The organism is Paludibacterium yongneupense DSM 18731 (genome assembly GCF_000422925.1).
GTDB lineage: Bacteria > Pseudomonadota > Gammaproteobacteria > Burkholderiales > Chromobacteriaceae > Paludibacterium > Paludibacterium yongneupense.
This window is the reverse complement of the sequence record NZ_AUGZ01000004.1, coordinates 56,724-114,394: the sequence shown is the minus strand read 5'-3', so window position 1 is coordinate 114,394 and position 57,671 is coordinate 56,724. Positions and strand designations below refer to the sequence as shown.

General features: G+C 64.3%; 50 protein-coding genes (1 of these 50 only partly in view). 27 read left to right on the top strand and 23 right to left on the bottom strand.

The genetic code is table 11. The features are described 5' to 3' along the window. Window positions 1–9: 9 nt before the first annotated feature. Window positions 10–1,623, top strand: a complete 1,614-nt coding sequence (locus G520_RS23755; RefSeq protein WP_051228758.1) for a methyl-accepting chemotaxis protein — start codon at window positions 10–12, stop codon at window positions 1,621–1,623. Window positions 1,624–1,640: 17 nt separating this feature from the next. Here the strand turns inward: G520_RS23755 and G520_RS0100540 are convergent, their stop codons facing one another. From G520_RS0100540 to norR, 4 genes are all read right to left on the bottom strand, one after another. Further along, entirely contained in the window at window positions 1,641–3,515 is a 1,875-nt protein-coding gene (locus G520_RS0100540) for an ABC transporter ATP-binding protein (RefSeq protein WP_028533972.1), read from the bottom strand. Window positions 3,516–3,709: 194 nt separating this feature from the next. Beyond that, entirely contained in the window at window positions 3,710–4,750 is a 1,041-nt protein-coding gene (locus G520_RS0100535) for a flavin reductase family protein (RefSeq protein ID WP_051228756.1), read from the bottom strand. 53 nt (window positions 4,751–4,803) lie between these two features. After that, the gene (gene hcp, locus G520_RS0100530) at window positions 4,804–6,465 is read right to left on the bottom strand and encodes a hydroxylamine reductase (RefSeq protein ID WP_028533970.1); all 1,662 of its coding nucleotides are present in this window, start codon (window positions 6,463–6,465) and stop codon (window positions 4,804–4,806) included. A gap of 155 nt (window positions 6,466–6,620) precedes the next feature. Beyond that, a complete protein-coding gene (norR, locus tag G520_RS0100525; RefSeq protein WP_051228848.1) occupies window positions 6,621–8,168 on the bottom strand; it encodes a nitric oxide reductase transcriptional regulator NorR in 1,548 nt (515 codons plus the stop codon). A 217-nt stretch (window positions 8,169–8,385) separates the two neighbouring features. Between norR and G520_RS0100520 the strand changes: the two genes are divergently transcribed. The 7 genes from G520_RS0100520 to G520_RS0100490 all read left to right on the top strand — a co-directional run bounded on the left by G520_RS0100520 (window position 8,386) and on the right by G520_RS0100490 (window position 15,348). Beyond that, window positions 8,386–9,525, top strand: coding sequence for a metallophosphoesterase (locus G520_RS0100520; protein ID WP_028533968.1), 1,140 nt, complete (start codon window positions 8,386–8,388; stop codon window positions 9,523–9,525). Window positions 9,526–9,645: 120 nt separating this feature from the next. After that, window positions 9,646–10,128, top strand: a complete 483-nt coding sequence (locus tag G520_RS0100515) for a sigma-70 family RNA polymerase sigma factor (protein WP_028533967.1) — start codon at window positions 9,646–9,648, stop codon at window positions 10,126–10,128. A 94-nt stretch (window positions 10,129–10,222) separates the two neighbouring features. Continuing rightward, complete coding sequence (locus G520_RS0100510; RefSeq protein ID WP_084637381.1) at window positions 10,223–12,370, top strand: TonB-dependent siderophore receptor; 2,148 nt, start codon at window positions 10,223–10,225, stop codon at window positions 12,368–12,370. 1 nt (window position 12,371) lies between these two features. Beyond that, window positions 12,372–13,559: a PepSY-associated TM helix domain-containing protein gene (locus G520_RS0100505; RefSeq protein WP_028533965.1), complete on the top strand. Its 1,188-nt coding sequence runs from the start codon at window positions 12,372–12,374 to the stop codon at window positions 13,557–13,559. Next, window positions 13,556–14,218, top strand: a complete 663-nt coding sequence (locus G520_RS20925; RefSeq protein ID WP_051228754.1) for an energy transducer TonB — start codon at window positions 13,556–13,558, stop codon at window positions 14,216–14,218. The genes G520_RS0100505 and G520_RS20925 overlap by 4 nt, the downstream gene beginning before the upstream one ends. Before the next feature lie 18 nt (window positions 14,219–14,236). Next, window positions 14,237–14,941 (top strand): MotA/TolQ/ExbB proton channel family protein, encoded by a 705-nt coding sequence (locus tag G520_RS0100495; protein ID WP_028533964.1) that lies wholly within the window; start codon window positions 14,237–14,239, stop codon window positions 14,939–14,941. Between the two features lie 47 nt (window positions 14,942–14,988). After that, window positions 14,989–15,348, top strand: a complete 360-nt coding sequence (locus G520_RS0100490; protein ID WP_248620846.1) for an ExbD/TolR family protein — start codon at window positions 14,989–14,991, stop codon at window positions 15,346–15,348. Between the two features lie 36 nt (window positions 15,349–15,384). On the opposite strand, the gene G520_RS0100485 is transcribed toward G520_RS0100490, so the two are convergent. Continuing rightward, window positions 15,385–16,446 carry an NAD(P)-dependent alcohol dehydrogenase gene (locus tag G520_RS0100485; protein WP_028533962.1) on the bottom strand — a complete coding sequence of 354 codons (1,062 nt, stop codon included), beginning with the start codon at window positions 16,444–16,446 and terminating at the stop codon, window positions 15,385–15,387. 201 nt (window positions 16,447–16,647) lie between these two features. Between G520_RS0100485 and G520_RS20920 the strand changes: the two genes are divergently transcribed. After that, the gene (locus G520_RS20920) at window positions 16,648–17,613 is read left to right on the top strand and encodes an AraC family transcriptional regulator (RefSeq protein ID WP_084637380.1); all 966 of its coding nucleotides are present in this window, start codon (window positions 16,648–16,650) and stop codon (window positions 17,611–17,613) included. Here the strand turns inward: G520_RS20920 and G520_RS0100475 are convergent. From G520_RS0100475 to G520_RS24695, 3 genes are all read right to left on the bottom strand, one after another. Next, window positions 17,544–18,527, bottom strand: a complete 984-nt coding sequence (locus G520_RS0100475; protein ID WP_028533961.1) for a zinc-dependent alcohol dehydrogenase family protein — start codon at window positions 18,525–18,527, stop codon at window positions 17,544–17,546. The two genes, G520_RS20920 and G520_RS0100475, sit on opposite strands and share 70 nt — an antisense overlap. 22 nt (window positions 18,528–18,549) lie before the next feature. Beyond that, on the bottom strand, window positions 18,550–19,197 hold the full coding sequence (locus G520_RS0100470; RefSeq protein WP_211222725.1) for an SIMPL domain-containing protein: 648 nt from the start codon (window positions 19,195–19,197) through the stop codon (window positions 18,550–18,552). A gap of 214 nt (window positions 19,198–19,411) precedes the next feature. Beyond that, window positions 19,412–19,978: a hypothetical protein gene (locus G520_RS24695; RefSeq protein WP_156876818.1), complete on the bottom strand. Its 567-nt coding sequence runs from the start codon at window positions 19,976–19,978 to the stop codon at window positions 19,412–19,414. Between G520_RS24695 and G520_RS0100455 the strand changes: the two genes are divergently transcribed. Continuing rightward, window positions 19,977–20,669: a glutamine amidotransferase gene (locus G520_RS0100455; protein ID WP_028533958.1), complete on the top strand. Its 693-nt coding sequence runs from the start codon at window positions 19,977–19,979 to the stop codon at window positions 20,667–20,669. The genes G520_RS24695 and G520_RS0100455 overlap by 2 nt on opposite strands. 5 nt (window positions 20,670–20,674) lie before the next feature. On the opposite strand, the gene G520_RS0100450 is transcribed toward G520_RS0100455, so the two are convergent. Continuing rightward, complete coding sequence (locus G520_RS0100450; RefSeq protein ID WP_028533957.1) at window positions 20,675–21,232, bottom strand: XRE family transcriptional regulator; 558 nt, start codon at window positions 21,230–21,232, stop codon at window positions 20,675–20,677. A gap of 79 nt (window positions 21,233–21,311) precedes the next feature. On the opposite strand from G520_RS0100450, the gene G520_RS0100445 reads away from it, so the two are divergent. Further along, complete coding sequence (locus G520_RS0100445; protein WP_028533956.1) at window positions 21,312–21,833, top strand: GNAT family N-acetyltransferase; 522 nt, start codon at window positions 21,312–21,314, stop codon at window positions 21,831–21,833. Window positions 21,834–21,858: 25 nt separating this feature from the next. Here G520_RS0100445 and G520_RS0100440 read toward each other — a convergent pair whose 3' ends face one another. From G520_RS0100440 to trpB, 3 genes are all read right to left on the bottom strand, one after another. Next, on the bottom strand, window positions 21,859–22,980 hold the full coding sequence (locus tag G520_RS0100440) for a hypothetical protein (RefSeq protein ID WP_028533955.1): 1,122 nt from the start codon (window positions 22,978–22,980) through the stop codon (window positions 21,859–21,861). A 184-nt stretch (window positions 22,981–23,164) separates the two neighbouring features. Beyond that, window positions 23,165–23,947, bottom strand: a complete 783-nt coding sequence (trpA, locus tag G520_RS0100435) for a tryptophan synthase subunit alpha (RefSeq protein ID WP_028533954.1) — start codon at window positions 23,945–23,947, stop codon at window positions 23,165–23,167. Next, on the bottom strand, window positions 23,944–25,161 hold the full coding sequence (gene trpB, locus G520_RS0100430; RefSeq protein ID WP_028533953.1) for a tryptophan synthase subunit beta: 1,218 nt from the start codon (window positions 25,159–25,161) through the stop codon (window positions 23,944–23,946). Before trpB ends, trpA begins: the two co-directional genes overlap by 4 nt. 111 nt (window positions 25,162–25,272) lie before the next feature. Between trpB and G520_RS0100425 the strand changes: the two genes are divergently transcribed. The 6 genes from G520_RS0100425 to G520_RS0100400 all read left to right on the top strand — a co-directional run bounded on the left by G520_RS0100425 (window position 25,273) and on the right by G520_RS0100400 (window position 30,733). Continuing rightward, window positions 25,273–26,148: a LysR substrate-binding domain-containing protein gene (locus G520_RS0100425; protein ID WP_028533952.1), complete on the top strand. Its 876-nt coding sequence runs from the start codon at window positions 25,273–25,275 to the stop codon at window positions 26,146–26,148. Window positions 26,149–26,378: 230 nt separating this feature from the next. Continuing rightward, a complete protein-coding gene (locus G520_RS0100420) occupies window positions 26,379–27,137 on the top strand; it encodes a transporter substrate-binding domain-containing protein (protein WP_028533951.1) in 759 nt (252 codons plus the stop codon). A gap of 23 nt (window positions 27,138–27,160) precedes the next feature. Beyond that, window positions 27,161–27,658: a GNAT family N-acetyltransferase gene (locus G520_RS0100415; protein ID WP_028533950.1), complete on the top strand. Its 498-nt coding sequence runs from the start codon at window positions 27,161–27,163 to the stop codon at window positions 27,656–27,658. After that, complete coding sequence (locus tag G520_RS0100410; protein WP_211222724.1) at window positions 27,636–28,529, top strand: AraC family transcriptional regulator; 894 nt, start codon at window positions 27,636–27,638, stop codon at window positions 28,527–28,529. The genes G520_RS0100415 and G520_RS0100410 overlap by 23 nt, the downstream gene beginning before the upstream one ends. A gap of 68 nt (window positions 28,530–28,597) precedes the next feature. Continuing rightward, window positions 28,598–29,560, top strand: coding sequence for a DMT family transporter (locus tag G520_RS0100405; RefSeq protein ID WP_028533948.1), 963 nt, complete (start codon window positions 28,598–28,600; stop codon window positions 29,558–29,560). A 285-nt stretch (window positions 29,561–29,845) separates the two neighbouring features. Beyond that, on the top strand, window positions 29,846–30,733 hold the full coding sequence (locus G520_RS0100400) for a LysR family transcriptional regulator (RefSeq protein WP_211222723.1): 888 nt from the start codon (window positions 29,846–29,848) through the stop codon (window positions 30,731–30,733). Here G520_RS0100400 and G520_RS0100395 read toward each other — a convergent pair. From G520_RS0100395 to G520_RS0100370, 6 genes are all read right to left on the bottom strand, one after another. Beyond that, window positions 30,730–31,881, bottom strand: a complete 1,152-nt coding sequence (locus tag G520_RS0100395) for an alpha-hydroxy acid oxidase (RefSeq protein ID WP_028533946.1) — start codon at window positions 31,879–31,881, stop codon at window positions 30,730–30,732. The genes G520_RS0100400 and G520_RS0100395 overlap by 4 nt on opposite strands. A gap of 272 nt (window positions 31,882–32,153) precedes the next feature. Beyond that, on the bottom strand, window positions 32,154–33,404 hold the full coding sequence (locus tag G520_RS0100390; protein WP_036664912.1) for an NRAMP family divalent metal transporter: 1,251 nt from the start codon (window positions 33,402–33,404) through the stop codon (window positions 32,154–32,156). An 82-nt stretch (window positions 33,405–33,486) separates the two neighbouring features. Then, window positions 33,487–34,281 carry a substrate-binding periplasmic protein gene (locus tag G520_RS20915; RefSeq protein ID WP_036664910.1) on the bottom strand — a complete coding sequence of 265 codons (795 nt, stop codon included), beginning with the start codon at window positions 34,279–34,281 and terminating at the stop codon, window positions 33,487–33,489. Window positions 34,282–34,377: 96 nt separating this feature from the next. Continuing rightward, window positions 34,378–35,880 (bottom strand): methyl-accepting chemotaxis protein, encoded by a 1,503-nt coding sequence (locus G520_RS20910; RefSeq protein WP_051228752.1) that lies wholly within the window; start codon window positions 35,878–35,880, stop codon window positions 34,378–34,380. Window positions 35,881–35,926: 46 nt separating this feature from the next. Beyond that, a complete protein-coding gene (locus G520_RS0100375; RefSeq protein WP_028533944.1) occupies window positions 35,927–36,784 on the bottom strand; it encodes a transporter substrate-binding domain-containing protein in 858 nt (285 codons plus the stop codon). A gap of 480 nt (window positions 36,785–37,264) precedes the next feature. Continuing rightward, complete coding sequence (locus tag G520_RS0100370) at window positions 37,265–37,750, bottom strand: Lrp/AsnC family transcriptional regulator (protein ID WP_028533943.1); 486 nt, start codon at window positions 37,748–37,750, stop codon at window positions 37,265–37,267. A 122-nt stretch (window positions 37,751–37,872) separates the two neighbouring features. Here G520_RS0100370 and G520_RS0100365 point away from each other — a divergent pair, with 122 nt between their 5' ends. After that, the gene (locus tag G520_RS0100365) at window positions 37,873–38,907 is read left to right on the top strand and encodes a histone deacetylase family protein (protein ID WP_028533942.1); all 1,035 of its coding nucleotides are present in this window, start codon (window positions 37,873–37,875) and stop codon (window positions 38,905–38,907) included. Window positions 38,908–39,014: 107 nt separating this feature from the next. After that, complete coding sequence (locus G520_RS0100360; RefSeq protein WP_246542740.1) at window positions 39,015–39,626, top strand: TMEM175 family protein; 612 nt, start codon at window positions 39,015–39,017, stop codon at window positions 39,624–39,626. A 331-nt stretch (window positions 39,627–39,957) separates the two neighbouring features. On the opposite strand, the gene G520_RS0100355 is transcribed toward G520_RS0100360, so the two are convergent. Together G520_RS0100355 and G520_RS20905 are read right to left on the bottom strand one after the other, a co-directional pair. Continuing rightward, window positions 39,958–42,807 (bottom strand): adenosylcobalamin-dependent ribonucleoside-diphosphate reductase, encoded by a 2,850-nt coding sequence (locus G520_RS0100355; RefSeq protein ID WP_028533940.1) that lies wholly within the window; start codon window positions 42,805–42,807, stop codon window positions 39,958–39,960. 108 nt (window positions 42,808–42,915) lie between these two features. After that, window positions 42,916–46,194 (bottom strand): DUF748 domain-containing protein, encoded by a 3,279-nt coding sequence (locus G520_RS20905; protein ID WP_051228750.1) that lies wholly within the window; start codon window positions 46,192–46,194, stop codon window positions 42,916–42,918. 253 nt (window positions 46,195–46,447) lie between these two features. On the opposite strand from G520_RS20905, the gene G520_RS0100345 reads away from it, so the two are divergent. Then, window positions 46,448–47,788 (top strand): glutamine synthetase family protein, encoded by a 1,341-nt coding sequence (locus G520_RS0100345; RefSeq protein ID WP_028533939.1) that lies wholly within the window; start codon window positions 46,448–46,450, stop codon window positions 47,786–47,788. Here G520_RS0100345 and G520_RS25775 read toward each other — a convergent pair. After that, window positions 47,748–48,830 carry an acyltransferase family protein gene (locus G520_RS25775; RefSeq protein WP_428829234.1) on the bottom strand — a complete coding sequence of 361 codons (1,083 nt, stop codon included), beginning with the start codon at window positions 48,828–48,830 and terminating at the stop codon, window positions 47,748–47,750. The two genes, G520_RS0100345 and G520_RS25775, sit on opposite strands and share 41 nt — an antisense overlap. A gap of 229 nt (window positions 48,831–49,059) precedes the next feature. Between G520_RS25775 and earP the strand changes: the two genes are divergently transcribed. The 3 genes from earP to G520_RS0100320 all read left to right on the top strand — a co-directional run bounded on the left by earP (window position 49,060) and on the right by G520_RS0100320 (window position 51,373). Beyond that, a complete protein-coding gene (gene earP, locus G520_RS0100330) occupies window positions 49,060–50,205 on the top strand; it encodes an elongation factor P maturation arginine rhamnosyltransferase EarP (protein WP_028533936.1) in 1,146 nt (381 codons plus the stop codon). A gap of 44 nt (window positions 50,206–50,249) precedes the next feature. Further along, window positions 50,250–50,813, top strand: a complete 564-nt coding sequence (efp, locus tag G520_RS0100325) for an elongation factor P (RefSeq protein WP_028533935.1) — start codon at window positions 50,250–50,252, stop codon at window positions 50,811–50,813. 131 nt (window positions 50,814–50,944) lie between these two features. Continuing rightward, a complete protein-coding gene (locus G520_RS0100320) occupies window positions 50,945–51,373 on the top strand; it encodes a DUF3830 family protein (RefSeq protein ID WP_028533934.1) in 429 nt (142 codons plus the stop codon). Window positions 51,374–51,398: 25 nt separating this feature from the next. Here the strand turns inward: G520_RS0100320 and G520_RS0100315 are convergent, their stop codons facing one another. Beyond that, window positions 51,399–52,949, bottom strand: coding sequence for a GGDEF domain-containing protein (locus tag G520_RS0100315; RefSeq protein ID WP_211222722.1), 1,551 nt, complete (start codon window positions 52,947–52,949; stop codon window positions 51,399–51,401). Between the two features lie 53 nt (window positions 52,950–53,002). Continuing rightward, entirely contained in the window at window positions 53,003–53,692 is a 690-nt protein-coding gene (locus tag G520_RS0100310) for a FadR/GntR family transcriptional regulator (protein ID WP_028533932.1), read from the bottom strand. Between the two features lie 211 nt (window positions 53,693–53,903). Between G520_RS0100310 and G520_RS0100305 the strand changes: the two genes are divergently transcribed. From G520_RS0100305 to uxaC, 4 genes are all read left to right on the top strand, one after another. After that, window positions 53,904–54,902: a sugar kinase gene (locus G520_RS0100305; RefSeq protein ID WP_028533931.1), complete on the top strand. Its 999-nt coding sequence runs from the start codon at window positions 53,904–53,906 to the stop codon at window positions 54,900–54,902. A 70-nt stretch (window positions 54,903–54,972) separates the two neighbouring features. Next, window positions 54,973–56,037 (top strand): mannonate dehydratase, encoded by a 1,065-nt coding sequence (gene uxuA, locus G520_RS0100300; protein WP_028533930.1) that lies wholly within the window; start codon window positions 54,973–54,975, stop codon window positions 56,035–56,037. Then, a complete protein-coding gene (locus G520_RS0100295) occupies window positions 56,034–56,888 on the top strand; it encodes an SDR family oxidoreductase (RefSeq protein ID WP_028533929.1) in 855 nt (284 codons plus the stop codon). The genes uxuA and G520_RS0100295 overlap by 4 nt, the downstream gene beginning before the upstream one ends. Window positions 56,889–56,951: 63 nt before the next feature. Next, on the top strand, window positions 56,952–57,671 hold the 5' portion of the coding sequence (gene uxaC, locus G520_RS0100290) for a glucuronate isomerase (RefSeq protein ID WP_028533928.1). The gene runs 675 nt beyond the window's last position; the window shows 720 of its 1,395 coding nt (coding positions 1–720); the start codon lies at window positions 56,952–56,954; the stop codon falls past the right edge of the window.

The window sequence follows — 57,671 nt, the reverse complement described above, 5'->3', positions numbered from 1 at the left end:
GGAGTCCGCATGCGCATCACTCATCGTCTGATCATTCTCGTCGTCACCGGCGTCGTCGGTCTGCTGGCGATTGGAGGCGTCGCCCTGCAGCAGAGCGCGCTATTCCAGCAGCGTCTGGATCAAGTCAATACCACCACCCTGCCCGGTGTCGTGCGCCTGCACGACACCATGTCTTCGTTCTACAAGGCCCGCATCGATATTTCGTTTCTGATTTCGGCGCAGTCGCCGGCCGAAGCGCAAGATCGTCAGAAAAGCCTGGCTGGTAATTGGGGCGACTTCGTCGCCGGTATCCAGGCCTATGGTCCGCTGGTCGACGACGATGCCGACCGCGACATCTGGGCGCAGGAGCGGGCGCTGGCGGAACAGGCGACGGCGAAGAAAGATCTGCTGCGCACCAGGGTCATGACCGACCCTTCCCTCGGGCGTGCCGCCTATCTGCAAGAGCTGAGGCCACTGGCCAACAGGATGCAGGACCTGATGGCGCTGCATATCAAGCACAAGACCGGGATCGCGCGTCAGTACAAGGAAAACGCGCTGATCGCCTATCAGCGTGCCAAGTTGATTGAAATCTCGGTCTGCGTGCTGTTTATCGCCCTGCTGGCCATCAACACGCAGATCATCTGGCGTACCGTGGTATCGGCAGTCCGTTCCGCACGCACCGCAATGGTCGAAATCGAAGAAAACCTGGACTTCGCCGCGCGCGCGCCGATCGCACGGGGAGATGAAGTGGGAGAACTGCTCGGCGCCTTCAATCGCTTGCTCGCGCGTTTACAGCAGAGCCTGGGGCAGGTGCGCGACTCGATCGGCCATATCCATTTCGCGGCGGACGAGATGGCGGCCGGCAGCACCCGCATCGCTGCAGCCAGTCGGCAACAGAGCGAGGACTCGGCCAGCCTGGCCGCCGCCATCGAACAAATGACGACCAGCATCGACCACATCGCCGCACGGGCGCAGGAAGCACGCGCGCTGGCTCTGGATGCAGCCGCCAAGGCCGACCAGGGCGGCGGCATCATTCTGAATACCGTGGAAGGCATCCGCCTGATAGCGGACCACGTCAAACAGGCATCGGCCCAGGTCGATGCCTTGCGCGGCCAGGGCGAAGCGATCGCCAGTGTGGTCGGCGTGATTCGAGGTATCGCGGAACAGACCAATCTGCTGGCGCTGAATGCGGCCATCGAGGCGGCACGCGCCGGCGAATCCGGACGCGGTTTCGCCGTGGTCGCCGACGAAGTGAGAAAACTGGCGGAACGCACGCAAAGCTCGACCGGGGAAATTGCCGGCATCATACAGACGATAGAACAGGGCACCGGCGCGGCGGTCGACGGCATGCAGCATCTGCTTGAACGCGTCGACCGACAGGCCGGGGACGCCGCGCAGGCGGGAGATTCGATACAGGCCATCCGCCAGGGCCATCAGGCGGTGATGGAACAGGTCGCCGATATCGCCGCGGCGATCGAAGAGCAAAGCAGGACGAGCAATGCCATGGCGCGCCGGGTCGAGGATATCGCCTCGATGACCGAACGCAACGCCAGCGGCGCCGACGGCGCGGCCGCGACCGCCCGCGCGCTGCGCGGGGAAACCGCAGACATAGAGCGCACGCTATCCGGGTACCGCCTGGCCTGAGCCATGATGGCCGCAGCTCAGCCCGGCATGCGCCGCCCTGCGCGCTCGTCGCCGGAAGACGCCATGCCGTCCGCGCCGAGAAACCCGCCGCTCTGGTGCGCCCATAGACGGGCATACAAACCGCCGCGCGCCAGCAGCGCGGCGTGACGGCCTTCTTCCACGATACGCCCGCGATCCATCACGATCAGACGATCCATTGCCACCAGCGTCGACAAACGGTGCGCGATGGCCAGCACGGTCTTGCCTTCCATCAGACGGTACAGACAGCTCTGGATCGCGGCTTCGACCTCGGAGTCGAGCGCGCTGGTCGCCTCGTCCAGCAACAGGATGGGGGCATCCTTGAGCAGGACGCGGGCAATGGCGATGCGCTGGCGCTGGCCGCCCGATAATTTGACCCCGCGCTCACCGACATGGGCGTCAAAGCCACGGCGCCCGCTCGCGTCGACGAGCGCCAGGATGAAGTCCAGCGCTTGCGCGCGGCTGGCGGCCAGCCGCATGTCCTCGTCGCCGGCTTCGGGACGGCCATAGAGGATGTTCTCGCGCACAGAGCGGTGCAGTAGCGAGGTGTCCTGGGTCACCATGCCGATCTGGCGGCGCAAACTCTGCTGCGTTACGCCGGCAATGTCCTGACCGTCGATCAGGATGCGCCCTTGCTCGAGGTCGTAAAAACGCAGCAGCAGATTGACCAGCGTCGACTTGCCGGCGCCGGAGGGGCCGACCAGGCCGATCTTCTCGCCCGAACGTATCGTCAGCGAGACGTCGTCCAGCACCGCCTGGCTCCCGCCATAGGCGAACGTGACCCGCTCGAAGCGGATTTCACCGCGATCGACGGCGAGGGGCGCGGCCAGGGTGCGATCGGGCACGGCAACCGGACGCGACAAGGTGGCGATGCCATCCTGCACGGTCCCGATATGCTCGAACAGCGAGGCCATTTCCCACATGATCCAGTGCGAAATGCCGTTCAGCCGCAAGGCCATCGCCGTCGACGCCGCCACCGCGCCCACGCCGAGCCGGCCATGGCGCCACTGCCAGAGCGCCACCGCCGCACACCCCGCGACCAACAGAACGTTCAGGCTATGGTTGACGACCTCGAAGCTCCCCACCAGCCGCATCTGGCGATAGGAAGACTGCATGAACTCCTGCATCGCCGAGCGCGCGAACGCCGCCTCCCGCCGCGCATGCGAGAACAGTTTGACGGTGGCGATATTGGTATAGGCGTCGGTGATACGCCCCGTCATCAGCGAGCGGGCGTCGGCCTGCTGCGACGCGACGCGTCCGAGGCGCGGCACGAAATGGAACAGCGTCAGCAGATAACAGGCGAGCCAGACCAGGAAGGGCAGCAGCAGGAAGCGATCGAAAGAACCGACGACGGCGACGATGGAAACGAAGTAGATAACCACGAAAACCAGAATATCGGCGACGATCATCACCATGTCGCGCACGGCCATCGCCGTCTGCATCACCTTGGTCGCGACCCGGCCCGCAAATTCGTCCTGATAGAAACTCAGGCTCTGGCCGAGCAGCAGGCGGTGGAAATCCCAGCGCAGCCGCATGGGATAATTGGAAGAAAGGGCCTGATACTTGATCAGTGTCTGCGCCGCGACGACGAGCGGGCTGGCCAGCACGACCCCGGCGAGCCACAGCAGCGGCTCGCGCTCCATCGTCCAGAACGCGGACGGCGGCACCCGGCCCAGCCAGTCGACGATACGTCCGAGCATGCCGAACAGAACCGCTTCAAAGGCGCCGATGAACGCCGTCAGCAGCGTCATCGCCGCGATCAGACCGCGCAAGCCGCGGGTCGAAGCCCAGACGAAAGCAAGAAAGCGCGCCGGCAATGGCGGCGGTTCGCGCTCGGGATACGGATCCAGCCGCTGTTCGAACCAGGCAAACACGCCGCGCCTCCTTTCACCGGCGGCACGGCGCTTCCGTGCCAGCCACGACAATAGGACAGTGCAACGGCGCTGGCAAGCGATCGCGCAGGCGGCAGCCGGGGCTGGCAAAGCCGGCATCGTGCCGTGCAGCCCCCCCATGGGTGGGGGACCACTGTGCGGGAAGAGGCCGGCGACCGGCCTCTTCCCGCACCCGCTCACAGGACCAGCGTCAGGTCGCCACTCGCATGGCTGCTGCAGGCCAGCACGTAGCCCGCCCCGATTTCCTGCGCCGTCAGCGGCAGCTGGCTGCTAGACTCGACCTCGCCGTCCACCACCCGACACTTGCACGAACCGCAGACGCCGGTGCGGCAGGCGCCGATGATGGGCAGCCCTTCGCGCTCAAGGGCATCGAGCAGACTTTCGCCTGCGGCGATCGTCGCCTGCCTGCCGAAGGCCGGTACCGACAAGCGGTAGCGGCGCGCATCGGCGGCCACCACGCTCGAGCTTGCGGCAAAGCTCTCGCGATGGATCGCCGCAGCCTGCAAACCCGCCGTCAGCAGCGCCGCCATCGCCATATCCATATACCCTTCCTGGCCGCACATATAGACCTGGACGCGCGCCGCACGCGGCAGCAGCGCACCCAGCCGGTCGGCATCGAGACGGCCCGCATGGCAAGAAAGGCGCCCTGTCGGACGCGACAGAAACAGCTCGAGGCGAAAGGTGGGATACTGCGCCGCCAGCGCCTGCAGTTCCGCGGCGAACATCAAGTCATCCTCGCTCCTCGCGCTATGCACGAAATGCACGGCAGCATCGCACCCGCTTTCCAGCACGGCACGCGCCATCGACAGCATCGGGGTTATGCCGCTGCCGGCTGACAGCAGCAGCAGCGCGTCGGGCAGCGCCGCCATGTCCAGACAAAACTCGCCGGCCGGCGCCAGTGCGTCGACCGACATGCCGGCTTGCAGCGTGTCGAACAGCCAGTTGGACACCAGGCCGTCCTCGACGCGCTTGATGCCGAGCGTCAAGGTCTGTGCCTGGCCCGGGCTCGAGGCGATGGAATAGGCACGAAACTGTGCCTTGCCCTCGATGACCGGGCCCAGACTGATGAACTGGCCGGGGCGGAACTCGGCGCGCAAGCCCGTGGGCAAGGCAAAATCGAAACTCGCGCTGTCCGGCGTCTGTTCGCACCGCGCGAGACAGCGCAGTGCGGCCAGGCCTTGCCAGACAGTCGCAGGGGATGAAATCAGGGGCGTCATGAAATCGACTCGCAAAAAACCGGCCGCGCCAGAGCGCGGCCGGCATACCGGCTTTACGCCTTCAGCATGGTGGCCAGGTCGGACTCGACCGTATCGATCAGCGTCAGGCCGAACTTCTCGTTGAGGATGGCAAGCAGGTTCGGGGTGAGGAAACCCGGGGTGGTCGGGCCGACGCGGATATTGCGTATGCCCAGCGACAGCAGGGTCAGCAAGACGACGATGGCTTTTTGCTCGAACCAGGACAACACCAGCGACAACGGCAGGTCGTTTACGCCGCAGCCCATGGCATCGGCCAGTGCCAGCGCGAGCTGGATGGCCGAATAGCTGTCGTTGCACTGGCCGACATCGAGGAAACGCGGGATGCCGTTGATATCGCCGAACTCGAGCGAGTTGAAGCGGAACTTGCCGCAGGCCAGCGTCAGGATCAGGCAATCCTGCGGTACGGCGCGCGCCAGGTCGGTGTAGTAGCTACGCTCGCTCTTGTCGCCGTCGCAACCGCCGATCAGGAAAAAATGGCGGATAGCGCCGGCCTTCACCTGTTCGATCACCGCCGGAGCCGCGCCCATCAGCGCATTATGTGCGAAGCCGGTCGTGGTATAGACCGGTTCTTCGGCCTGAGCGAAGCCGGGCATGGCCAGCGCCGCATCGATGGCAACACTGAAGTCGCTGCCTTCGATATGGGTCACGCCAGGCCAGCCGACGATGCTGCGGGTGAAAATGCGCTCGGCGTACTGGCCGACGTTAGGGTCGATCAGACAATTGGAAGTCATCACGATGGAGCCGGGGAAAGCCGCGAATTCGCGCTGCTGGTTTTGCCACGCGCTACCATAGTTACCAACAAGATGCGGGTATTTCTTGAACGCGGGATAGGCATGAGCCGGCAGCATTTCGCCGTTGGTGTACACATTGATGCCGCGGCCCTGCGTCTGTTGCAGGATCAGTTCCAGATCGTGCAAGTCGTGGCCGGACACCAGGATCGCCTTGCCCGGAACCGCGCGCATATTGACGCGGGTGGGTTCCGGGTGACCGAAGGTCGCGGTTTCGCCCAGATCGAGCATCGCCATCACGCGGTAATTGAGCTGACCGATATCCATCGAGCACTGCAACAGCGCGCCCATGTCGGTCGGTTCCTCGGCCAGGAAGGCCATGATGTCGTGGAAGCGGCCGGCCACATCGGCATCGCTCTGCCCCAGCACGCGCGCGTGTTCCATGTAAGCGGCGGCTCCCTTGAGGCCATACAGGCACAGCAGGCGCAAACCGATCACATCGTCGCCGACCTCCGAGCGTCCGCGATTGAGCAGGAACATCGGCGCGTCGCCGAGCATCAGGGCGCGGCTGGCCGGCAGACGATAGGCGGCGGCGGCCGGCAGGGTTGCCGGTGCGTGCCCCGCTACGGCACAGGCCGCTTCGTAACGTGCCTTGAGACTGTCGCGGAAGGCTTCGGCCCGGCGGCTGAAGTCGACGATGCGCTCGGGATCGAAGTTGACATTGGTCAGCGTAGAGAAGAACGCCTGCGGAACATAGCTGTCGATCTCGGCATCGATCACACCGACCGTGCGCGCGGCCCGCGCATAGATCGAAACGGCCTGCAACAGGTGAACCAGCATGTCTTGCAGATCGGACACTTCGCCGGTCTTGCCGCACATGCCGCGCGCGAAACTGCAGCCATCGCCTTGCGGCGTACGGATGGTTTGCTCACATTGAACACAGAACATGAAACACCCCTAATCGAATAGTATGAGCTAGAGGTATTGCGATAAGCGTGCCAACGATTCAAACCATTGTTTTTAAATGAAATAACACAAAAAATCCGATCCAAACCGAGTCATTATGACTCGGAGAAATCGTGTCAATCCGACTCGGCCGTGTCTTATTGACTCACTCCGAGCCGGCGCGCGAGCCGTTGCAGATTCGCGCGATCCAGTTCCAGGCGGGCAGCCGCCCGGGTCCAGTTGCCCTGCTCGCTGGCCAGCGCACCGACGATCATCCGCCGTTGCAGGTCGTCGACCGCATCGCGCAGGCCGATGGCGGCACTCGCTTCGATGGCGGTCGCGACGGCAGGGGTCGGCTGCGGGCCCGGGGCCGGCAGCTCGAGATCCTGCGCAAACAGGACGGCGCGCTGCGGCGATCGCTGCCGAGCACGCAAGCTGGCGCGCAGCAGCAGATGCTCAAGCTCGCGCACATTGCCAGGCCAGTCGTAAGCCTGCAAGGCCTCCAGCGCCGACGGGTGCAGATCGATGCGGGTTCCGCCCAGGCTCGGCCGCGCCGCATCGAGAAAGTGCCCGGCCAGTTCGGCGATGTCCTCCCGGCGCTCGCGCAACGCGGGAAGATGCAGCGGATAGACATGCAGCCGATGGTAGAGGTCGGCGCGGAAGCGGCCAGCCTCGACCTCGTGCAGCAAGTCGCGATTCGTCGCCGCGACAATGCGGACATCGACACGGATGACGGCATCGGAACCGACACGCTGGATCTCGCCCTGCTGCAGGGCCCGCAGCAACAACGCTTGCAGACCGGGTGCCAGTTCTCCGATTTCGTCCAGAAACAGGGTCCCCCCATGCGCGAGCTCGAATTTGCCGGCACGGTCGGCGATGGCGCCGGTAAACGCCCCTTTCTTGTGGCCGAACAGTTCGCTCTCGGCCAGCGACTCGGGCAGGGCCGCGCAGTTGATCTGCACCAGCGCCTGATCGCGCCGCGCCGAGCAGGCGTGCAAGGTCCGTACCGCCAGCTCCTTGCCGCTGCCGGTTTCGCCGCCGACCAGTACCGGCAGATCGGTCGCCGCCACCAGCGCGATATCCTGCCGCAGGGCTCGCATCGGCGCGCTGTCTCCAATCAGCTCGCCGCCGCGGCGCAACGCCTCGCGCATCAGATCGTGCGCGATCGCGCGCTGATGCTCGCACGACAGCTCGAGCGCGCGCAGCAGCGCCGCGTTGCGCAGCGTAGCGGTGGCCAGCGCGGCGAAAGCCGCAACCACCGAGGCCGTCAGACCGGCGAATGCGTTCTCGGCCAGCGCATCGAGCGTCAGGATGCCGACCGGCTCGCCGTCGAGCGACAAACGGCAGCCCATGCAGGAATGCACGGGCAACTCGCGCTCGACATCGGATGCCAGCAAACCGTCGAACGGATCGGGCAAGTCGCAGTCGTAAGCAAAGCGGACCGGGTCGTCGGACGCCATGATGGCCTGCAAGCGCGGATGCTGCGACGGCAGAAATTGCCGGCCGCGCAACTCGGGCGCCAGGCCCTGACTCGCCACAGGAAAGAGCACGCCGTCCTGCAACTGGAACAGGGCAACCGCCGACCCCGGCAGTACGGTGGCGATCGCCGAAACCAGACGTTGAAACGACTGTTCGCCCGGCATGGCGGCGGACAGGTCGACGGCGATCTGGCGCATCGCGAGGTCGATGGCGTGTTGGGGAATCATGGTGTCGGACACGAAGATGTAAGAACGGGAATGGGCCGGACCCGCCGGTCGAGCCCGCGTGCGGGCCAGTGTAGCCGAACGCGGGAACGGCAACAAGGCGGCACTGGCGCAGAGTGACCGGACCATTGAAATCGCAAGCCAGACCCCGCATCTTAGGATAATGACCGATGACACTCTGCCACCTCCACCCGGATCAGACACCGAGACCGCCCCCACCATGCGCATAAGCCGTTTTCTGATACTGGCGACCGCTTTGCTCGCCGCCCTGCATGTCTATATCGGACTGCGGCTATTGCCGGCCCTGCCGCTCGATGCGGGCGGCAGAACGGCTGCGGCCGTCGTCCTGCTGCTATCCTGCCTGCTGATTCCGATGGCCGTCGCCAGCCGCATGGTCGCCCGCCAGTCGCTCGCCGACATCATGGCATGGGCGGGTTCGCTGGCGATGGGCGTGTTCTCCTCGCTCCTGGTTCTGACGCTGCTGCGCGACCTCATCCTCGCGCTGTGCGCGCTGCTGGCTCCGGATGCCTACGCGCGCCTGCGCGGGATCTCTGCCCTCGCGGTCCCGTTCGCTGCGCTCTTTGTTTCGCTGGTCGGCTTCGTCAATGCCCGCCTGCGGGCTCAGGTGGTCAAAGTCGATGTCCCCATCTCCGGGCTGCCCGCCGCACTGGATGGCTTCACCATCGCCCAGATCAGCGACATTCATGTCGGCCCCACGATCAAGCGGGGCTACCTGCAAGCCATTGTCGGCGCGGTCAATGCGCTGGACGCCGATCTCATCGCCGTGACGGGCGATCTGGTTGACGGCTCGGTCGAGCAGTTGGCAAACGAAACGGCGCCGCTCGCGCAACTGACCGCGCGCCATGGCGTCTATTTCGTCACCGGCAATCACGAGTACTACTCCGATGCGGCGGCATGGACGGCCGAAATTCGACGCCTCGGTCTGACCGTGCTGCAGAACGAACATGTGCTGGTACGCCATGGCAAAGCCCTGCTGGTCGTCGCCGGTGTCAACGACTACGGTGCCCGCCAGTTCGATCCCGCCTGGCACAGCGATCCGCACGCGGCACTGGCCGGTGCGCCCGCCGCCGATCTCAAGCTGCTGCTTGCCCACCAGCCACGCAGCGCGGTCGAAGCCGCGCGCGCCGGCTTCGACCTGCAACTGTCGGGCCATACCCACGGCGGCCAGTTCTGGCCATGGAATTTGTTCGTCCGGCTGCAGCAGCCGTTTACCGCCGGGCTGCACCGCATGGATGCGCTCTGGGTCTACACCAGTCGCGGCACCGGTTACTGGGGGCCGCCGAAACGCTTCGGCGCCCCCTCGGAAATCACGCAGCTGCGTCTGGTAGCCGTCGACTGAAGCCCGTCCCCGTTGCGACCGGTCGAGCGAAAGCGCTTGTCGCGGCCGGCAACAACAATTAGTATTGATAATCATTATCAATGCTAGGCGGGGTTTTCCCCTGCCGCCGCGAGCCATACCGTGCTGGAGCAGTATTACCAGGAACTTGTCCACTTTGCGCGCCAGCGCGCACCCGATCGCGACACTGCCGAGGACGTCGTGCAGGAAACCTACGCCCGGGTACTGGCGATGGCGGGCCAGGTCGTGCTGCAGCACCCGCGCGCCGTACTCTACCGCACCGCACGAAACATTCTGATCGATCATTACCGCCGCGAACAGGCACTGCCGCCCGCCGTCGATGCAAGCGGCGAGGTGTCCTTGCCCGCCGCGCCCGACTGCGATCCCGAATGGCATCTCATTCAGGCGCGATGCACGAGCGCCCTGCTCGGAACGATTGCCGCCTTGCCGCAGCGCTGTCGCCAGGCCTTCATCCACTTCAAGTTCGATGGCCTCGCCCAGGCGGAGATCGCGCAAGCCATGGGCATCTCGCGCAATATGGTCGAAAAACACGTGATGAACGGCATGCAAGCCTGCCACCGCTGCCTGGCCGCACTCGACGGGTGAGCGCGGCAAAAAATATGCGCAGCCCGGGGTCAGGATTCGGCGAGCGGCTACGTCTACATTGATAATGATTCCCATTTCGATATAGAAAGACGCCATGCCCAACCACGCAGCACGCTCACATCTGCGCCTCCTGTCATCCTTGGTCCCGCTGGCCCTGACGCTGGCCTTCTCCCCTGACGCCCTGGCCGCCGACGACCCGGCAAGGGCGGATGCCGCGACGCTGGCAACGGTCAATGTCGATGCGCAGTCGGCCACCGACGTCCCGACCGAAGTCAGCGGCGACTACACCGTACGCCGCAGCTCAAGTGCGACCGGACTCGCACTGAGCCCGCGCGAAACTCCGCAGTCGGTGTCGACGGTCACCCGCGCCAAAATGGATGATTTTGGACTCACCAGCGCCAACGACGTCCTCGAAACGACCACCGGCGTGGTGGTGGAAAAAGTGGAAACCGACCGGACCTATTACACCGCGCGCGGCTTCGACATCACCAATTTCCAGATCGACGGCAGCGGCGTTCCGTTCACCTCGGGCAATGCGCTGGGGGATATCGACACCGCGGTCTACGACCGCGTCGACGTGGTGCGCGGCGCGAGCGGCCTGCTCTCGCCGACCGGCAACCCGTCAGCCACGGTGAATTTCATCAGCAAGCGGCCCACGGCCGAGTTTCAAACGTCTGGAAGCCTCACCTTCGGCTCCTGGGGCGACAAGCGGCTCGATCTCGATGTATCTGGACCGCTGAACGAGGCCGGCACCGTGCGCGGGCGCGTGGTGATGGCCAAGGAAAAATCCGACTCCTGGCTCAAGCGCTACTCCCACGACAAAACCGTGTTCTATGGCATCATCGAAGCCGATCTCAACCCCGACACCACGCTCGCCCTGTCGTATACCCGCCAGGAAAACAAGGCCGACAGCCCGCTCTGGGGCGGACTGCCGCTGTACTACAGCAACGGCAGCGCCACCGACTACGACAGCTCGACCAGCACCTCGGCCGACTGGGCATACTGGAATACGCGCGATCAGCGCGCGCGCGTCGAACTCACGCGCCGCCTGGGTGGCGACTGGAAGGGCCGTGTCGCGCTGACCCTGCGCGAACAGCGCAGCGACGGCCGCTTGTTCTATCTGTACGGCACGCCCGATGCGAGCACCGGGCTCGGCCTGTATAGCTATCCCTCCAGCTATGTCTCCGATCTCAAGCAAACCCTCTTCAATGCTGAAGCCAGCGGCAGCTTCGAACTGGCCGGTCGCCGCCACGAGCTCAGCTTCGGCGGCATGCTGTCGCGCTCGCACATGCATGACCGTTCGGGTTACGGCACGATAGGCAGCGAACTGGACACGGACCTCGCCGACTGGGATGGCAGCTTTCCCGCCTCCTTCGACTCCAGCTCCGACGGCAGCGACTATACCGACCGCCAGTTGAGCCTTTACGCCGCGCTGCGCTCCCATCTCGACGCGGCCACCAGTGTGATCGCCGGCGCCAGCGCCACCCGGGCCGACAGCTCGGGCAGCGACTACGGCCTCGCGCACGATGCGTCGGATAGTGCGATCAATCCCTACTTCGGCCTGGTCTACGACCTCGACCGCCATATGTCGGCCTACGGCAGCTATACCCGTATCTTCACCCCGCAGCCCGAAAAAACCGACGCATCCGGCGCGACGCTGGCCCCCGTCACAGGCTGGAATCAGGAGCTCGGTCTGAAAAGCGAATGGCTGGACAAGAAACTGCAAGCCTCCCTCGCCGTATTCCGCACCCGGCAGAACAACCTGGCGGAGCAGACCGGCATGGACGGCACCCGTTATGTCTATGCCGGCACCCAAGTCAGCTCGCGCGGCTTCGAGGCCGAAATCAGCGGCCGTCCGCTGCCGGGCTTGCAAGCCAGCCTCGGCTATACCCAACTCGCGCTCGTCGACGCCGACGGCGATGCGACACACACCTATACCCCGCGCCGCCTGATACGCGCCTCGACCACCTACCGCCTGCCCTTCCTGGAACGGGTCAAGGTCGGAATGAACGTCGCCTGGCAATCGCGTATCTGGCGCGACCAGGGCGACGGCATCACCAGCACGCAGAAAGCCTATGCGCTCGTCGATCTGATGACGAGCTACGACCTCAATAAATCGCTGACGGCAACCCTGCGCCTGAACAATGTCGGCAACGTCAAATACCTGGCGAGCCTGTACACGACACAGTCATACTACGGCGCACCGCGCAACGGCAGTGTCTCGTTGAGCTGGAAATACTGAGATGCGTCCGTTGTTGCTCAAGCTGCACCGCTACTTCGGTCTGGCCGCCGCCGCGTTTCTGTTCGCGGCAGGCGGCAGCGGGGCGCTGATTGCCTGGCACGAAGAGCTCGATGCGTGGCTGAACCCCGGCTTCTTTCACGCCCGCACGCAGGGAACGCCGCTGCCGGCGGCGGAACTGATACGCCGCGTCGAAGCCGCAGACCCGCGCATCAGCGTTCGCTACCTCCCCTTGACCACGCGGCCCGGCGACAGTCTCATCGTCCAGCTCGACGCGCGCATCAACCCCGCCGACGGACGTCCGTATCGCCCCGGCTACGACCAGGTGGCCCTCGATCCCGTCAGCGGCGCCGTACTCGGCAAACGGCTGTGGGGCGAGGTCGCCATGGGGCGCGAGCATCTGATTCCGCTCCTCTACCGGCTGCATTACACCCTGCTGCTCCCGGTCCGGCACGGCGTCGACCTCGGCGTCTGGCTGATGGGACTGATCGCCATCGGCTGGTTGTTCGACAGCATCGTGTCGCTCTGCCTCGCCTTCCCCTCGCCGCGCAGCTGGCGCAAATCGTTTGCCTTGCGCTGGCGCGAGGGCGGCTATCGCCTGCTGTTCGACCTCCACCGCTCTGGAGGCGTCTGGCTGTGGGGAGTCCTGACCCTGCTCGCGCTGACCTCGGTCGCGATGAATCTGCGCGAAGAAGTCGTACGCCCCGTGCTGTCGCTGTTTTCCACACCGACACCTTCGCCCCTCAGGCAAAGGGGCCAAGCTCCGTCTACGGCATCGGTGCTGCCCCCCGAGCGCATCCTCGCACTCGCGGCGGCGAGCGCGCGCCTCGACAGGATTGCCGATCCCGCTGGCGGTCTGTATATCGCGCGCGCGCAGAATCTGTACGGCGTAGGCTTCTTTCCCACCGGCGAACCCGCCGCCGGCATGGGAGCGACCTGGCTCTACTTCAACGCCGCCAGCGGTGCGGTGCTCGGCGCAGAAGGCCCCGGCCGCGGCAATCGCGGCGATCGATTTCTGCAAGCCATGTTCCCGCTGCACAGCGGACGCCTGTTCGGGCTGGCGGGTAGGGTGGCGATTTCATTGACCGGCGTGGCCGTAGCCATCCTCAGCGCGAGCGGTGTCCTGATCTGGCTGAAAAAGCGCCGCGCGCGCCAGCGCAGCGCACGACGCCGCATGGAGAATGCCGCATGACACACTCCTCCCCTCGGCGCCCCATTGCGCTGAAGCCCGGCTGGATTCTGGCCGCCATCGTTCTGGCCCACTTGCTGCTGCTCGGTGCGCTCGCGGCGGGACACACGGCATCCATGCCGGTCGCGATCACACCGCCGACCGTCATGGGCAGGCTGGTTTCGACCCCGCATCCCCGGCCGGCCCCGGCCCCCCCTCGCCGCACGGCGCCTCCCATCGCGCCGCATCATGACGCACGACCGCTTCCCGCTCGCCCCGCCGCGACAGCGGCAACGCGGGCGAGCCGCCCGGGCAGCTCCGCCGCGCCAGCGCCGGCGACGACTGCCGCACCCGCGAGCGCCGCCCCGCCCGCCCCGTCGCCCAAGGACGAAGCCGCGCCGACACCGCCGCGCATCGACGCCAGCGGGCTCGACAATCCAGCCCCGCTCTACCCGGCTGCCTCGCGCCGTCTGGGGGAGCAGGGCCAGGTCTTGCTCGACGTACATATCCTGGCCGACGGCCGCGTCGGCGAAGCCCGGCTGCGCCGCAGCAGCGGCTTCGACCGCCTTGACACCGCCGCACTCGCCGCCGTGCGCCGCTGGCATTACCGCCCCGCGCACAGAGGCGATGAAGCGATTGCCTTCTGGTATGTCCAGCCCATCGCCTTCACTCTCGACCCTTAACCCGGAAAGACCCGCACCATGACAAACACCCCTTATGGACTGAGCCAGCTGTGGAGCCAGGGCGACCTGGCGATCAGGACCGTCGCCGTGCTGCTGTTGCTCATGTCGATCGCCTCCTGGTACGTGATCGCGCTGCACGCGCTGCGCGCCTTGCGCCTGCGCGCCGCAGCCCGTGCCAGCCACGGCTTCTGGCACGCCAGCACCTTCGCCGACGGCGTCGCCCGGCTGGAGGCGGCAGGCGACAATCCCTTCCACCACTTGGCGGAAGAAAGCCGGCAGGCGGTGCAGCACCACAACGACAACAAACAGGACCTGCACGGCCAGCTGAGCCTGGCCGCATGGTTGAGCGAGAGCCAGAGCGGCACCCTGGACGAATGCGCAGAACGACTACAACGCGGGCTGTCCATCCTGGCCTCGGTCGGCTCGACGGCGCCCTTCGTCGGCCTGTTCGGAACAGTGTGGGGCATCTACCATGCCCTGGTCGGCATAGGCGTCGCCGGCCAGGTTGGCATCGACAAAATCGCGGGCCCGGTCGGCGAGGCGCTGATCATGACCGCCTGCGGTCTGGTGGTCGCCATTCCCGCCGTCCTCGGCTACAACGCACTGACCCGGATCAACCGTCGCACGATAGGCAGCCTGCAGCGCTTCGCGCGCCAGCTGCACGCCTATTTTCTGACCGGATCGGCGCCGGCGGGCAGCGCCGCACGGGGAGACGCGCAATGATGCCGGGCAATCGGAGTGACAGCGAAGAAGCGCTTAGCGAAATCAACATGACGCCGTTGGTCGACGTCATGCTGGTGCTGCTGATCATATTCATCCTGACCGTGCCGGTACTCACCCACGCCGTCAAACTGGAGCTGCCGCGCGCCGGCAGCCCGCCCGTCGCCAGCCGGCCGCAAACCGTGCTGTTATCGGTGCAGCGGGATGGCACCATCGTCTGGAACGACGAAAAACTGACGCCCTCGGCGCTCGATGCGCGCCTGGCCGCAGCCGCGGCACAGGCGACACCGCCCGAAATACAGATTCGCGGGGATCGCAAGGCGGAATATGAAGCCGTGCTCAAAGTCATGGCCGCAGCCCAACAGGCCGGGATAGTGAAACTGGGGTTCGTCACCGAACCCGGAACATGAAGCCGGGAGCGCGGCGCGGCGCTCCCGGCCCCGGACTCAGACTTCGCGCCGCAGGGACGCCATGTCGATCACGAAGCGATACTTCACATCACTGTCCAGCATGCGCTGATAGGCGCCGTTGATGTTCTGGATATCGATCATCTCGATGTCGCAGGCGATGCCATTGGCGGCGCAGAAGTCGAGCATTTCCTGGGTTTCGGCGATGCCACCGATGGCGGAGCCGACCACCGACTTGCGTCCCATGATCAGCGAAGCGGCATGTACCGCCGGCTCCAGCGGTTCGATCAGGCCGACGAGCACATGCGTGCCATCGCGCTTGAGCGTCGCCAGATAGGGATTCAGGTCATGCTGATGCGGCACCGTATCGAGGATGAAGTCGAAATGGCTGCTCACGGCCTGCATCTGCGCCGGGTCGGTGGACAACACGACATGGTCGGCTCCGAGACGGCGCGCTTCGCTTTCTTTGCCGGGGCTGCGGGTGAACAAGGTGACTTCCGCGCCGAAAGCTTTGGCGAATTTGAGCCCCATATGTCCAAGACCGCCCAGGCCGATGACGGCGATCTTGTGTCCGGCGCCGATTTTCCAGTGGCGCAACGGCGAGTAGGTGGTGATGCCGGCGCACAGCAGGGGCGCGGCGGACTTGGGATCCAGCGTTTCCGGCAGGCTCAGTACGAATTTGTCCGAAACCACGATCCGTTCGGAATAACCGCCATACGTCGGCAGGCCATCATGGCGGTCGATGCCGTTATAGGTCAGGGTCGCATGCTCGTCGCAGTACTGCTCGAGCCCTTCGGCGCAGGATTCGCAGTGCTGGCACGAATCGACCATGCAACCTACGCCCACCATGTCCCCCGCCTTGAAGCGGGTGACCGCCGCACCGACGCGCGAGACGCGGCCGATGATCTCGTGCCCGGGCACCATCGGATACAGACTGTTGCCCCACTCGTTGCGTGCCTGATGGATGTCGGAGTGACAGACACCGCAATACAGGATGTCGATCACGACATCATTGGCGCGGGCATCCCGCCGCGTAAAGTTGAAAGGCGCAAGTGCCGAGGTGGAAGAGTGCGCGGCGTAACCGCGGATAGTCAAAGCCATATGATGCTCCCGTGGTGTCAGAGGACATCCCCCCGCCATGCGGACGGATAGTGGCCACCATTATTGAACAGGGTCGGCGCGGGCAGAATACCCGTTCCTGCGGATTACATGCCTATTTGTGCAAAGAGCCGGAGTCCGGGTGCTGCTCATCCCCATTGTTTGCTACATTTATCTTCCCGAACAGAGTTACGGAGCAGAAGCATGCACGACCCGACCGAAATGGCGCGCCTGATCGCGGCCTTGCACACGCAGGACGGGGCACGCCCGACCGCATTGCCCGGCGTTTCGCTGTTCAGGGTGGAACACGAAGTGCCGCGGGCGCCGGTGTTCTACGAACCCGGCATCATCGTGCTCGCGCAAGGCAGTAAAACTGGCTACTTCGGCGACAGCAGCTATATTTACGACCCCGACCGCTATCTGGTGATGTCGGTGCCGCTGCCTTTCGAATGCGAAACCCGGGCCAGCCCGGACGCTCCCCTGCTCGGGGTGCGCATCGATGTCGAAATAGGGCAGCTGAAAACGCTGATCCTGCAAATGGAAGAAAGCCGCGACACCATGCTGGACACCGAGACCCACCCCGGGGCGCCGATGGCTTCGGTCGAGCTCGACGCCGGGATGCGCGATGCGGTGCTGCGCCTGCTGCGCATGCTGCACGATCCCATGCAGCGTCAGATCCTGGGGCCGCAGTACGCGCGGGAAATTCTGTTTCGCGCACTGCAAGGCAGCCAGGGATCGGCCTTGCGTGCGCTCGCAGGCCGGCACGGCAGTTACGGCCGCATCGCCCGCACGCTGCGCCGCATTCATACCGAATACGCCTCGCTACTCGATATCGACACTCTCGCGCGAGAGGCCAATATGAGCATTTCGGCCTTTCATCACAATTTCAAGGAAATGACACTGACGTCGCCCCTGCAATATCTGAAGAGCGTGCGGCTGCACAAAGCCTGGCTGCTGCTGGTTCAGGACGGATTCAGCGTCAGCGCCGCGGCCAATCTGGTCGGCTACGAAAGCGCATCCCAGTTCAGCCGCGAATTCAAACGCTATTTCGGACGCAGCCCGGCGCTGGAACTCGCCGCGACCCGCGACATGACGCACGCTCAGGGCAGCAATACCGCCGCACCGATCAGGGCGCCGGACCTCAGATCGGACAGAGCCGAATTGGCCTGATCCAAAGCATAGCCACGCACCTCGGTGCGAATCGGCGTCGCGGCCACGATGTCGAGAAAACGCAGCCCGTCCTCGCGCGTCAGATTTGCGACCGAACGCAAGCAGCGCTCGCCCCACAGTTCGCGATAGGGAAAAGCCGGGATATCGCTCATGTGAATCCCGGCGCACACGACCGTCCCGCCTTTCCTGACCTGGCCCAACGCAGCGGGGACCAACTCGCCTGCCGGCGCGAAAATCAGCGCGGCATCGAGCGGCTCCGGCGCGCTCGCATCGCTGTCGCCGGCCCAGGCCGCGCCGAGGCGGCGGGCGAAATCCTGCGCCGCCGAATCGCCGTTGCGGGTAAACGCATGGAAGCGCCGCTGCTGGTAGTTCAATACCTGGGCGAGAATATGGGCGGCCGCACCGAAACCGTACAGGCCGATGCAGCGCGCGTCCGGCACCATGGCCAGCGCGCGGTAGCCGATCAGCCCCGCACATAGCAGCGGCGCCAGTTCGATCGCGGGAACCGTCTCCGGCAACGGAAAACAATAGCGCTGGTCGGCTACGGTGTACTCGGCATAGCCGCCGTGGATCTGGTAGCCGGTAAAACGCGCGGCATCGCACAGATTTTCCCGCCCGCTCGTACAGAAGTCGCAACATCCGCATGTCCATCCCAACCACGGCACCCCCAGGCGCTGTCCGACAGTGAAAGCACCCACCCCCTCTCCCAGCGCCGCCACGCGACCGACGATCTCATGCCCGGGAACGATGGGCAGCCGCGGCTCGGGCAATTCGCCATCGACCAGGTGCAGATCGGTGCGGCACACGCCGCATGCCTCGACCCGCAGCAGAACCTGACCCGGTCCGGCCTGCGGCAGCGGCAGGTCCACCTGGCGCAAAGGGGTGCGCGGCGACTCCAGAATCATGGCCAGCATGGACTTCTCCCGCTACGCTGCATCAGTGTCCGCTCGGCGGCTCGTCGATCAGAATCTGCCCGGTGACCGTGACGCCGATTTCCGACTCCCCGGCCTCCAGCGGCGCGGGCGACGGCCCGGCGGACGCAGCCAGGGCGCGCATCATCACCGGCGCACGCGGCCTATCGTTGCCGCCCACGGTCAGCTGCTTGATGCGATACGGTTTGCCGAAGACATCGGCGATGGCCTGCGCCTTGGCGCGAAAAGCGGCGATGGCATCGAGGGTGGCGGCATTCTCCACGCTCATGCGGGTTTGCGCCGAGGGCTGCGCCTGCAACCTGGCAATGCCCAGCGTGGTCTGCCACGCAGCGATCAGTTCGGATAGCACCGTCGCATCCTGCGACTGCAGCAGCAATTCTGAGCGCATACGCCAGCCATCGATGCGCCCGTCCTTGCCGTAGACGGGAAAGGTCTGGGTCGCGCCGCTGCGCACCCGTACGCCCGGGTAGCGGCGGGCCGTGACCAGGGCCGCGGCAAGCTGCTGATTCACCATGCGGGCGACGGCGCTGGGCGAAGCCCCGCCTGCCTCCGAGAAGGCGACCGCCTCGAACTGATCGTTAGGAGCGCTTCGGGTCGACTCCGCCGACAGGTCGATGCTCATCGCCGCGGCCAGCGACGGCAGAATCATCATGACGGTCGCCATGAACAAGGAACGGAGAAACGGACAGCGCGAGCGATGCATGGTGCACCCCCCATCGATACGATACGGAACACCTTACGTCGCATGGCGGCGCATGGCAATATCCGCCACCGCGCACGGACGGCGGCGGCTCAGTAGAACCGCTTCTGCAAGCCTATCCGGGCCGCCTGCGCGATCCCGGCCCGGAATTCGAGCCGGAAACAGTCTAGCAAGACACCAGCATCATGGCTGTTCGCAAACCGGGTTCGAGATTCTGCGAAGGCAGCGGCTTGGCATAGAGTGTGGAGAACGGGATCCCGCCGACAAAACCGGTCGAGAGCAACAGGCCGGTGGTCGGCACATCGGAACCGGACACCTGCAGCACCATCGTCGGCATGGTATTCGCCGCGATCGGAACGCGGCCTGTGCCGTAAAAACCGAGGCCCGCCGCATTGCGCGAGTGCGCGAGCGCTTGCCGGCGTCCGCCGCCAGTCTGCTCGCGATTCCGGCCATCCTCCTGCGCACCGTGCCTGCCGTCGCCATCCTTCCGGACATCATCGCAACTGTGATACAACATTACGGTACCGGGCTGGCGATAATCCCGATCGACGACGAGATGCCCGGCATCCAGATCGGGCAGGTGTGGCATCCGCGCATGAATCAGGATGCGCTGCACCGCTTCGTCAGGGAGCAGACGGCGGCCGAAACGGCCGGCGTGATCGCCCGCGCACGGCGAAGCGCCGTACCCTGAACACGCGCCCCGCTCCTTTCTATCGTCAAGGAAGACTGCCATGCACTGTATCGTTCTGCGCCACCTCGCTTTCGAAGACCTCGGTCTGCTTGCCGACGTTCTGACGCGCAAAGGTTTCGTCATCGACTACCGCCAGGCCGGCGTCGACGCCATCGCGGAAGGCGAATGGGACGATGCCGAACTGGTCGTGGTGCTCGGCGGACCGATAGGCGTGTACGAAGACGGGATCTACCCCTGGCTTGGCGCCGAGATCGCCGGCATCGCCCGCCGGCTGCAGCACGGACGCCCGACGCTGGGCATTTGCCTCGGCGCCCAGTTGATGGCTGCCGCGCTCGGCGCGCGCGTCTACCCGGGCCCGGCCAAAGAGATAGGCTGGTCCGCACTCGCCCTGACCGAAGCCGGACGTGCCTCCTGTCTGTCCGCCCTCGAAAACGAACCGGTGCTGCATTGGCATGGCGATACCTTCGATCTGCCGGCCGGCGCCGACTTGCTCGCCTCGAGCGCGCTGACTCCGCACCAGGCCTTTTCCTGCGGCGACAAGGTACTCGCACTGCAGTTCCATCCCGAAGTGTTCGGTCCGGACATCGAGCCCTGGCTGATCGGCCATGTCGACGAATTGAAACAGGCCGCGATCGACATCCCCACCCTGCGCGAGCAATCGCACGCCGCGCGCGGACGCGCCGGTGCGATCCTGATGGAAAACTGGCTGCAAGGGTGCGGCTGGAAAGACTGAAGAATTCAGTCGGCGGACATGACCAGCAGATAACGGCACGCGGCCGCCTCCATGGCGGTGAACGTCAACGGCCGGTCGACACAAAAATCGAGGCAGTCGCCGATCTCCAGACGGTAGGACTCGCTGCCATAATCGACCCCCAGCACGCCGGCAAGCAACCACAGACGCTGACGGTACGGCTTGCCCTGCCAGGGCGGATACGCGATCCGCGCCGACGGCGGCAGTTCGACCTCGACCAGTTCGACCCCGGTCGCTGGATCGCGCTCGTTGACCTGCCGTCGCAGATAGCCGGCCTCGGGATCGCGCCACAGCGCCTGCTCCGCACGCCGGCGCAACCGACGCGCGGGGCCGGGTTCCTCCTCGACCAGCAATTGCGCGAGCGATACCCCCAGCCCCGCTGCCAATCGGCCGAGTATCGTCGCGCTCGGGCTGCTGTCCCCGCGCTCGATCTTCGAGATCATGGCGCGGCTCACGCCGGACACTTCGGCCAGCGCGGCGAGCGACAGCGCCTTGTGCCGGCGCAGCGCCAGCAAGCGTGAAGCGATCAAGGTTTCGATAGTCATGAGCGCGGTTCCGGAATGTTTACAATAGGAGATGCCGCGTCTACTATAGTAGAAATCATTCTTTCCGGAAAGGGATCGCATGCATCGGGTCGACTGTAACGAGCAGCGCCACGCGCGCGCCATTCTCGACATTTTCAACGACGCCATCGCCAACTCGACTGCGCTCTACGACTACGCGCCGCGGACGATGGAGACGATGACCGCCTGGTTCGCCGACAAGCAAGCGCAGGGGCTGCCGGTCATAGGCTATGAAAACGAACAGGGTGAGCTGCTGGGCTTCGCCAGCTACGGCGCTTTCCGTTCGCGCCCCGCCAACAAGTACACGGCCGAGCATTCGATCTACGTCCACCCCGGGCACCGCGGCGCCGGCATCGGACGCCGCTTGCTGCAGGATGTCATCGCCGCTGCACGCGAGCGCGACATGCACACCCTGATCGGCGGCATCGATGCCGACAACGAAGCCAGCATCACCCTGCATCTGCGTGCGGGCTTCGTCCACGCGGGCACCGTGCGCGAGGCGGCGTTCAAGTTCGGCCGCTGGCTCGATCTCGCCTTTTACCAACTGATCATGGATACGCCACGGCACCCGGTCGACGGCTGAAGCGCCTCCGCCACTCCGGCCGCGCTTACTCGCCCATCATCTTCAGGCAGCCCAGGGGCCGGCTCGTCATGGTGATCGCACTGTCCAGGCCGACCAGCGTTTTGCGACAACCGGTCGCGAAGACCTCCTGCTGCGCGTACGGCATCGCGTCGACCTCGCTGATGTACGGGGTCGCATTGACCCGGGCAACCACCTCGGCGGTGTAGGCGTTATGCTCGACTTCGATCGCCCACATCTGCCGGCCATAGTCGGCGGCCTGTGCCAGCAACTGCGACAGCGCGGTCGGGGAGTCGACGCGGCCGGTAAAGAAAATGCCGCCCTTGCTTCCCTGATGCTCGTGCACCCATTGTGCGTCCCGATTGCCGCGCGACTCCAGAATCGTGCGCCGATTGATGCCGAGGGCATCGATCTCGTCCACGATGGCGGGGTTGGGGTCGGTCTTGAAATACAGCATGAAATTGAAAGCGCCGTCGCCATCGGCGGCGACATAGTCTTTCAGACGGTAGACATCGAATTTTTCCTGGTACTGCGCCTTGTAGCGATCGAATTGCGCGGAATCGATCGTACTCAATGTCACGGCCACGATCTGCTGCGAGCGCGGCAGATGCGACAAGGGCCGCAATCGCCGGCCGGCCGCGGCGATGCCGGCCTTCTGCGCGGGCGAACCATCGTAGACGATGTATTCGCGACGGCCGCCAGGGCCGGTGAGCGCCAGTATTTTCTTATTCGCTGGCAGGCGGCTCAGCACCGTGGCGCCGGGCGGGGCGGAATGCCGCTTGTGTGCGGAAGAGAGAAAAGGAACGATGTATTGGGTATCGTCGTGAGCGACGACCCAGCTGCCGTCGCTCAGGGTCCGGATCGACACCTTCACGAAATGCAGCTGCTGCGACAGCGGCTTGTCCATGTTGGATTCGCGCATCTTCACCAACTGCTGCGGACAGGTATTCTGGCCATGGCACAGAAGCAGCGGAAAAAAATCGAACGGCCCGTCTTCGTGCGCGATGACCCGCCCCGCCTCGCCGGGCGCTGCGGGGTGCGCCGATAGCGCGATCTTGCCCGGGACGGTCGGATCGATAGGCTCCCCGGCAGCGCACAGGCCGGCAGCGCCGAGAAAAAGAATGGCTGGAACGGTATTGCGCAGTTTCATGCCGGGCTCTCAAATTCGAAGTCGATGACAGACGACTATACTGCACGATGCTGGCCACGAGGGGAATGGCCGACAGCCACTCCCCTGTCGAGATCGAGACAGCGTCCTCTATCCGCAAGACGTGCAGCCCGCCCCCCGACGGCGTGGCTGCCGCGCCGTCGGGGCCGTCGTCGTACCCGTGGAATCAGCGCAGCACGTGCGCGAAATCACGCACCTGCTGCAGCGCCCCGTCGACCCCGCTGGCAGCCAGGGTCTCGACCAGACGGCTGCCGACCACGATCAGATCGACGGCGCCGGCAAGCGCAGCGATTTGCGATGCCTCGCGGATGCCGAAACCGAGCGCCAGCGGCAGATCGGTATGGCGGCGCAAACGTGCGAGCGCCTGCAGCGGTACGGCAGCGGCGGAGCGGGCCGCCCCCGTGGTCCCGGTCAGGCTCACGTGGTAGACAAAACCGCTGGCGCCATCCAGCACCGTACTCAGACGCGCCTCGTCCGTGGTCGGCGCCGTCATGCGGATCAGATGAATGCCGGTTTCCTGCGCGGCAGCGACATAAGGCGCGGCGGGCTCCACGGTCAGATCGACCAGTAACAGGGCATCGACGCCGGCGCGCCGGGCATCGCCGAGAAAACGCTCGACCCCATACTGCAGCACCGGATTGAAATACCCCATCAGCACCACCGGCGTCACGTCGTCGGTCTCGCGCAAGCGCGCGACGAGTTCCAGAGTGCGGCGCACCGTCTGCCCGCCCGCCAGCGCTCGCAAGTGAGCAGCCTGAATCACGACGCCATCGGCAACCGGATCGGAAAAGGGCATGCCCAACTCGATCACATCGGCGCCGGCTGCAGCGAGCCCTTGCAGCAGGCGCAGGGACGTATCGAAATCGGGATCGCCGGCCGTGAAATAGGTCGCCAGCGCACTGCGTTTTTCGCCGCGCAAACGCGCGAGAGTCTGATCGAGACGATTCATGCCGCATTCTCCTGATAGTGCAGGACGGTTGCCAGATCCTTGTCGCCACGCCCGCTCAGGCAAACGACCAGCAGGCTGTCCGCCGGCAGGGTCGGTGCCAGCTTGCGCACATAAGCCAGCGCGTGCGCGCTTTCCAGCGCAGGCAGGATGCCCTCGCGCCGGCACAGCCAGTGGAAAGCCTCCAGCGCCTCGGCATCGGTCACCGACTCGTAACGCACGCGACCGCTCTCGAACAGTTGCGCGTGCTCGGGGCCGATGCCCGGATAATCCAGCCCGGCCGAAACCGAATGCGCGTTCTGGATTTGCCCGTCCTCGTCCTGCAGCAGATAGGTCATATTGCCGTGCAGCACGCCCGGGCGCCCCCCGCCGAGGCTGGCCGCGTGCTTGCCGCTGTCCAGCCCCAGCCCGCCCGCCTCCACACCGTAGCAACGCACCTCAGGATCGCCCAGCAAAGGGTGAAAGAAACCGATCGCGTTCGAACCGCCGCCGATGCAGGCCACCATCGCATCCGGCAGGCGTCCGGTCTTGCTCAGCATCTGCTCGCGCGTTTCCAGTCCGATCACGCGTTGGAAATCGCGTACCAGACGCGGATAGGGATGGGGCCCGGCGGCGGTGCCCAGCAGGTAGTAGCTGCTGTCGACGTGAGTGATCCAGTCGCGCAACGCTTCGTTCATCGCATCCTTGAGCGTGGCGGTGCCGGTGTGCACCGCGCGCACCTCGGCACCGAGCAGCCGCATGCGCTGCACATTGGCCGACTGGCGCTCCATGTCCTCGGCCCCCATGAAAATCACGCACTCCATGCCGAACAAGGCACAGACCGTCGCCGTGGCGACGCCATGCTGGCCCGCCCCGGTTTCGGCAATGATGCGGCTTTTGCCCATCCGCTGCGCAAGCAGGATCTGCCCGACGCAGTTATTGATTTTGTGGGCGCCGGTATGATTCAAGTCCTCGCGCTTCAGATAGATGCGCGCACCGCCGAGATCGGCGCTGAGATTGGCCGCGAAGAACAAGGGGCTCGGCCGCCCGACATAGTCGGTGAGAATCTCGCGGTAGCGCTGCCAGAAAGCCGGATCGGCACACGCCGCTTCGAAGGCGAGCGTCAATTTCTCAAGCGCCGGCATCAAGGTTTCCGGCATATAGCACCCGCCGAAGCGACCGAACAAGCCGGCAGCATCCGGACCTTCGCCACAATAGGGTTGGCTCGAGCTAGACATGGCAGTCTTTCCTGTTTGAATATTTTTAACAGCCTAAAGCTTCAAATACGGTTACGGTAGCGATATATTTGACCATCAGGCTGTCAATATTTCTAACAGGCAAGGATTCCGGTGCGCCGTCTCCCCCCACTCAACGCGATCCGCGTTTTCGAAGTCGCCGCCCGCTGCCGCAGTTTCAGCGCCGCCGCGCACGAGTTGTGCGTCACCCATAGCGCGGTCAGCCACCAGATACGGATACTGGAAGACTGGCTCGGGCAGCCGGTTTTTTTGCGCCATGCAGGCGGCATCGCCGCCACCGCCTCCGGACTCGCATTGCAGCAGGCGGCCGCCCAGGCGCTGGGACTGCTGGAGCAGTGCTGCACCGATATTGCAAAACAGGTGACGGCAGACGATATCGTGCTCGGCGCGCCGGGCAGCTTTCTCGCCAACTGGCTGATCCCGCGTCTCGAGCGCTTCGAGATGCGGCACCCGGAAATCCGCCTGCGGCTGCAGACCGCCTCCGGGCTCGCCCCGCTGCAGCAAGGCCGCGTCGATGTACTGGTGCTCGGCGGCGAAGGCGCCTGGCCCGACACGATAGCGGCAGTGGCGCTGCTCGACGAACGGGTCGGCCCGGTCTGCGCGCCCGACTACCCGACCCTGCCGCTGCAGGCCTCCGACCTGCCATGCCTGCCGCTGCTGCATACCGCTTCGCGCCCACAAGCCTGGGCCGGCTGGGCTCGCGCGCAGGGACTGGACCCGGACACTCTGCGGCAGGGGCGCCGTTTCGACCATCTACCGCTGATGCTGGAGGCGGCGGCGGCGGGGCTCGGGCTTGCCATCGCGCCGGCACTGCTGGTCGAGCGCGAATTGGAAAGCGGGCGTCTGATCGCTCCGCTCGGCTTTGTCGCCAGCGGAACCAGTTTCGATATGTGCGTATTGAGCGGAAGAAAGGACGAAATCGCCATCGCCCGGATACGGGAATGGCTGCAACACGAAGCGGCACGCTGACAGGACGGGGCTCAGATCGCGGAGAAAAACGTCGGCGGCAACGCCACAGCCGGCTCATGCCTTGGCGGCGCGTGGACGATGACGCTATTATGAATCGCAACGGCCGCTGCCGCGGGCTGCCCCTCGGACGGCACCGCGCCATGGCCCGTCCGTTCTCGCAAAAGCCCCGGCCGGGGGCGTACCGCTATTCCGCCCTGCAGGGCGGGGTTTAGACCGTCCAAGGACACACGATGAGCATCGATTCCGACCTGATCCGCGCCTTCGCCCCCGGCGACGTGCTGCGCGTCACGATCAACCTCGGCAACGCCCTGCTGGCGAAGCAGGACGACCCGACCGCCGGCCCCTATGGGGTATCGGTCGATCTCGCGCACGCCCTGGCCCAGGATCTCGGCATCGGGCTCGAGCTGCAGCTGTTCGACGGCGCGGGCAAGGCGGTCGAAGCGGTGCAAGAACAACGCGCCGATCTCGGCTTCTTCGCCATCGATCCCTTGCGTGGCGTCGGGCTGCACTTCACCCCGCCCTATGTCGTCATCGAAGGGAGCTATCTGGTTGCACGCGACTCGCCCATCCGCAGCAACGGCGACGTCGACCACCCCCGGCACCGGGTGGCAGTGGGCCGCGGCAGCGCCTACGACCTGTATCTCAGCCGCCATCTGCACCAGGCGCAGATCGTGCGCGCGCCAACGTCGGCGGCCGTCGTCGATACCATGGTCGAGCACGGGCTGGATGTCGCCGCCGGCGTCAGGCAGCAGTTGGAGGCCGATGCACAACGTGTCGCCGGCTTGCGCCTGCTCGATGGCGGCTTCATGCGCATTCACCAGGCGATGGCCTTGCCCGCCAGCCGCGGCCGTCCGGCTTTCGACTGGCTGGACGCCTGGCTGGAAGCCAAAAAAGCGTCCGGCGCCATCGCCGCCTTGCTGACCCGGCACGCAGTCAAAGGGGCGGCGGTCGCCGCGCCCGGCTATCCGTCCGGTTTGAATTTTGGGTAAGCTCACAGACAGAGGACTATCGCGTGACGATACTGGAAACACCGCGCCTGACCTTGCGGCAAGTCGAGACCGAAGACGCCCCCTTCATTCTCGAACTGACCCGCGACCCCTCGTATATCGCCTCGATTCGCGATTGCGGCCTGAACACGCTGGACGACGCCCGCACCTTTATCGAGCAGAACATCCGCAGCAGCTATCTGAAGAACGGGCACGGCCTGTATCTGGTCTGCCGCCGTTCCGACGGCCAGGCGCTTGGCATTTGCGGCCTGCTCTACCGCGACGCCCTGCAGGAAACCGACATCGGCTATGCTTTTCTTCCGGCCTGGCACGGTCAGGGCTATGCGTTCGAAGCCGCGCAGGCCTGCCTGCGATATGGGCACGAGGTGCTGGGCAAGACACGCATCGTCGGCTTCACCAGCCTGGACAACCGCGCCTCGGTGCGGCTGCTGGAGAAACTCGGCCTCAGCTACCGACACCCGGTTCCCTTCGGCGACGGCCGTGAAGCCTGCCTGTTCGACTGAGGCCGTGCCGGCGACGCACCCTGCCGACGTCGATGCCGCGCTGTGGATGCCGGGCGTCCCGCCCGAGTTCGAACATCCGCGCGACCGGGCGGAATTCCGCCGGCCCGCACACCGTCCCGGCATCGAGCTGTATCGCGCGCATATCGTGCGCTATGCCTTCGAGCCTCACTCCCACGACGGTTTTGGCCTCGGCGCGATCGAATCGGGCGTAGAGCGCTTCCGCTACGGTGGCAGCGAACACCTGGCGCCGCCGGACTCCATCGTCCTGATGAATCCGGATGCACTGCACACCGGGCGCGCCGAAACGGCCGACGGCTGGCGCTACCGCATGCTCTATATTGCACAAGAAGCGATAGAGACGATCAGCGGCGAAGCCGGCTGGTGGTTCGAAGACGCCGTCCGGCGCGATGCCCGCATCGCGCGGCGCGTCACGGCACGGCTTGAGGCGCTGTGGCGAAGCACGGATCCGCTCGCCTTCGACGGACTGCTGGTTTCCTTGCTGGCCGACGTCCGGCACCATGCCCGTGTCGCGCATCCGGCTGGCGCCGCGGATGCAGGGCGTTTCGCCACGGTCATCGACTATCTGCATGCGGCCCTGGCCGATCGCCCGACGCTGGACGATCTGGCAGCCGTGGCCGGGCTCAGCCCTTTCCATTTCCTGCGCTGCTTCAAGGCGCACTACAACGTCACGCCGCAGCAGATGCTGATGGCCTTGCGATTGCGCGAGGCCAAGCGTCTGCTTGCCTCGGGCCTGCCGCCGGCGCAGGTCGCGGCAAGCACCGGCATGGCCGATCAGGCCCACCTGACCCGCTCCTTCGCCTGTCGTTACGGCGTGACCCCCGCGCGATACCAGCGCCAGGTCCGGCAATAGCAATCCGGTACAAGACGGCGCCCCCGCCCGCCCTCAGAATGGATGTCTTCAAATCGGGGGAGCCGGGAATGTCGGCAGGAATTGCGTATGCTCTGGCGGCAGGCTTGCTGTGGGGATGGGTGTTCATCGGGCCGCTGCTCCTGCCCGCTTACCCCGCCGCGCTACAGTCGGCCGGGCGCTATCTCGCCTTCGGTCTCATCGCTCTGCCGCTGGCATGGCTGGACCGTGCCGCCCTCGCCCGTCTGACGCGGAGCGACTGGCTGGAAGCGCTCAAACTCGGCGCCATCGGCAACCTGCTCTATTATCTGTGCCTGGCCGGCGCGATCCAGCGGGCGGGCGGACCGCTGCCGACCATGATAGTCGGCACGCTGCCGGTGCTCATATCGATCTGTTCCAATGTCCGCAACGCACAGCGCGATGGGCATCTGCCATGGGCCAGGCTCGCACCTTCGCTGTTCTTGATCGCCGCTGGAATTGCCTGCGTGAACCGGGACGAGCTCGCCGCGCTGCGCCACGAAACGCACGCCGCGCCCCATGCCTATTGGCTCGGCGCGATGCTGGCCCTGGCCGCCGTCGCCTGCTGGACCTGGTACCCCTTGCGCAACGCCGACTGGCTGCGTGCCCACCCCGAGCGCCCCCCCGGAACCTGGGCCACCGCGCAGGGGGTGGCAACGTTGCCGCTCGCTCTCGCCGCTTACGCCCTGTTGTGGGGCTTCAATAGCCTGCGCGCCGACGATTTCGCCATGCCTTTCGGCCCGCAGCCGCTGCGCTTTATCGGCCTGATGGTCGCCATCGGCCTGTTCGCCTCCTGGCTCGGAACCTGGTGCTGGAATGAAGCCAGCCAGCGGCTGAGCACCGCGCTGGCCGGACAGTTGATCGTATTCGAAACGCTGGCGGCGCTGGCTTATGCTTTCATGCTGCGCGGCCGCCTGCCGGGCGGAACAACCCTGCTCGGTATCGCGCTATTGCTCGCGGGGGTGCTGTGGGCCGCCCGGGTCAAGCCCGTGCATAGGGCAGAGCCGCTGACTTGAGCCCTGCGGTTCACAAAACGCCGGCGCGGGTCTCGCCGGCCGCAAAGCAACGCACCCCGGCACGGCATTCAGCGTTTCACCGGGCCGCAGATCCCGCGGCAAGAGGCTGCCTGCAGCCTGTTCCAGCCCGCACCGCGGCTTGCTCAGCATAGCGGCCAGGATTTCGTCCATATCAATTGCGATTCGTCTCATGGCATCCCCTCCCGAAATGGGTAAAGATGGCTCTTGAAGCGGCGCACCATTCCGTCAAACGCTATATAATAGATAAAACGATTCCGGGGGGGAATGATGGAACTGCGTGATCTACGCGCCTTCGTACTGCTGGCCGACGTTCTGCATTTTCGCCTGGCGGCGGAAAGACTGCATGTCACCCAGTCGGCGCTGAGCAAACAAATACAGCGGCTGGAGGCCGAGTACGGCCTGCCCTTGTTCGTGCGCGGCCCGGTTGCGACACGGCTGACGCCGTTCGGACGCGTGCTGTTCGAAGACGCCAGGACCGTAGTCGAAAGCGCGAACCGTCTCGCGCAGCGCGCCGCGCTGGCCGCGCAGGGGCTGGAAGGCACCTTGCGCATAGGCTTCGGCACCTCCACCCGCATTCTGGCGCCCCGTGCGATCGCGGCGTTTCGTGCCACGCGCCCGCATGTACAGATCCAGCTGCTGGAAATGTCGGCCCGGCACCAGGTCGACGCCATGAACGAAGGGCGGCTGGACCTGGGTTTTTGCCGTCTGCCGGAACCCAAGGGCTGGCCCGCGACGCCCCTGATACGCGAAGCTCTGGTCGCCATCTTTCCTGCCGACTACCATGCCGAGACACCGCTGGCCCAACTGGCCGACCTGCCGCTGGCCATGCACGACCGCGCCCGTTCGCCGGGTTTCCACGATCACGCGATGAGTTTTCTCGCCCGGCAAGGGATTTCGGTTGCCACCATCGATACCGTACCCGGGTTTTCATCGGTGCTGGCACTGGTCGAAGCGGGCGTCGCCTGGGCCATCGTCCCCGCCTCGACCCTCGTCGGCGAGCACCAGTTCCACATCCGGACTTTTGATGCCGAAGACGCCTATTGGCAGATAGGGCTGATCCGCGCCCCCGGTGAAGCATCGCCGCTGATGCTGGCGTTCTGGGATGTCGTCGCCGGCATGCCGATCGAGGGCCGCATCCCGCCCGCAGCCTAACGCGGAATGCTGCCGGGAACAAGAATGTCGCGCCCCACGGCACGGATATCGGTATGGCCGCAGAAGGCCATGCTGAGGTCGAGTTCGCGCGCGATGATCTGCAACGCTTTATCCACGCCGGCCTGCCCCAGCGCCCCGAGCCCATAGAGGAAGGCGCGGCCTATCATCGTACCGCGGGCGCCCAGCGCCACGGCCTTGAGGACATCCTGTCCGCAGCGGATGCCCCCGTCCAGCCAGACTTCGATGCCCGTACCCACCGCATCGACGATCGCGGGCAAAGCCGCGACCGAGCTCGGTGCGCCATCGAGCTGGCGGCCACCGTGGTTGCTGACGATCAAGGCATCGGCACCGCTGGCGAGTGCATGGCGCGCGTCTTCCGCATCGAGAATGCCCTTGAGAATCAGCTTCCCTCCCCAGCGCCGCTTGACCCACTCGATATCGTCCCAGCTCAGACGAGGATCGAACTGCTGCGCGGTCCAGGCCGCCAGCGAAGCCATGTTTTCCACGCCCTCGACATGCCCGACGATATTGCCGAAGCCGTGCCGCCGGGTCGCGAGCATGCCCGCGCACCAGCGCGGCCGGGTCAGCAGGTGCAGCAGCGTGGCCGGCGTCAGCCGCGGCGGCGCCGACAATCCGTTTTTTGCATCCTTGTGCCGCACGCCGAGTATCTGCAGATCAAGCGTCAGCACCAGCGCATCGCACCCTGCCGCCCGCGCGCGATCGATCAGGCTTTCCATGAACGCGCGATCGCGCATCACATACAGCTGGAACCAGAACGGCCCGCTCGTATGCGCGGCCACATCCTCCAGCGAACAGATGCTCATGGTCGACAGGGTAAAGCGGACGCCAAATGCTTCCGCCGCACGCGCGGCGAGAATCTCGCCGTCGGCATGCTGCATCCCGGTCAGACCGGTCGGCGCAAGCGCCACCGGCATGCTTACGTCGATGCCGGCCATGCGGGTTTCAAGGGAACGGTGTTCGATATTGCGCGCCACGCGCTGCCGTAACAGGATGGACTTGAATGCAAGTTCGTTGGCGCGATACGTGCTCTCGGTCCACGAGCCGGAGTCGGCATAGTCGTAGAACATCCTGGGCACGCGACGGCGTGCGAGACGGCGCAGATCTTCGATGTCATGGATAGCGGGCATGGCGCACTCCCGATAATGTCCAGAGCACAAGGTAGCGCAAATCGCCGAACTTGCATATGGCATATCGCCATCCCCTGGCCAGGCGGTGGCGGCGATCCGCCCAATGGCAGGCGACGGGCAAGACAGGAAAAAACTCCGCGCAGCGGAGCATGAGTTCCCTGGAGAGGAAGGCCGGGCATGAAGCCGGAGACTCGCCGCCCGGCTGATGATTGCAGCCTAGAGGCAGGCGGCGGCGCGCGGAATGCGGCAGCTTGCCGCACCCGCCTCGCGCTTCAGCGCAGGACGAGCCCCACGGTCGCCGCATAGAGCCCCAAGCCCACCGTGACGGCGATCAGGCTGCCCGCCAGCACGGCGTAGCCCCCGCGCAGGCGGTAGGCGCCGGGCAGGCGCCGCGCGAGCAGAAACAGAAAACCCAGGACGATGGGCAGCAACATGGCATTCATCACCTGGACGCCGACGCCTATCGCCACCAGATTCGCCCCGCCTCCGACCGCGAGCGCGGCCACCGTCAGCACCAGAATATAGCTGGCGTAAAACACAGGCGCCTGCCGCGGCGAGTGCTCGAGGGTGTGGCGATAGCCGAGGATTTCGCCCAGCGCACGCGACGCGGTCAGCGTCACCACGATGGCCGCGATCAGCGATGCGCCGCTCATGCCCATGCCGAACAATAATTTGCCGCCGCCAACCCCCAGGAAGGGGGCGATGGCAGCCGCGATGTCGCCGACCGAGTCCAGCGCCACATGCCGGCCTGAATGCGCGAGCGTGGCGGCGGTCACCACCAGCACGGCGGCCATGATGGCCTGAGTCAGCACCGCGCCGATGGCGGTATCCCAGCGCGCCGCACCCAGATCGGCCAGTCCCAGTTTTTTCTCGACGACGGCGGACTGCTGGTAGAACACCATCCACGGCATGATGACCGCGCCGATATTGGCCGCGACCATGAACAGATAGCCTGGATCATGCAGCGGCATGCGCGCAGCCCCCGCCACCATGTCCGCCGCCGCCGGATGCGCCTGCCAGGCGACCAGAACAAAGACGAGTTCGAACGCGCCCAGAGCAAGTGCAATACGCTCGACCGAAGCATAGGAACCGGTGAGCACCATCAGGGATAGCCCCCCCACGGCCAGGGTCAGCGACAACCAGACCGGAACGCCATACATCTGCCCCACGCCCGCGAGCCCGCCGAGTTCGGATAGCAGGGCACCGAGGCAGGCCAGCAACAGGGTCGCCGCCGACAACCAGGCCCATCCTCGTCCGAACTGGGAGCCGATCAGCTCGCCATAGCCTTTGCCCGTCACGATCCCGAGGCGCACGGTCAGCTCCTGCACGATATAGAGAATGGGGATCAGAATGACTTGGAGCAGCAGCAGGGAATAGCCCCATTGCGCCCCGCTCTGTGCCGCGGTCAGCACGCCGCCGGCATCCGTATCGGCCAGCATGACGGCGAGGCCGGGGCCGGCTACGGCGAAAAAGCGCAGACGTCCACCAGGCAGGGAAAGGACTGAGGAGGTGTTCTGGCTCATGACGCACTCCGTTGAGCGTGGGGCTATACTGAGTATCGTACAAATGATATTGATTCGCAATAGCATTTGCGCCCCCCCCGCTTCACGGTCCGTCGCGTTCACCCAGAACCGGCTTTTTGGCCCAGATCGCCAGGTAATCGTTGCTGACGTGGGCGAAAATGCCCTGCCGGCTCAGCTCGCCCAAGCGGCGGTCGAAGGCGGGCAGCCATTTCAGGCAGGGACTCGCGCGCGAAAAAGCGACGTAGTTATCGGCATGGGTGAGATACGGCTGCAGGGCAGTGAAATGGCCCAGCTTGTGCTGCGCCGCCATCCAGGCCAGTCCCGGATAGAGCCCTATGACGGAATAGTCGACGCGGCCATACTCCAGCAGCTTGAACAGCTGATTCAGATCGGAGGTCTCGGTCACTTGCAAGCGCCGTTGCATGAACTCGTCGAAGCCTCCGCCGAATACATTACCCAGTGCGATGGCCCCGCGCCGCGCAATCAGATCGTTGCGATCGCGGAAAGGAAAAGGACGGCGTACATCGACAAAAGCCACCACCGGATTGCTGAGGGCGGGATGGACGCCGAACGCCAGAAAAGCCGTGCGCTCGGGCGTGATCTTGAGGGTGGCGACAACATCGACATCGCCGCTGCGGGCGAGAGCCAGCACGCGCTTCAGAGGACCGACATAGCGCACCTGGTATGGGACATGCAGATCGTCGAACACGCGAGTCGCAACGGCAATGCTCGCCCCCTGCAAGACCTCGCCATCGTACCAGTGCAGCGGCGGATAGCTGGGATCGGCCGAGATGACCAGCCGGCCGCAGCCGGCGGCATACGCAGGCACGGCCGCGACCAGCCATAGCAGAACGGCAACACACGGCAGACGGCGCATGGCATTCCTCGCACGATGGGCATTCCCGCCAGCAAGTCGATGGCGGGGTGCCGACCGTAACGGGACGGTCTCATCCGTCCCGTCATTCCCTTGTCATTATAGCTGGAACTGCCCCAGCGCGCCGCGCAGGCTCTCGCCTATGCTGAGCACTTCCTTGCTTTCCGAGTGCGCGGCGGCCGACATCTCGTTGACTTGCTGGGCGAGATGCTGAATCGCCTCGACATTGGCGCTGATACCGCTGATGGTTCGGCTCTGCTCCTCGGCGGCGGCGGCGACATGCACATTCATGTCGTCGATGACATCGATATTGTCGCGGATATGTTGCAGCGAGGCCCCCGCTTCGCGCGAGCGCAACACCGTCGACTCGACCCTTTCGTGGCTGCGATCCATCGCCTCGCCGGCGCTGCGCGCCGCGCCTTGCAGTTTGTCGAGCATCGCCGCGATTTCGCTGGTGGACGCGCCCGTCATCTGCGCGAGCTTGCGCACCTCGTCGGCGACCACGGCAAAGCCGCGACCGGCTTCGCCCGCACGCGCCGCTTCGATCGCGGCATTCAGCGCCAGCAGATTGGTCTGGTCGGCGATGCTGCGGATCACATCGAGAACGCGGGTTACCGCGTCGCAGTCGTTGCGCAGCGCAATGATGCGCTCGCGGGTTTCGGTGATCTCGCTTCCCAGCTGACCGACCTGCTCGACGGTATCGGTCACCACACCGACCCCTGCCTGGGTCTGCTGCTTGGCCTCGTGCGTGCTCGAGGCAGAGCGCGTGGCGCTGCTGGCGACGTCGAGCGCGACGCTCGACATCTCGTTCAGCGACGAAGCGGTTTCCTGTGCCCCCTCCAGCTGCTTGCGACTCGCGCCGGACACCTCGCTGGTGCGCGCCGCCAGGCCGTCGGCGGCGGCCGACAACTTGTTGGCGGAACCGATGACCGTCCCGATCAGGCGGTGCAGATTCTCGATAAAGCGATTGAAGCTGCCGGCCAGTTCGCCCAGCTCGTCATGGCTGGAAATGACCAGGCGCTTGGTCAGGTCGCCGCCCCCTGCGGCGATTTCCCCCAGCGCATGATTGATGCGCGCCACGGGCCGCGTGACGAGCGCGCGCACCATCACGGTCAGGCTGAACATGACGCCGGCCAGCGCACACAGCACTGCCACGACCACATAGAGCAAGGTGCTGCGAACCTGCGCCCCGACCGAGTCGGTGCGGAAATCGGCACTGACTTCGCCCAGCGCATTGCCATCGTCGCCGGTAAGCTTGATCGTCTGGGCCTGCAGCGAATCGGCGGGCACCGCCTGCTCCTGCTTCATCTCGCCCAGCACCTTGCCGCGCTGATCGGTGACACGCAGGTGATAAATGTGACTCTGTTTGATGAACGAAGCCAGAATGGTGTTGATCTGCCCCCCATCATAGGTAAACACCGGGTCTCGCAGCACAATGCCGAGCACGTCGGAGCTTTCGTTCATTTTCACGTGCAGGTCGCGCTGCGACTGCTGCGAGACCACGACATAAGCTCCCCCCAACACCAGCACGGTAATGACGACAACGACCAGGCTGACAGTACGGATCAGACGGGCGCTGATCGAATTTGCTCCAATATTCATGATGTACCCTTTCGCGGTGACCACAACCGGTTGCCCAGATCAGCCTTTAGTATTTGGAGATATTCAGCCACAACTCCGGACGATTGGTCGGCGTCTGCGCCGACATGTACGGATTGGGAATGCGGATCACCAACCGGTCTTTCAAGCGGGACTGGGCCAGCGCATTGGCGACCAGCGGGTTGCCATAGAACAGTTTGTCGTAACTCCCGTCCTTGATCGCGGTTTCGAAGCCGCTACGGATGGCCTCGGCCAACTGCGGCTTGTCTTTGGAGACAAAGAAATACATAGCAAACGGGTAGACCAGAAGGATATGTTTCTCTACCTCCAGATTCAGCGCCTTATGCTGCTCGACTTCGGACCAGGGCTCATGCACCGCACGCGGAAAATAATCGAAACGGCCGCCCTCGAGCATGGGAAACAGGTTCGGATATTTGACCGGCGTCACCACCGGCAGATTGGCCGCCTTGAGCACGGCGGTATCCCCCCAGAACCGTCCCTGCCCCGCCCGCAGCTTCTTCAGATCTTCCAGCGATTTCACCTGATCGAATTTCGGCTGATCGCCTTTGCGGATGATGAAAATCCGATACCCGAGCATGCCTTTTTCTATGGGAATGCGTACAGGAATGAGTTCCTGCTCGTACTCGGGCTTGGTGCCGGCCCACATCACCGTCATCTTGCCCTCCTTGATGTATTCGACCGCCCGCGCCTGTTCGGCAAACTGAGGCAGTGACTGGAAGCGGGCCCCCGGCATCGACTTCGACAAGGCCAGTTTGAGGACGGACAAGGCCAATTGCTCTTTCGGTTCATTGGCCAGATTGGTGATCACGGTTTCGGCTGCGACCGCCCGTGCCAGGCAGAGTGCCGACAGCACGGCAAAACCGGAATACTTGAAAAACGAGCGCATGAGTCGGTCTCCCTCCTTCCCCGCCGTATCCGGCTCCCCCCGGGCAACCCCGCCCCCGAGTACCGCCGGCCTGCGGTTTTATTGTCGATGAGCAACATGCCCCGTTCCGGACGAGGCTTGAATCGTTACGCCTTGGCTGCGCAAACCCGGAGAGTGTGCCTTAACTCGCCGCCCCCGGAGGACGTGCCGTCTGCGCTATCACCAATGGGTACTTCATTTGTATTGTAGTCTTCATACTACTTAACATTTTATCGTTTTGTCGCGCGAAAGCTTGAGAAATACTTAAGGACAGGTGAAAAACAGGAAAAAAAGGAGAATAAGACAGAATAACAGGTAAAAACGCGGCGGCTGACAGCGCTGTCAGCCGCTGAGAGCGTACGTTTAAATGCAAAATAAATATTTACGGAAAAATGCGAACTATCATCATCATCGTTGCAGCCCGCCACGACCACGCTTACGCCTGCGTAGCCCGGACGGGGATCAGCCAGGCAGCGGCAAACGGCTTGAAGCTTTGATTTCCCGCAGCGCGAGACTGGAATGAATCGAATGAATCCCCGGAATTTTGCGCAGGACCTGCTCGACGAAATCGCTGTATGAATCCAGGCTCACGGTCACGACCTGCAACAGATAGTCGGCGTCACCCGTGATCTTGTGGCAGGAAAGAACCTCGGGATAGGCCTGGATGATCTGCTCGAAACGATTGGGGGCATCGTCGGTGTGCACGGCAAAACCCAGCCGGACAAAGGCCAGCACATCGTAGCCCAGTTTGCGCCGATCGAGATTGGCCTGATACCCCTTGATATACCCTTCGCCTTCGAGACGCTTCAACCTGCGCCAGCAGGGCGTCACGCTCAAGGACAGCTGCTCGGCCAGCTTGGGGTTGGACAGGGCGCCGTCCTGCTGCAGCAGACGCAAAATAGTCAGATCGGTCGCATCAAGTTGCTGTACGAGTCTGTTTGCGCTCATTCTGGCATTCTAAAGAGTCTATTGTTCTCACAGAATACGGTCAGCGCGAAAGGAATAGCAATACCTGTTCCTCGCGGCCGGGCCATACTTATATCTTTCCCGCAACGGCAGGCAGCGTCCCCATGCTTACATTCTATAGTCCCGCCCACCAGCTCCATCACGCGACCGAATTGAAAGACGGCGTACTGATGCCCTGTTTCGAGACGCCCAGCCGGGCCGAGACCATTCTTGCCCGGGTGCGGGAGCAGGGTCTGGGCGAGGTACTGCCGCCGGGCGACTATCCGGCCGAGCGTTATGCGCGCGTGCATACCCCGCGCTACGTGCGCTTTCTGGAAAAGGCCTGGGGCGAATGGAGCGCGACCGGACGCCGGCACGATGCCCTGCCGCTGATCTGGCCGGTTCGCGATATGCGTAGCGATATCGAGCCGGAGTACATCGATGGCAAACTCGGTTTCTATGCGATGGACGCCGGGGTGGCCATCACCGCCGGCACCTGGGAGGCGGTGCGCGGCAGCGCCAATCTGGCGCTGACCGGCATGGACCGGCTGAGCGCGGGCGGGCAAGACAGCGCGTTTGCGCTGTGTCGCCCGCCCGGTCACCATGCCGCCGCCGAATACATGGGCGGCTATTGCTACCTGAACAATGCCGCCATCGCCGCCCAAGCCGGCCTCGACGCCGGCGCCCGCCGCATCGCGATTCTCGATGTCGATTTCCACCACGGCAACGGCAGCCAGAGCATTTTTTACTCGCGCCCCGATGTCCTGTTTGCCTCCATCCACGGCGACCCCAAACGCTCCTATCCCTATTTCCTCGGCCATGCCGACGAAAAGGGCCACGGCCCGGGCGAGGGCTTCAACCACAACTACCCTCTGCCGCACGGCACCGACTGGTACGGCTATCGAACGGCGCTCGAGCATGCAGGGCGCACCATTGCGACGTACGCTCCGGATGTAGTGGTGGTATCGCTGGGCGTCGACACTTTCAAGGATGATCCGATCAGCCACTTCAAACTCGGCAACGAAGACTATCTGCGCATGGGCGCGGCCATTGCCGCCATCGGCAGGCCGACGCTATTCGTAATGGAAGGGGGTTATTGGGTGGATGATATCGGTGTCAACGCGGTGAATGTCCTGAGCGGATTCGAAGCCGCGCGCTGAGCGATAGCGACGGCTGCCGTTTCCATCCTATGATGAGGACGGAGGGAGAGATCCATGCGCAGAGGGCATTTGTCAGGACGTGCCGGCCCCGCAGCAGGGGCGGACTCATGAGACGGGCAACGCACGCGATGGGAAAGAACCGGCTGGAAGCCTTCAGCGATGGCGTGCTCGCCATCATCATCACGATCATGGTTCTCGAACTGAAGGTGCCGCACGGCGCCTCTCCCGCCGTCCTCGCACCGCTGTGGCCGGTCTTTCTCAGCTACATTCTGAGCTTCGTCTACGTCGGCATCTACTGGAACAATCACCATCACCTGATGCAGGCCGTCGAGTCGGTCAGCGGCAGCATTCTCTGGGCCAACCTGTTGCTGCTGTTCTGCCTGTCGCTGCTGCCGTTCACGACGGGCTGGGTCGGCGAGAACCATTTCGCGCGCTGGCCAACCGTGCTGTACGGCGTCAACCTGCTGCTATGCGCGCAGGCGTATTTCATTCTGCAAAACCGGCTTATCCGCCACCACGGTCGCGACAGCGTGCTCGCACGCGCCATCTCCCGCGATGTCAAAGGCAAGGTCTCGCTCGGGCTGTACCTGGCAGGCATCGCTGCCGCCTGGCTATGGGAGCCGCTGGCCGGGCTGGCCTGCATCGTCGCCGTGGCCATGCTCTGGCTCGTTCCCGATCGCCGCGTCGAACGCGCACTGAGCCTGAAAATGGACGATTGATGCGCGTGGACGCATATACTGCGACTCGATACTGATAAAAATCAGCACCTTATATCGCGTCAGCGCTCCCCATTGATTCAGCGCGTACTGAATCGCGACCGAGGGCGTTGATCTGCCTGACCGCAGGCTCAACAGCGCCTTCAGCCGGACCGGCGAAACCGGAGATAGCCAGGAGGTGCTGGATGCGATGGTGTGTCACGGCCAGAAAAATGGCCGTTCCCCTGAGAGAGGAACGGCCTTGAATGATGCAAGTCTTTTGACCGAAATTTCAGCACTACCCTCTGAAACCCGCGTCAGACACGGACTTTCAACTTACGGTGCAACTCGCACGCTAGCCGCATGCTCCCACATGGCCGCAGGCGGTGCAGAATTCGCAGCCGTCGCGTTTGACCAGCGCATGGTTGCCGCACTCGGGGCAGGGCCGGCCGGGCAAGGGGCGCATCGCCTCGACCTGGCTCGCATCGAACAGATCGCCCTGCTCGGGCACCATCACCCCCATATCCTCGACCGGGAAGCCTTCTTCGGTCAGGAGGCCGAGCATCGCATAGCGGTGGATGGCCAGCCGCGCCAGATAGGCGACGGTGGACGGCCAGCTCTGCGATTTGTCGCTGTCCGGCACGCGGGCAAAAAAGTCGCCCTGCGGCTCGGCGTAATTCAGCAACTTGCGCAGCTTCATGCCTATCCAGGCCGGATCGATCACGCGCATGTCCAGGCTCAGCATCTTGCACAGGCCGTCGAGTTCGCGCGGGTAGCTGCCGGCCATCCACATCGAGAACGGGCGGCGTTGGCCATTCGGCAACACCAGTTCCTTGACGAAAAGGACGAAGTCGTCGCCGGTCTGCGGATTGACGACATCGGCCGACCAGCTCATGGTGCCGTCGGCGCCGGACTTGGGTTCCTTGCGCGCAAACATGGCATCCATCACCGGCGTCGTGTCGCCGTCCTGCGCCGCCAGGGCCCCCAGTTGCTCGACGCGATGGCGGACGACCTGGCCGAGGGCAGATGCCGCGCTCGAAGCATGCAGAACCGTGTCGCCGAGCTCGAGTGCATAGCGTTTGTCGCCGAAGGTGCGCGCCAGCGAGCTCAGCTTCATCTCAAGCCAGGCACGGTCGCGGCAGCGCATGTCCATCGACAGTGTCTTGGCGACGGCACCGAGGCCGCGCGGCTGCTCATTGCCGTTGACCCAGCATTCGAACGGCTGCGCATGTCCGTTTTCCACATGCCCGACCACGACGGCGAAGTCGCCGCTCTCATGTTCGACCATATAAGTCCACGAGGGATTGCCATCCTTGAGCTTGGGACGATGAGGCCACTTCAGGCTTGCCAAGGCCGGACTCGGTGCCGAGTTGAGCGTGATGCGGCGGTCGGGGTCGCCCTCCTGGCTGGCCGACAAGTCCTGCGGCGTCGCGCGCGCGGGTTCGACCGACAACACCGAGCCGAGCACCGCATTCGGACGGTAGGTGGTAATCCCCTTCAGACCCGCACGCCAGGCTTCGAGGTAGAGATTCTCGAAATCGGAAAACGGATAGTCGGCCGGCACGTTTACGGTCTTGGAAATAGCGGTATCGATATAGGGAGCGACCGCCGCCACCATATGCATATGATCTAGCGCACTCATCTCCAGCGCCGAGACGAAGTAGTCGGGCAAAGCCATGACATCGCCGCCATCGAGCCGGTAACGCCGGTAGGCGTGGTCTTCGACCAGATATTCCTGGGTCCCGCCGTCGGCCATGCGCTTTTTCCGGGTATAAAACCAGGAGAATGGCGGTTCGATCCCGTTCGAGGCATTGTCGGCGAAGGCCAGCGAGATGGTGCCGGTCGGCGCGATGGACAGCAGATGCGAATTGCGGATGCCGTGCTCGGCGATGCGCGCCTTCAGCGCCTCGGGCAAGCGACTGGCGAAATGCGGGGCCGCCAGGTAGCGCTCGGCATCGAACAAGGGGAAGGCCCCCTTCTCGCACGCCAAGTCGATCGAGGCAGCGTAAGCCGAATCGCGCATCGCCGCGGCGATATGGGCGGCCAGGGCACGACCGGCCTCGCTGTCGTAGCGCACCCGCAGCATGATCAGCGCATCGCCGAGACCGGTGAAGCCCAGACCGATGCGGCGCTTGTTCTGCGCCTCGCGCTCCTGTTCCGGCAGCGGCCACACGGTCAGATCCAGCACATTGTCGAGCATGCGCACCGAGTTGCGCACGACGGTATCGAAAGCCTTGAAATCGAAGCGGGTCTTGTCGGAGAACGGATGATGCACGAAGCGGGTCAGATTGATCGAACCGAGGTCGCAGCAGCCGTAATCGGGCAGCGGCTGCTCGCCGCAGGGATTGGTCGACTCGATGGTTTCGCAATACGACAGATTATTGTCGCGATTGATCTTGGACAGGAACAGCACGCCCGGCTCGGCATGGTCGTAGGTCGACTCCATGATCTGACGCCACAGATCGCGTGCGCGCACCTTGCGGTAGACCCACAAGCCGTCGTCGCGACGATAGTGGCCGGGGAAGGCATCGCTGGCCGGTTCGACCTCGTGCACCAGCTCCCACTCGCCATCGGCTTCCACCGCCTCCATAAAGCTGTCGAACACGCCGATGGAAATGTTGAAGTTGCGCAGGTCCCCCTGATCCTTGGCGTGAATGAAGGATTCGATATCGGGATGGCTGCAGTCGAGGACGCCCATCTGCGCACCGCGCCGTGCGCCGGCCGACTCGACCGTCTCGCAGCTGCGATCGAAGACGCGCATATACGATACCGGCCCCGAAGCGCGGCTGTTGGTCCCTTTGACATGCGCGCCCCGCGGGCGGATGCGGCTGAAGTTGTAGCCGACGCCGCCGCCGCGACGCATCGTCTCTGCCGCCTGCAGCAGTGCGGTATAAATACCCACCTTGTCGCCGACCGGTTCGCTGACCGAATCTCCGACCGGCTGAACGAAGCAATTGATCAGCGTGGCACGCAGATCGGTGCCGGCAGCGGAATTGATGCGCCCGCCAGGGATGAAACCGCCCTCGAGCGCTTCAAAAAAGGCCTGCTCGTAGCGTGACGGCTCCTTCTCGATCGCGGCCAGCGCCCGCGCGACGCGACGACGGACCTCCTGCACGCTGCTTTCACCGCCCTTGGCATATTTTTCGAGCAGAACTTCACGCGAAATATCCTGTTCCATCGACTCCGCCACGTTTTCCTGTTTCACTCCGGCACTCCCCGAAAACCGCTCCACCTACTACATATAGTAGGTGAAATCATTTTTTTACACCGAATATGGGATTATACGCTCTTGAACCGGAGCAACAATGTTAAATCATTGTCCGGTGAGCCCCATAAGCAACGGTATGCCGTCCGCCCCGGCCCGGCTGGGCTTGGGCGCAAGGACATGGACGCGCGTGGAGAACGAGGCGTTGTCATTGAGCAACACTTGGCGCGCCCCCTCGGCCCGCTGCTGTGCGAGCCGCAGCAGCGCAGCCTGGTCCACCGGCTCGGCCGCGATCATCTCGTCGCGCAATGCGCGTGCGAGTTGCCCGCCAGCCGGACCGGACGGCGACAAGGTCCGCGTCAACAAATGCAGGCGCCCGCGCCGTGCAGCAAACACCGATTTCACTGCCGCCTGGGTCGAGGCCTCCTGCCAGTCCGGTGTCGCCAGCGGCTCGCCCGGCAAGGGCGCGCGACCGGAGGCGCTCAGGATCGCCAGATCGATACGCGCGCGCGCGAGTTCCTGCCGGTCGCGTTCGGCATCGTAGCCTCCGGACAGATCCAGAGACACACGCGGCCGCTTGGCAAGGATCAGCCCGAGCTGCCGCAGTTTTTCGCGCTCGGGCGGTGCCACGCTGGCCTCGCCCGGCACAAAGCTGATCGCATCGAAACCGCCGTTGCCCAACAGGCCGCTCAAGGCGCGGAACGGCGCGGTAACCGCTTTTTCGACCACGTTGACCAGCGCCTGCCACACCAGATGACCGTAGCTGAAGTGCGGGTCGTCCAGATTCCCGCTCACCGGCAGTTGCAAATCGATGCGGCGGTCGCTGTCCTCGAGCAGGGCCACCGCCAGACGCAATGGCAGATGGCTGACGCCAGGGGTGGTCACTTCCTCGCCCAGCTGGATCGAATTGATGACGACGCGATTGTCCCCGCTGAGCGCGCGATGCTGCAGATGGTAGTTCAGCTCGACGCCGAGGCTGCCGTCGGTGATTTTCCATCCGGCCAGATTCATCGCGTAGGGATTGAGACTGGATAAAGGGATATCGCGGAAGCGCAATGCGATATCGCTGTCGTCGGCCACGGCAAAAGGCGCAAGCGCGCCGCGCACCTTGACGTCGCCATGCTCGTCCACGTCGCCGTCCAGGGTAATGCTGCCGCGACGGCCCGGTCGGCTGGAAATGCCGTCGATGCTTCCGCGCAGATTCTTCATGCTGGTGGAAAAGGCGGGCGTCATCCCAAGATCGGCGAAGTCGATATCGCCGCCCTGCACATGAATGCGCCTGACGTCGATGCGCGGCAAAGCGCTCGTGCTGCTTGCGGCGGCCGGTGCCGTCCCCGGCGCGCGATCGCTCGCGAACAGGCGGACCAGGTTCAAGCGGCGTTGCGAATCCAGCATCAGACGCGCGACGGGTCGGGCCAGGCGCACATCGTCGACTGATAACACCAGCGGCATCGAGCCGGCCTTGATCCCGGCCAGCGACAGACTCGTCCAGGCCACCAGCGGACGCGGCTGCCCCGGTTCCTGCAGGGACAGGGCATCGATCGCGGCACGGCCGCCGACGTTCCAGCTGCCTCCACGTTTCCAACTCAGATCGAGAGCGGCAGACAGCTGTCCCTGCTTCAAGCGCAGAGGGCCATGCCCGAGCGCGTAGGGCGCCAGTGGCGGCAGCGGCAGGTGGTCTACCTTAAGCGTTCCCTGGAGGGCGATTGCGCGTGGATCGAAACGCATCTGCGTCTCGAAATGGCCGCTCTGCATGCGCCCTTGCGCCCGGATGTCAAAATCGCCGCCGGCCTCCGTGAGCTCGGCCCCCAGATCGTCCAGCACCAGCGCGACCGGGGTCGGTGCGGCGCGGTCGAGCAGATGCAGACGGCCTCGGCTCAAGGTCAACGCCGGGAAGGACAGTTGCCAGGCCGGGCCACCAGCCGTTGCGGCACGGGAGGGAGCAGGAGCCGGCGCCTGCCGCAGCAGGCGCTGCCAGTCGATGACGCCGTCCGCTCTACGTTCGGCGTTCAGCGACAGACCGTCGAGGCGCACATCGCCGGCCTGGATGCGGAAGCCCTGTTGCAGAACCTGACTCGGAGCCAGGGTCGCGCGTTCGAGCATGAGTACGGGTTTCCGGCCTTCGCTCCCCAGTCCCAGCCCCGTCAACTCGGCGCTGGCATCGCTCAAAGCGAAGCCCTTGGCCGGGTCGAGCTGGAAACCGGCTCGAGCGTTCGGCAGCGTAAAGTCGATTGCCAGCGGCGTGAGGAAACGCTGGTCGATCAGATGCGCATGCCAGTTGCTCAGTGCGATCTCGCCTATGCGCAGTTTCCATGGCGAAGGCGCCGCCGAGGGCCTTGCGGCGTCGGCGTCCTTGCCGGCAGGCAGGGCCGCCAGCCAGTTGATCACGCCGTCACGGCGGCGCAAGGCACTGAGGCGACCGCCGTCGAGCACGATTTTCTTGATATAGACCGAGTGCTTCTGCAGGTCGAAAATGCCATCGTCGATACGCAGCTGCTCCAGCGCCAGCGACTGTCTGGCCGCCGGATCGCTCAGACCCAGTCCATCCAGATTCAAGTTGAACGGGCTGAGACTCAGGCGCGGGACCCGTGCCTTGAGATCGAAGACATAGCGTGTGGATGCACTGACCGTTCCCGCTGGCGTGGCCAGCTTGAGGAAGGGATGCACATAGGGCCAGATGCTGGCCAGGGGCAAATCTTCGAGTTCGAGCTCGCCGCTCGACTCCAGAGGCTGCAGCTGAAGACTGCCGTTCCAGTCCAGATGCCCGCCGCCGGCCAGGCTGGCCAGTACGTGGAAACCGCCTGCCCGGGGCAGGGTCGTGATGTCGGCCAATACCAGGTCCAGCGATTTTATATCGATCGCATGCCCCGGATTTTCGAATGAATCGACCACGTGGATGCGGCCGGACAATAACTGGAAAGAATCGATCACGATGCTCGGCATCCGGGTGTCGGCGGTGCGCGGCGCCGCCTTGCCGGAGGCTTCGGCGATAAAGCGGGCCCAGTTCCAGAAGCCGCGCTCATCACGAATCACATTGAGTTCGGGAGCCTCGATGCGCAGTTCTTTCACCCGCCAGCGACCCAGCAACAGTCCGCTCGGAGCCGGTCGCAGGTAGACGCGCCGCAGCCGCAGCAAGGACGTGCCGTCGCGATCGCCAAGGCGGATGCCCTCCACTTCCACCGACATGGAAAGCGGATGAATATGGATGGCGCCGATTTCCAGTTGCCTCCCGATGCCATGCGCCCAATTTTGAGCAGCCTGCCGGACCAGGCCCGGGGCCATCGCAATCAGCACCCCCCAGGCGAGAACCAGCACCAAAGCGGCTCCGACCAGGCGCTTGCGCCACGTGTGCGGCGGCCTAGACGGCGGCGCTCCATCCTGTTCCATACTCATCCTTATCACTCACGCAATTCATTTATTATACATTGGCAGCATTTTACATCCTTAGCCTCTCCTTGTTGACCCCACCGGCTGCCCGCGACGGGCGGCGCCACTGTCGCCTTATTGCCGCAGGTGCAGTGGCCCCAGGCGAAAGGCCTTGCCCGTAGCGGGCAAGCCTGCCTAGGATGTGAAAACGTCTAAAATATTGAACACATTCCCGCGCCGCGCCCAGCCTCCCGCAACGTCAAAGGACTCCAGCATGAACAATGCAGACACTATCCGGCAATGGCTGACCGAGCACCAGATCACCGAAGTGGAGTGCATGATTCCGGACATGACCGGTCTCGCGCGCGGCAAGATCGTCCCCTGCCACAAATACGACCCGGCCGAAGGCCTGCGTCTGTCGGAAGCGGTGCTGACACTGACCGTGACCGGCGATTATCCTGAACAGGACTTCACCTCGCCGGCCGACCCCGACATGCGCATGCTCCCCGATCCGGCGACGCTGAGGCTGGTACCCTGGGCCAGCGAGCCGACGGCGCAGATCATCCATGACTGCATCGACTTCGACGGCAAGCCGCACGACCTCGCGCCGCGCAACGTGCTCAAGCGCGTGCTCGACCTGTACCGCGCCGAAGGCTGGCAGGCGGTGGTGGCACCGGAAATGGAGTTTTATCTGGTCGAGGTACAACCGGACGAGGACATCCCGCTCACGCCGCCGGTCGGCCGAACGCGCCGCACCGAAGCCGGGCGCCAGAGTTTCAGCATCGACGCCATCAACGAGTACGATTCGATTTTCGACGTGATCTACGACTGGTGCGCGCAGCAAGGCTTGCAGCTCGATACCCTGATCCATGAAATGGGCACCGCCCAGATGGAGATCAATCTCGATCACGGCGACCCGCTGGATCTGGCCGACCAGGTTTTTCTGTTCAAGCGCACGGTACGGGAAGTGGCGATCCGCAACAATATGTACGCCACCTTCATGGCCAAGCCGATGCAGGGTCAGCCGGGCAGCGCCATGCACCTGCACCAGAGCGTGGTCGACGCCGCCACCGGCGCCAATGTTTTTTCCAACGCCGACGGCAGCCCGTCGCCATTGTTTTTCCACTTCATCGGCGGCCTCCAGCGTTATCTGCCGGCCGCGATGCCTTTCTTCGCGCCTTACGTCAACTCCTACCGCCGTCTGTCGCGCTATACCTCGGCCCCCATCAATCTGTCCTGGGGCTACGACAACCGTACCTGCGGCCTGCGCGTACCGCACTCGAGCCCGCAGGCACGGCGGGTGGAAAACCGTCTGGCCGGGGTCGACGTCAACCCCTACCTGGCGATTGCAGCCAGCCTCGCCTGCGGCTACCTCGGCATGAAGGCTGGCATCCAGCCGGGCGAGCCGCTGGCAGGCAGCGCCTACGAGCAGCCGCACCAGCTGCCGCGCCATCTGGACGATGCCATCGATCTGCTTGCCAACTGCGCGCCGCTGGCAGACGTTTTCGGCGACCATTTCATCCGGACCTACTCGGCGATAAAGGATGCGGAGAACCGCGAGTATTTTGAAGTCATCAGCCCGTGGGAGCGGCGCTTCCTGCTGCTGCATGTCTGACGGGCTGCGGATGCGCCCTCAGTAGCGCCCCCGCAGGGCCAGAAACGGCTTTTCGATCGTGTGGTAGCTGAGGGCCGCGAGCGCCAGGGTCGCCGGCAGATAGAGCGCTGCGCCCGCGAGCCAGGGATTGGCGCCGAGCACGGGGCCCAGCGCACCCACGGCCAGCAACTCGAATTGCGCGCTGACGCCCGCGCCCTGCAGCGCATCCTTGACGAAGCCATGCAGCAGATAAATGGAGAAACTCATCGTCCCGCCATGGGCCAGTGCCCGGCTCCAGGCCTTCGTCTCGCCGCCGGGAAACGCCCGGCAATAGAAAACGATCAGCCCTGCGCACAAGGCTCCGGCCAGGCAAGGCGCCAGCGTGGCGTCCAGCAGATCGAGCCCCCCGGCCAGCACGGGTCCCCATGAAGACGAGGTAGGCAAGCAGGGCGCAGCGGGAAGCGGCCCGCCCGGGCTTGCCGCCGCACGGATCGCCATAATGCCCGGCCAGCATCCCGATGATGAAAATGTCGAGATTGCCGATCACGGCATAGTTGAGCCGGATCGACAGGCTTTTCCAGCCGAACTCGTCGAGAAAGGTGTAATAGAGCCCCACTCTGACCACGACGATCAGTGCGAGCAAGCGCCACAGGAAAGCCGGTCCTTCGCGGCGATAGGCGGCAAACAGGAATGGAAACAGCAGGTAGAACACCACCTCGACGCCGACCGTCCACCAGTTGAAGGCAAGGTAGCGATAGCCCCAGTCTCCGGCGCTCCACGTTATCTCGCCGGTGCCAGGCAAGTTCAGTCCGAACAGATTGAAATAGGTCAGCGCGGTGGCCTCCCGCATCAAGGCCAGATCGGCCAGAAACAGAAAGCCGACCAGGGGGTAGATGCGCAGCAGCCGGTTTTTCAGAAAAGGCCAATAGTGCAAAGGGTCCGCTTTGCCGGCGGCAATCCGGAAGAACAGAAAACCGCTAAGGGTGAAGAAGAGCGGCACCCCCATGTCCAGGTGCAGCCGATGGACAAGCGGCCCGCCGACGACGTGAAACAGGACGATCATCAGCGCCGCGACGAGGCGCAAATGATCGAGTGCGGGCATATAGCCGATATTGACGCTCTTCATGGGAGTTCCTCCGGAATGGCACGACCGGAAGAGACTCCGGCCCCGGCCCCGGGTTCGCGCCGGTCCGCATTTTCAGAAAAATCCTACTCGCGCCGCCACAGGGCTTGCGCTCTGCCTGCGAGCGGGGATAATCCGGCATGCCAATGAAACGGACACCACACCGACCATGAAGCTGAGCTGGGATATCTTCTGCACCGTCATCGATAACTATGGCGATATCGGCGTCGCCTGGCGTCTCGCGCGTCAGCTCGCTCACGAGCGCGGGCAGACGGTAAGGCTGTGGGTCGACGATCTGTGCAGCTTCGCGCATCTGGCCCCCGGCCTCGACCCTGGCGCCGAAGCCCAGACGGTGCGCGGCATCGGGATACGCCGCTGGCACGAGACGGCAAGCGCTGGCGCAGGCGCCGCCGACGTCGTCATCGCGGCCTTCGGCTGCCGTCTGCCCGAAGACTACCTGGCGGCGATGGCCGCGCGGGCGCGCGCGCCGGTCTGGCTGAATCTGGAATATCTGTCGGCGGAAGACTGGGTCGCCTCCTGCCATGGGCAGGCCTCGCCCCATCCGCGCCTGCCGTTGACGCAACACTTCTATTTTCCCGGCTTCGGCCCCGGCTGCGGCGGGCTGCTCGCCGAGGCCGGCCTGCTCGAGCGCGTGGCGCGCTGGCAGGCCAATCCGCGCTTGCAGCAGGCTTGGTGGGAGAGATTGGGCGTACCGGCGCGCCGTGACGACGAAATCCGCATCAGCGTGTTCTGCTATCCGAACCCGGCCTTGCCCGCCTGGCTCGAACACCTCGCCGCCGGGCCGCGCCCCTGCCGCCTGCTGGTGCCGCAGGGCAAAGCGCTGCCGGGCATCGTCGCGGCCCTGGGCGGCGGCGAACTCGCTCCGGGGCAAAACCGGCGCCGCGGGGCACTGAGCGTGCACTGCCTGCCCTTCACCGACCAGAATGCTTACGATCGACTGCTATGGTCATGCGACATCAATCTGGTGCGCGGCGAAGACTCCTTCGTCCGTGCCCAATGGGCGATGCGCCCCTTCCTCTGGCATATCTACCCGCAAGACGAGGACGCCCATATGCTCAAACTTGATGCGTTTTTGTCACATTACGGCGCAGGGCTGCCAGCCGACCGCCGTGCGGCGCTGAACGGCGCCAGCCACGCCTGGAACCGGGGCGAGGGACTCGCCGAGGTCTGGGACGCGTGGGTGGAGGCTGACGCGGCCAATCTCGCCCATGCGCAAGGCTGGGCGCGGCACTGTCTTGCCGACGGAGACTTGGCGGGACGTATGGTGCAATTTGTCGAAAAACGGATACAATAGCGGGTTTTTACGGAAATCGTTTTCCAAACAGGACTTTGAACGCAATGAAAACCGCACAGGAACTCCGCGCAGGCAACGTATTCAAGCTCGGCAACGACCCGATGGTCGTCCAGAAAGCCGAGTACAACAAGTCGGGGCGCAACTCCGCTGTTGTTAAAATGAAGATGAAGAACCTGCTGACCGGAACGGCTTCCGAAGCCGTCTACAAGGCCGACGAAAAATTCGACGTGGTCGTCCTCGACCGCAAGGCCTGCACTTACTCTTACTTCGCCGATCCGATGTATGTATTCATGGATGCAGAATACAACCAGTTCGAAGTCGAAGCCGATGACATGGGCGATTCGCTGCATTTCATCGTTGATGGCATGGAAGACGTCTGCGACGTCACCTTCTATGAAGGCAAGGCCATCTCGGTTGAACTGCCGACCACCATCATCCGCGAAGTGGAATACACCGAACCCGCCGTTCGCGGCGATACCTCGGGCAAGGTCATGAAGCCGGCACGCCTGAAGGGCACCACCTACGAAATCCCGGTCGCCGCTTTCGTCGCCATCGGCGACAAGATCGAAATCGACACCCGCACCAACGAATTCAAGAAGCGCGTTTAACGCGCCTTCCTGTCTGGAAACTGCCTCCGGCAGATCCGGTGCCGTCCGACTCTTGCGAGCGGACGGCGTTTTTTTGGTCTTTCCGCCGTTGGCCGGGGCGCGGGCTCCGCAACGGACATGAAAGCATCGCCATGACTCGATTACGCATCACGGCCGGCGGCCTTCGTTTCGTCGCTGTCGTGCATCCGGACGCACCTCGGACCGTCGCCGCATTCCTGAAACTGCTGCCCTATCGCCAGAAACTGATTCATGTGCGCTGGAGCGGCGAAGCGTGCTGGGTTCCGCTCGGCGAATTCAAGCTGGAGCACAACGGCGAGCCCGTCGGTTTCGAAAATCACACCAGCCATCCGTCGGTGGGCGACATCCTGTTCTACCCTGGCGGCTATAGCGAAACCGAGATCATCCTCGCCTATGGCTCGTGCTGCTTCGCCAGCAAGCAGGGACAGTTGGCGGGCAACCACTTTCTGAGCATCGTGGAGGGCAAGGAAAATTTGCGCACGCTGGGCACGATGGCCTTGTGGGAAGGCGCGCAGGACATCGTGTTCGAAGCGATGGAATAAAAACGCGCGTCCGCGCCTCCCGGGCTCAGTTCTGGCCGAAGGAAACGACGCAATTGCGCCCGCTGCGCTTGGCCGCGTACAAGGCGGTATCGGCCTGAATGAGAATGACATCGGCATTATCCGTATCGGCGACGACGCGCGAGATCGCTCCGACGCTGAGCGTGACCGTATCCATGTCCGCCCCCACCGGCGGCAGCGCGGCCACGGCGGCGCGGATCGTCTCCGCGATGCGTTGCGCGCCGGCGTACTCGGTCTGCGGCAGCACCACGGCGAATTCCTCGCCGCCGTAGCGCGCCGCGACATCGCCCGGGCGGTGCACGCTGCGGCGGATGACCTCTGCCACCTGCCTCAGCACCTCGTCCCCGACCAAATGACCGTAGCGATCGTTGAACGACTTGAAGTGGTCGACATCGAGCATGAGCACGGACAGGGGCTGCCCGGTGAGCCGTGACTGTTCGACCGCGCCCTGCAACTCCACCTCGAGATGGCGGCGGTTGGGCAGGCCGGTCAATGCATCGGTGGCCGCCAGCGACGCGAGCCTGCGCCCGGTCGCACGCTGACGATGCAGCTCGCGACGAAGCAGCAGGGTCACCGCCAGGATCCCCAGGCACAGGAAGGCGGTCGCCATGCCGATGATGATCGCCGAGCTCGCCCATGCGCCGTAGGCTTCGCTCAGCGACAGGGCGACCACGATGATGAGGGGGTGGTGACCGATGCGCGAAAACACATACCGCCGCGTGACGCCGTCCACCTGTGAACGGCTGGTGAAGCTGCCGCTTCCCATGCGCACGATCTGCTCGAAATTGCGGCGATGTCTGACGTCGATACCGGTCAGGTCGGCCTCGCCCGGCGCGCCGCGGCGGGCGAGCACGATGCCATCGCCGCTGAGTATCGTGATCGTGCTCTCGCGGTCGAGTTGCAAGGACCGGAACAGATCGTCGAAATAGGCGAGACGCAGCGCGCTGGCGACGATGCCGTCGAACCGGCCATCCTGGGTGGGCATGCGACGGCTGAACACCAGCCGCCAGTCCTTGTTGTCCAGGCGTGACCTGAGCGGACGGCTGATATAGAACCCGACATCGGGATTGTTCTGATGGACTTTGAAATAGTCCCGGTCGGCAAAGTTGGAGTGGCGCGGCACCAGCGACGCCCAGTCTTCGCGAATCGCGCCATGCGCGTCCAGGAGCAGGGTTCCGCCCATGAAGTGGGTGGTTGCGACGCGGGAAAACATCAGCGCATGCCGCGCCTGCGGCGACATCTGATCGCCGACGCGCGAGCGCGCCGCCTCGATGACGCCGGTCATCGTCAAATCGTAGAGCTCGAGATTGCGGGCGATATCGGCATCGATCAGCTGGATCAGGTTGAAAGCGGAGCGTTCGGCACTGCTGGTGGCCACTTCATAGGAATTTTTCAGCAGAAAAGCGACCATCAGAACAATCGCCCCCGCTCCGACCACCCCGCTGACGAATAAGGTGATGTCCGTGGCGACGAACTGGCGCAGCCGACCGGCGATAGCCGCGTTTGACAGCATTTTCTGCCCCCCGAGTGGCAAGTGAAACACCCTGACGGGATTCATTATAAGTAATCCCGTCCGCCTGCGCTCCCGGGATCGCGATGCAGCCGCCCCCCTCAGCGCATCGGGCTGAACAAGCTGGTGTAGACATGCCTCAGGTGCAACTGCATCGCCTTGCGCGCGGAGCGTCCGTCGCGCGCGACGATGGCGTCGACAATATTCTTATGGTCGTTGGCCATATCCACCGAAATGTCGCGTCCGGCGTAGTAGGTTTCGAAATGGATGAACAGCGGGCTATAGCGCTTGTTCCACAAATACTCGGCGATGTCGGTCAGCACCGTGTTGCCGGTCATTTCACCTATCAGCAGATGAAAGCGCTTGTCGAGCGCATGGAACTCGATGTTGTCGGAGGTTTCGCGTTCCATATCGGCCATCACGCGCGCGAGTTCGGCCAGTTGCTGCTCGCTGCCGTTGAGCGCGGCCAATGCGGCAATCTCGCCTTCGACCACTTCGCGTGCGCGCAGCAACTCTTCGACCCCGGCGTCCTCGCCGCTACTCTTTTCGGCGGCGGGAAGAACATCGCAGACAAACACGCCGTTACCGGTACGGATCTCGACCCAGCCCGAAATTTCCAGAACGATCAGCGCTTCGCGCACCGATGAACGGCTGACGCCCAGTTGCTTGGACAGATCGCGCTCCGATGGCAGAGCCTGCCCGCAGGCGAACTGTCCTTCCTTGATTCTCTCGATCAGCAGATTCGAAATCTTCTGGTAAAGACGTTCTGATTTCAACGTCGGTAAGCTCATCTTCTACTCCATGCTAGAACAGGTCTGACACCCGGGCCACTCGCCCAAAACAGCAGTATGCCAAAAAAAGGGGCCCCAAGCTTGCACGAGCGACATATATGACGATTATCAAGAGATCGGTGCGTTTGCGGTTGATCTCGCGGCACACAGAGTATACCATCAAGTCATCAGGTGGCCTGACCACTGGGCCACACGACCACAGGAAGTCATCATGAGCATTCTGGGATTCGGAGAAGTTCTGCTGCGCTTGAGTCCACCGCAGTCGAGCCCACTCAACACCACCCGCACACTCGACGTGCATGTCGGGGGCTGCGAAGCCAACACGCTGGCCACGCTCAGCGGCCTCGGTCTGGCGACCCGCATGCTGACGGCACTGCCGGAGCACGCGCTTGGCGATCTCGTGATCAACAGCCTGCGAGCGAGCGGCATGGATTGCAGCGCCATGCTCAGGCTGCCGCAGCGTCTGGGCACCTATTATTGCGAAAACGGCTTTGCCTCGCGCCCGAGCCGCGTCGTCTACGACCGCGCCGATGCCGCCATCAATCACCTGCGTGCCGACATGCTGGATCTGGATGCCCTGTTCGCCGGACAACGCTGGTTCTACGTCTCCGGCATCACGCTGGCACTATCGGCACAAACCCGGCAGCTGGCATTCGACCTGGCCGACGAAGCCCAGCGCCGAGGCGTGAAACTGGCTTTCGACGTCAACTATCGCTCCAAGCTGTGGGACTACGATACCGCACGTCCGATCCTGGTCGACATGGCGCGCCGTGCCGACCTGCTGCTGGCCGCCGCCGCCGACATGGCCGGTTTGTTCGGTCTGGCGCCGCGGGAAGACAGTCCGGCCGCGCTCGGCGACAGCTGGCGGCAACTGATGGACAGCATCGGCCCGCGCCATATCGCGGCCACCCGCCGTCTGGTATTCACCCACAACCACCATCGCTATCAGGGTTGCTGCCTGTCCCCCGATGGCGAGCTGGGCATCTCGCGCGAATACGATCTGCACATTCTCGAGCGCGTGGGCGGCGGCGATGCGTTCAGCGCCGGCATGCTCTACTCGATCGTCAACGGCAGCAAGGCGCAGCAATGTGCGGATTTCGCCACCGCCTGCGCGGTGCTGAAACACACGCTACCCGGCGATCACGCTGTCATGCACGCAGACGAAATTCGCCAGCTGGCAAGCAACAACAGTGCGGTGATGCAGCGCTAAGCGGCGTCACCGGACAGCAATCAATAACGGCCCGGCCAGTCCGGACCCTCACCCCCACAGGAGTCGTTCGATGAAAATGACGTTTCGCTGGTACGGCGATAGCGATCCCGTAAGCCTTGCCTACATTCGCCAAATCCCGGGTATGACCGGCATCGTGTCGGCGCTTTACGACGTTCCGGTCGGCGAAGTCTGGCCGGTCGACAAAATCCAGGCGCTCAAGGACACAGTCAATGCCCACGGTCTGGCGCTGGACGTGATCGAAAGCGTGCCGGTGCACGAAGACATCAAGCTCGGCAAACCCGATAGCGCGCGCCTGATCGCCAACTACTGCCAAAGCATTCGCAACCTGGCAGTCTGCGGCATCAAGGTGATCTGCTACAACTTCATGCCGGTCTTCGACTGGACCCGAACCACGCTGGCGATGGAACTGCCTGACGGCTCGACCACCCTGGCCTTCAGCGCCGAAGAAGTCGAACGCATCGATGTGTCGAAAGGCATTTCGCTGCCGGGCTGGGATGCAAGTTACCAGCCTGACGAACTGAAAGCCCTGCTCGAAGAGTACTCGCACATCGGCGAAGAACAGCTGTGGGCGCATCTGACCACCTTCCTGCAAGCGGTGATTCCGGTTGCAGCCGAAGTCGGCATCAAGATGGCGATCCACCCCGACGATCCGCCGCGTCCGATTTTCGGTCTGCCGCGCATCGTCAAGAACCGCGCCGACCTGGCCCGCCTGCTGGCCATCGCGGACAGCCCGGCCAACGGCCTGACCCTGTGCTCCGGCTCGCTCGGCGCCGATTGCAATAACGACATCGTGGCGCTGGTACGTGAATTCGCCGGCCAGGGCCGCATCCACTTCGCGCACTTGCGCAATGTCAAAGTCAGCGCCAACGGCGACTTCCATGAAACCGGCCACCTGTCCGCAGACGGCTCGCTGGATATGGCCGACATCGTTCGCGCTTACTACGAAGCCGGATTCGACGGCTACGCCCGCTCCGACCACGGCCGCATGATCTGGGGCGAAACCGGCAAGCCCGGCTACGGTCTGTACGACCGCGCGCTCGGTGCCGTTTATCTGAATGGATTGTGGGAAGGTATCGCCAAAGTCGAGACCACCCCTCTGGGAGCCAAAAAATGAACTTACCCTTCAAGATCGATCTGAACGGCCGCGTCGCCGTCGTTACCGGTGCCGGTGGCGTGCTGTGCGCGGAACTGGCCTCGGCCCTCGCCCAGTGCGGGGCCAGCGTCGCCCTCCTCGATTTGAACGGCCCCGCCGCCGAAGCCGTGGCGGCACGCTTGCGCGAGCAGGGCCACAAGGCCATCGGCATCGCCGCCAACGTACTCGAGCGCGATTCGCTCGAAGCGGCAGCCTTGCGCGTTGAGGCCGAGTTCGGCCCCTGCGATCTGCTGCTCAACGGCGCAGGCGGCAACCACCCGAAAGGCACGACCAGCAAGGAATGGCTCGAAGTCTCCGATCTGGCCGACGAATCGCTGACCACCTTCTTCGACCTCGACCCCAAGGGCGTGGAATTCGTGTTCAACCTCAACTTCCTCGGCACGCTGTTGCCGACCCAGGTATTCGCGCGGCAGATGCTTGGCCGCAGCGGCGCCAGCATCATCAATATTTCGTCGATGAATGCGTTCTGCCCGCTAACCAAGATTCCGGCCTATAGCGGGGCCAAGGCGGCTGTCAGCAACTTCACGCAATGGCTGGCCGTGCATTTCTCGCATGTCGGCATTCGCGTCAACGCGCTGGCACCCGGCTTTTTCCTGACCAACCAGAATCACAAGTTGCTGATCGACGAGGCGAGCGGCGAGTACACCGCCCGCGCCCACAAGATCATCGAGCACACGCCCATGCACCGTTTCGGCGAATCGCGCGAACTGATAGGCACCCTGCTGTGGCTGGCATCGGAAGAAGCGTCCAGTTTCGTCAACGGGATCGTGGTCCCGATCGACGGCGGCTTCTCCGCCTACTCCGGGGTGTAAGCAAAGACCCAGCGTCCCGCACCGCGGGACACACCGACATTTTGTGTAGGGAGTTTTATCCAAATGAAAAACTTCATGGATGATGATTTTCTGCTGGACACCCCGGTGGCGCGCGAGCTCTACCACGGCGTGGCCGCCGATCTGCCCATCATCGATTACCACTCGCACCTGCAACAAGGCGAAATCGCCGCACGCAAGCGCTTCGCCACGATCACCGAGCTGTGGCTAGGCGGCGATCACTACAAGTGGCGCCTGATGCGCTCGGCCGGAGTCGGCGAGCACATGATCACGGGCGATGCCAGCCCACGCGACAAATTCTCGGCCTTCTGCCGCGTACTGCCCCAGGCGATCGGCAACCCGATCTACCATTGGAGCCATCTCGAACTGCGCCGCATCTTCGGACTGGACGCGGTCATCAACGCCCAGACCGCCCCGGCATTGTGGGATCAGCTCAACGAACGTCTGGCCGGCATGGATAGCTGGTCATTCCTGGAGCAGGCCCGCGTCGAAATCGCCTGCACCACCGACGATCCGGCCGACGATCTGGCCGACCATGCCCGCATCGCCGGCATGGAGCTGAAAACGCGTGTCCTGCCTGCCTATCGGCCGGACCGCGCGATGCGCATCAACGATGCCGCTTTCGTCGATTACCTGCAGCGTCTGGGCGGCGTCGCCAATGTCGAGATCGGCAGCTTCGCCTCGCTGATCAAGGCACTCGCAAACCGTATCGAATTCTTCCATGCCCAGGGCGCGCGCATCAGCGACCATGCGGTGGACATCGCC

Coding starts and splice junctions, on each gene's coding strand:
- G520_RS23755 (WP_051228758.1), top strand. CDS start 10: ATGCGCATCACTCATCGTCTGATCATTCTCGTCGTCACCGGCGTCGTC.
- G520_RS0100535 (WP_051228756.1), bottom strand. CDS start 4,750: ATGACGCCCCTGATTTCATCCCCTGCGACTGTCTGGCAAGGCCTGGCC.
- hcp (WP_028533970.1), bottom strand. CDS start 6,465: ATGTTCTGTGTTCAATGTGAGCAAACCATCCGTACGCCGCAAGGCGAT.
- norR (WP_051228848.1), bottom strand. CDS start 8,168: ATGATTCCCCAACACGCCATCGACCTCGCGATGCGCCAGATCGCCGTC.
- G520_RS0100520 (WP_028533968.1), top strand. CDS start 8,386: ATGCGCATAAGCCGTTTTCTGATACTGGCGACCGCTTTGCTCGCCGCC.
- G520_RS0100510 (WP_084637381.1), top strand. CDS start 10,223: ATGCCCAACCACGCAGCACGCTCACATCTGCGCCTCCTGTCATCCTTG.
- G520_RS0100505 (WP_028533965.1), top strand. CDS start 12,372: ATGCGTCCGTTGTTGCTCAAGCTGCACCGCTACTTCGGTCTGGCCGCC.
- G520_RS20925 (WP_051228754.1), top strand. CDS start 13,556: ATGACACACTCCTCCCCTCGGCGCCCCATTGCGCTGAAGCCCGGCTGG.
- G520_RS0100495 (WP_028533964.1), top strand. CDS start 14,237: ATGACAAACACCCCTTATGGACTGAGCCAGCTGTGGAGCCAGGGCGAC.
- G520_RS0100490 (WP_248620846.1), top strand. CDS start 14,989: ATGACGCCGTTGGTCGACGTCATGCTGGTGCTGCTGATCATATTCATC.
- G520_RS0100485 (WP_028533962.1), bottom strand. CDS start 16,446: ATGGCTTTGACTATCCGCGGTTACGCCGCGCACTCTTCCACCTCGGCA.
- G520_RS20920 (WP_084637380.1), top strand. CDS start 16,648: ATGCACGACCCGACCGAAATGGCGCGCCTGATCGCGGCCTTGCACACG.
- G520_RS0100475 (WP_028533961.1), bottom strand. CDS start 18,527: ATGCTGGCCATGATTCTGGAGTCGCCGCGCACCCCTTTGCGCCAGGTG.
- G520_RS0100470 (WP_211222725.1), bottom strand. CDS start 19,197: ATGATGATTCTGCCGTCGCTGGCCGCGGCGATGAGCATCGACCTGTCG.
- G520_RS0100455 (WP_028533958.1), top strand. CDS start 19,977: ATGCACTGTATCGTTCTGCGCCACCTCGCTTTCGAAGACCTCGGTCTG.
- G520_RS24695 (WP_156876818.1), bottom strand. CDS start 19,978: ATGGCAGTCTTCCTTGACGATAGAAAGGAGCGGGGCGCGTGTTCAGGG.
- G520_RS0100450 (WP_028533957.1), bottom strand. CDS start 21,232: ATGACTATCGAAACCTTGATCGCTTCACGCTTGCTGGCGCTGCGCCGG.
- G520_RS0100445 (WP_028533956.1), top strand. CDS start 21,312: ATGCATCGGGTCGACTGTAACGAGCAGCGCCACGCGCGCGCCATTCTC.
- G520_RS0100440 (WP_028533955.1), bottom strand. CDS start 22,980: ATGAAACTGCGCAATACCGTTCCAGCCATTCTTTTTCTCGGCGCTGCC.
- trpA (WP_028533954.1), bottom strand. CDS start 23,947: ATGAATCGTCTCGATCAGACTCTCGCGCGTTTGCGCGGCGAAAAACGC.
- trpB (WP_028533953.1), bottom strand. CDS start 25,161: ATGTCTAGCTCGAGCCAACCCTATTGTGGCGAAGGTCCGGATGCTGCC.
- G520_RS0100420 (WP_028533951.1), top strand. CDS start 26,379: ATGAGCATCGATTCCGACCTGATCCGCGCCTTCGCCCCCGGCGACGTG.
- G520_RS0100405 (WP_028533948.1), top strand. CDS start 28,598: ATGTCGGCAGGAATTGCGTATGCTCTGGCGGCAGGCTTGCTGTGGGGA.
- G520_RS0100400 (WP_211222723.1), top strand. CDS start 29,846: ATGATGGAACTGCGTGATCTACGCGCCTTCGTACTGCTGGCCGACGTT.
- G520_RS0100395 (WP_028533946.1), bottom strand. CDS start 31,881: ATGCCCGCTATCCATGACATCGAAGATCTGCGCCGTCTCGCACGCCGT.
- G520_RS0100390 (WP_036664912.1), bottom strand. CDS start 33,404: ATGAGCCAGAACACCTCCTCAGTCCTTTCCCTGCCTGGTGGACGTCTG.
- G520_RS20915 (WP_036664910.1), bottom strand. CDS start 34,281: ATGCGCCGTCTGCCGTGTGTTGCCGTTCTGCTATGGCTGGTCGCGGCC.
- G520_RS20910 (WP_051228752.1), bottom strand. CDS start 35,880: ATGAATATTGGAGCAAATTCGATCAGCGCCCGTCTGATCCGTACTGTC.
- G520_RS0100375 (WP_028533944.1), bottom strand. CDS start 36,784: ATGCGCTCGTTTTTCAAGTATTCCGGTTTTGCCGTGCTGTCGGCACTC.
- G520_RS0100370 (WP_028533943.1), bottom strand. CDS start 37,750: ATGAGCGCAAACAGACTCGTACAGCAACTTGATGCGACCGATCTGACT.
- G520_RS0100365 (WP_028533942.1), top strand. CDS start 37,873: ATGCTTACATTCTATAGTCCCGCCCACCAGCTCCATCACGCGACCGAA.
- G520_RS0100360 (WP_246542740.1), top strand. CDS start 39,015: ATGAGACGGGCAACGCACGCGATGGGAAAGAACCGGCTGGAAGCCTTC.
- G520_RS20905 (WP_051228750.1), bottom strand. CDS start 46,194: ATGGAACAGGATGGAGCGCCGCCGTCTAGGCCGCCGCACACGTGGCGC.
- G520_RS0100345 (WP_028533939.1), top strand. CDS start 46,448: ATGAACAATGCAGACACTATCCGGCAATGGCTGACCGAGCACCAGATC.
- G520_RS25775 (WP_428829234.1), bottom strand. CDS start 48,830: ATGATCGTCCTGTTTCACGTCGTCGGCGGGCCGCTTGTCCATCGGCTG.
- earP (WP_028533936.1), top strand. CDS start 49,060: ATGAAGCTGAGCTGGGATATCTTCTGCACCGTCATCGATAACTATGGC.
- efp (WP_028533935.1), top strand. CDS start 50,250: ATGAAAACCGCACAGGAACTCCGCGCAGGCAACGTATTCAAGCTCGGC.
- G520_RS0100320 (WP_028533934.1), top strand. CDS start 50,945: ATGACTCGATTACGCATCACGGCCGGCGGCCTTCGTTTCGTCGCTGTC.
- G520_RS0100315 (WP_211222722.1), bottom strand. CDS start 52,949: ATGAATCCCGTCAGGGTGTTTCACTTGCCACTCGGGGGGCAGAAAATG.
- G520_RS0100310 (WP_028533932.1), bottom strand. CDS start 53,692: ATGAGCTTACCGACGTTGAAATCAGAACGTCTTTACCAGAAGATTTCG.
- G520_RS0100305 (WP_028533931.1), top strand. CDS start 53,904: ATGAGCATTCTGGGATTCGGAGAAGTTCTGCTGCGCTTGAGTCCACCG.
- uxuA (WP_028533930.1), top strand. CDS start 54,973: ATGAAAATGACGTTTCGCTGGTACGGCGATAGCGATCCCGTAAGCCTT.
- G520_RS0100295 (WP_028533929.1), top strand. CDS start 56,034: ATGAACTTACCCTTCAAGATCGATCTGAACGGCCGCGTCGCCGTCGTT.